At 59.1% G+C, this 57,671-nt stretch carries 49 protein-coding genes, 7 pseudogenes and 1 other annotated feature (1 of these 57 only partly in view); of the genes and pseudogenes, 30 read left to right on the top strand and 26 right to left on the bottom strand.

Annotation, left to right across the window (positions count from 1 at the left end; genetic code table 11):
- Positions 1–347 precede the first annotated feature (347 nt).
- The 3 genes from IVB23_RS14395 (at position 348) to IVB23_RS14385 (ending at position 1,585) form a co-directional block, all read left to right on the top strand.
- Positions 348–629 carry a DUF2285 domain-containing protein gene (locus IVB23_RS14395; protein ID WP_247803969.1) on the top strand — a complete coding sequence of 94 codons (282 nt, stop codon included), beginning with the start codon at positions 348–350 and terminating at the stop codon, positions 627–629.
- Positions 630–732: 103 nt separating this feature from the next.
- Positions 733–993, top strand: coding sequence for a DUF6499 domain-containing protein (locus IVB23_RS14390; RefSeq protein WP_346659144.1), 261 nt, complete (start codon positions 733–735; stop codon positions 991–993).
- A gap of 46 nt (positions 994–1,039) precedes the next feature.
- A complete protein-coding gene (locus tag IVB23_RS14385) occupies positions 1,040–1,585 on the top strand; it encodes a DUF2285 domain-containing protein (RefSeq protein ID WP_346659143.1) in 546 nt (181 codons plus the stop codon).
- A gap of 228 nt (positions 1,586–1,813) precedes the next feature.
- Here IVB23_RS14385 and IVB23_RS14380 read toward each other — a convergent pair whose 3' ends face one another.
- From IVB23_RS14380 to IVB23_RS14370, 3 genes and pseudogenes are all read right to left on the bottom strand, one after another.
- Entirely contained in the window at positions 1,814–2,722 is a 909-nt protein-coding gene (locus IVB23_RS14380; RefSeq protein WP_247803967.1) for a LysR family transcriptional regulator, read from the bottom strand.
- 349 nt (positions 2,723–3,071) lie between these two features.
- Positions 3,072–3,944, bottom strand: coding sequence for an isocitrate lyase/phosphoenolpyruvate mutase family protein (locus tag IVB23_RS14375; protein ID WP_247803966.1), 873 nt, complete (start codon positions 3,942–3,944; stop codon positions 3,072–3,074).
- An 11-nt stretch (positions 3,945–3,955) separates the two neighbouring features.
- Positions 3,956–5,156, bottom strand: a pseudogene (locus tag IVB23_RS14370) (pyridoxal phosphate-dependent aminotransferase).
- A 407-nt stretch (positions 5,157–5,563) separates the two neighbouring features.
- Between IVB23_RS14370 and IVB23_RS14365 the strand changes: the two are divergent.
- From IVB23_RS14365 to IVB23_RS14325, 9 genes and pseudogenes are all read left to right on the top strand, one after another.
- Positions 5,564–7,144: an ABC transporter substrate-binding protein gene (locus IVB23_RS14365; protein WP_247803965.1), complete on the top strand. Its 1,581-nt coding sequence runs from the start codon at positions 5,564–5,566 to the stop codon at positions 7,142–7,144.
- A gap of 76 nt (positions 7,145–7,220) precedes the next feature.
- Complete coding sequence (locus tag IVB23_RS14360) at positions 7,221–7,718, top strand: hypothetical protein (RefSeq protein WP_247803964.1); 498 nt, start codon at positions 7,221–7,223, stop codon at positions 7,716–7,718.
- Between the two features lie 23 nt (positions 7,719–7,741).
- Complete coding sequence (locus IVB23_RS14355) at positions 7,742–8,728, top strand: ABC transporter ATP-binding protein (RefSeq protein ID WP_247803963.1); 987 nt, start codon at positions 7,742–7,744, stop codon at positions 8,726–8,728.
- On the top strand, positions 8,725–9,723 hold the full coding sequence (locus tag IVB23_RS14350) for an oligopeptide/dipeptide ABC transporter ATP-binding protein (protein WP_247803962.1): 999 nt from the start codon (positions 8,725–8,727) through the stop codon (positions 9,721–9,723). Before IVB23_RS14355 ends, IVB23_RS14350 begins: the two co-directional genes overlap by 4 nt.
- Positions 9,723–10,655, top strand: a complete 933-nt coding sequence (locus IVB23_RS14345) for an ABC transporter permease (RefSeq protein WP_247803961.1) — start codon at positions 9,723–9,725, stop codon at positions 10,653–10,655. Before IVB23_RS14350 ends, IVB23_RS14345 begins: the two co-directional genes overlap by 1 nt.
- Positions 10,656–10,697: 42 nt before the next feature.
- A complete protein-coding gene (locus IVB23_RS14340) occupies positions 10,698–11,534 on the top strand; it encodes an ABC transporter permease (protein WP_247804867.1) in 837 nt (278 codons plus the stop codon).
- Between the two features lie 1,089 nt (positions 11,535–12,623).
- A pseudogene (locus tag IVB23_RS14335) lies at positions 12,624–12,923 on the top strand (porin); the annotation flags it as partial.
- A gap of 581 nt (positions 12,924–13,504) precedes the next feature.
- Positions 13,505–14,736 (top strand): IS3 family transposase gene (locus tag IVB23_RS14330; protein WP_247800019.1). Its coding sequence is split into 2 segments (ribosomal slippage): positions 13,505–13,796 and positions 13,796–14,736, totalling 1,233 coding nucleotides; the frame shifts between segments, so codons are not numbered across the junction.
- Positions 13,789–13,905: a sequence feature (AL1L pseudoknot), on the top strand. Its footprint overlaps the gene before it by 117 nt.
- Positions 14,737–14,829: 93 nt before the next feature.
- Positions 14,830–15,198: a hypothetical protein gene (locus IVB23_RS14325; protein ID WP_247803960.1), complete on the top strand. Its 369-nt coding sequence runs from the start codon at positions 14,830–14,832 to the stop codon at positions 15,196–15,198.
- On the opposite strand, the gene IVB23_RS14320 is transcribed toward IVB23_RS14325, so the two are convergent.
- From IVB23_RS14320 to IVB23_RS14310, 3 genes are all read right to left on the bottom strand, one after another.
- A complete protein-coding gene (locus IVB23_RS14320; protein WP_247803959.1) occupies positions 15,182–16,705 on the bottom strand; it encodes an IS66 family transposase in 1,524 nt (507 codons plus the stop codon). The genes IVB23_RS14325 and IVB23_RS14320 overlap by 17 nt on opposite strands.
- 89 nt (positions 16,706–16,794) lie before the next feature.
- Positions 16,795–17,151 carry an IS66 family insertion sequence element accessory protein TnpB gene (gene tnpB / locus IVB23_RS14315; protein ID WP_247803958.1) on the bottom strand — a complete coding sequence of 119 codons (357 nt, stop codon included), beginning with the start codon at positions 17,149–17,151 and terminating at the stop codon, positions 16,795–16,797.
- The gene (locus IVB23_RS14310; RefSeq protein ID WP_247803957.1) at positions 17,148–17,585 is read right to left on the bottom strand and encodes a transposase; all 438 of its coding nucleotides are present in this window, start codon (positions 17,583–17,585) and stop codon (positions 17,148–17,150) included. Before IVB23_RS14310 ends, tnpB (IVB23_RS14315) begins: the two co-directional genes overlap by 4 nt.
- A gap of 1,031 nt (positions 17,586–18,616) precedes the next feature.
- Here IVB23_RS14310 and IVB23_RS14305 point away from each other — a divergent pair.
- The gene (locus IVB23_RS14305; protein WP_247804865.1) at positions 18,617–19,360 is read left to right on the top strand and encodes a LuxR family transcriptional regulator; all 744 of its coding nucleotides are present in this window, start codon (positions 18,617–18,619) and stop codon (positions 19,358–19,360) included.
- A gap of 862 nt (positions 19,361–20,222) precedes the next feature.
- A complete protein-coding gene (locus IVB23_RS14300; RefSeq protein WP_247803956.1) occupies positions 20,223–20,375 on the top strand; it encodes a hypothetical protein in 153 nt (50 codons plus the stop codon).
- 72 nt (positions 20,376–20,447) lie between these two features.
- On the opposite strand, the pseudogene IVB23_RS14295 reads toward IVB23_RS14300, so the two are convergent.
- The 6 genes and pseudogenes from IVB23_RS14295 to IVB23_RS14270 form a co-directional block, all read right to left on the bottom strand.
- A pseudogene (locus IVB23_RS14295) lies at positions 20,448–21,160 on the bottom strand (IS5 family transposase).
- Between the two features lie 113 nt (positions 21,161–21,273).
- Positions 21,274–22,491: an MFS transporter gene (locus IVB23_RS14290; protein WP_247803955.1), complete on the bottom strand. Its 1,218-nt coding sequence runs from the start codon at positions 22,489–22,491 to the stop codon at positions 21,274–21,276.
- Positions 22,492–23,347: 856 nt separating this feature from the next.
- Positions 23,348–24,067 (bottom strand): annotated as a pseudogene (locus IVB23_RS14285) (outer membrane beta-barrel protein).
- A 572-nt stretch (positions 24,068–24,639) separates the two neighbouring features.
- On the bottom strand, positions 24,640–25,248 hold the full coding sequence (locus tag IVB23_RS14280) for an NAD(P)-binding domain-containing protein (protein WP_247803954.1): 609 nt from the start codon (positions 25,246–25,248) through the stop codon (positions 24,640–24,642).
- A gap of 167 nt (positions 25,249–25,415) precedes the next feature.
- On the bottom strand, positions 25,416–26,099 hold the full coding sequence (locus IVB23_RS14275) for an HAD hydrolase-like protein (protein ID WP_247803953.1): 684 nt from the start codon (positions 26,097–26,099) through the stop codon (positions 25,416–25,418).
- Between the two features lie 158 nt (positions 26,100–26,257).
- On the bottom strand, positions 26,258–26,722 hold the full coding sequence (locus tag IVB23_RS14270; protein WP_247803952.1) for a hypothetical protein: 465 nt from the start codon (positions 26,720–26,722) through the stop codon (positions 26,258–26,260).
- A gap of 1,579 nt (positions 26,723–28,301) precedes the next feature.
- Between IVB23_RS14270 and IVB23_RS14265 the strand changes: the two genes are divergently transcribed.
- Positions 28,302–29,114 (top strand): arylamine N-acetyltransferase, encoded by an 813-nt coding sequence (locus IVB23_RS14265; RefSeq protein WP_247803951.1) that lies wholly within the window; start codon positions 28,302–28,304, stop codon positions 29,112–29,114.
- Positions 29,115–29,210: 96 nt separating this feature from the next.
- Here IVB23_RS14265 and IVB23_RS14260 read toward each other — a convergent pair whose 3' ends face one another.
- A complete protein-coding gene (locus tag IVB23_RS14260) occupies positions 29,211–29,657 on the bottom strand; it encodes a hypothetical protein (RefSeq protein ID WP_247803950.1) in 447 nt (148 codons plus the stop codon).
- 546 nt (positions 29,658–30,203) lie between these two features.
- Here IVB23_RS14260 and IVB23_RS14255 point away from each other — a divergent pair.
- From IVB23_RS14255 to IVB23_RS14240, 4 genes are all read left to right on the top strand, one after another.
- Positions 30,204–30,488 carry a DUF4172 domain-containing protein gene (locus tag IVB23_RS14255; RefSeq protein WP_346659142.1) on the top strand — a complete coding sequence of 95 codons (285 nt, stop codon included), beginning with the start codon at positions 30,204–30,206 and terminating at the stop codon, positions 30,486–30,488.
- 519 nt (positions 30,489–31,007) lie between these two features.
- Positions 31,008–31,361 carry an IS66 family insertion sequence element accessory protein TnpB gene (tnpB, locus tag IVB23_RS14250; protein ID WP_247342129.1) on the top strand — a complete coding sequence of 118 codons (354 nt, stop codon included), beginning with the start codon at positions 31,008–31,010 and terminating at the stop codon, positions 31,359–31,361.
- Positions 31,362–31,412: 51 nt separating this feature from the next.
- Complete coding sequence (locus IVB23_RS14245; protein WP_247803949.1) at positions 31,413–32,978, top strand: IS66 family transposase; 1,566 nt, start codon at positions 31,413–31,415, stop codon at positions 32,976–32,978.
- Entirely contained in the window at positions 32,975–33,577 is a 603-nt protein-coding gene (locus IVB23_RS14240) for a plasmid pRiA4b ORF-3 family protein (RefSeq protein ID WP_247803948.1), read from the top strand. Before IVB23_RS14245 ends, IVB23_RS14240 begins: the two co-directional genes overlap by 4 nt.
- Before the next feature lie 104 nt (positions 33,578–33,681).
- Here the strand turns inward: IVB23_RS14240 and IVB23_RS14235 are convergent.
- The 4 genes and pseudogenes from IVB23_RS14235 to IVB23_RS14220 all read right to left on the bottom strand — a co-directional run.
- Positions 33,682–33,999: pseudogene (locus tag IVB23_RS14235) on the bottom strand (HipA N-terminal domain-containing protein); the annotation flags it as partial.
- On the bottom strand, positions 33,999–34,124 hold the full coding sequence (locus IVB23_RS39450; protein WP_346659141.1) for a hypothetical protein: 126 nt from the start codon (positions 34,122–34,124) through the stop codon (positions 33,999–34,001). The gene IVB23_RS39450 and the pseudogene IVB23_RS14235, both read right to left, overlap by 1 nt.
- Before the next feature lie 277 nt (positions 34,125–34,401).
- Complete coding sequence (locus IVB23_RS14225; RefSeq protein ID WP_247330481.1) at positions 34,402–34,635, bottom strand: hypothetical protein; 234 nt, start codon at positions 34,633–34,635, stop codon at positions 34,402–34,404.
- A gap of 7 nt (positions 34,636–34,642) precedes the next feature.
- A complete protein-coding gene (locus IVB23_RS14220; RefSeq protein ID WP_057853677.1) occupies positions 34,643–34,975 on the bottom strand; it encodes a hypothetical protein in 333 nt (110 codons plus the stop codon).
- Positions 34,976–35,310: 335 nt separating this feature from the next.
- Between IVB23_RS14220 and IVB23_RS14215 the strand changes: the two genes are divergently transcribed.
- Both IVB23_RS14215 and IVB23_RS14210 read left to right on the top strand, forming a co-directional pair.
- Entirely contained in the window at positions 35,311–36,192 is an 882-nt protein-coding gene (locus IVB23_RS14215; protein ID WP_247803947.1) for a site-specific integrase, read from the top strand.
- A gap of 11 nt (positions 36,193–36,203) precedes the next feature.
- Positions 36,204–37,196 (top strand): annotated as a pseudogene (locus tag IVB23_RS14210) (IS91 family transposase); the annotation flags it as partial.
- A gap of 1,800 nt (positions 37,197–38,996) precedes the next feature.
- Here IVB23_RS14210 and IVB23_RS14205 read toward each other — a convergent pair.
- The 3 genes from IVB23_RS14205 to IVB23_RS14195 all read right to left on the bottom strand — a co-directional run bounded on the left by IVB23_RS14205 (position 38,997) and on the right by IVB23_RS14195 (position 42,345).
- Complete coding sequence (locus IVB23_RS14205) at positions 38,997–39,512, bottom strand: MarR family transcriptional regulator (protein WP_247320994.1); 516 nt, start codon at positions 39,510–39,512, stop codon at positions 38,997–38,999.
- A gap of 432 nt (positions 39,513–39,944) precedes the next feature.
- Positions 39,945–40,124, bottom strand: coding sequence for a hypothetical protein (locus IVB23_RS14200; protein ID WP_247320993.1), 180 nt, complete (start codon positions 40,122–40,124; stop codon positions 39,945–39,947).
- Positions 40,125–40,845: 721 nt separating this feature from the next.
- Positions 40,846–42,345, bottom strand: a complete 1,500-nt coding sequence (locus IVB23_RS14195) for a CoA-acylating methylmalonate-semialdehyde dehydrogenase (RefSeq protein ID WP_247800746.1) — start codon at positions 42,343–42,345, stop codon at positions 40,846–40,848.
- A gap of 106 nt (positions 42,346–42,451) precedes the next feature.
- Between IVB23_RS14195 and IVB23_RS14190 the strand changes: the two genes are divergently transcribed.
- Complete coding sequence (locus IVB23_RS14190) at positions 42,452–43,339, top strand: LysR family transcriptional regulator (protein ID WP_247800747.1); 888 nt, start codon at positions 42,452–42,454, stop codon at positions 43,337–43,339.
- On the opposite strand, the gene IVB23_RS14185 is transcribed toward IVB23_RS14190, so the two are convergent.
- Positions 43,305–44,252 (bottom strand): LysR family transcriptional regulator, encoded by a 948-nt coding sequence (locus IVB23_RS14185; RefSeq protein WP_247803946.1) that lies wholly within the window; start codon positions 44,250–44,252, stop codon positions 43,305–43,307. The two genes, IVB23_RS14190 and IVB23_RS14185, sit on opposite strands and share 35 nt — an antisense overlap.
- 114 nt (positions 44,253–44,366) lie before the next feature.
- On the opposite strand from IVB23_RS14185, the gene IVB23_RS14180 reads away from it, so the two are divergent.
- The 4 genes from IVB23_RS14180 to IVB23_RS14165 all read left to right on the top strand — a co-directional run bounded on the left by IVB23_RS14180 (position 44,367) and on the right by IVB23_RS14165 (position 49,346).
- Positions 44,367–45,356, top strand: coding sequence for a nitronate monooxygenase (locus IVB23_RS14180; protein WP_247320984.1), 990 nt, complete (start codon positions 44,367–44,369; stop codon positions 45,354–45,356).
- A gap of 103 nt (positions 45,357–45,459) precedes the next feature.
- Positions 45,460–46,815: an MFS transporter gene (locus IVB23_RS14175; RefSeq protein ID WP_247803945.1), complete on the top strand. Its 1,356-nt coding sequence runs from the start codon at positions 45,460–45,462 to the stop codon at positions 46,813–46,815.
- Between the two features lie 398 nt (positions 46,816–47,213).
- A complete protein-coding gene (locus IVB23_RS14170) occupies positions 47,214–48,380 on the top strand; it encodes a branched-chain amino acid ABC transporter substrate-binding protein (protein ID WP_247803944.1) in 1,167 nt (388 codons plus the stop codon).
- Between the two features lie 39 nt (positions 48,381–48,419).
- Complete coding sequence (locus IVB23_RS14165) at positions 48,420–49,346, top strand: branched-chain amino acid ABC transporter permease (RefSeq protein ID WP_247320978.1); 927 nt, start codon at positions 48,420–48,422, stop codon at positions 49,344–49,346.
- An 8-nt stretch (positions 49,347–49,354) separates the two neighbouring features.
- On the opposite strand, the gene IVB23_RS14160 is transcribed toward IVB23_RS14165, so the two are convergent.
- From IVB23_RS14160 to IVB23_RS14150, 3 genes are read right to left on the bottom strand one after another with little or no spacing between them, the layout of a single operon-like run.
- Positions 49,355–49,642, bottom strand: a complete 288-nt coding sequence (locus tag IVB23_RS14160) for a hypothetical protein (protein WP_247803943.1) — start codon at positions 49,640–49,642, stop codon at positions 49,355–49,357.
- Positions 49,642–50,157 (bottom strand): helicase-related protein, encoded by a 516-nt coding sequence (locus tag IVB23_RS14155; RefSeq protein WP_247803942.1) that lies wholly within the window; start codon positions 50,155–50,157, stop codon positions 49,642–49,644. The genes IVB23_RS14160 and IVB23_RS14155 overlap by 1 nt, the downstream gene beginning before the upstream one ends.
- 38 nt (positions 50,158–50,195) lie before the next feature.
- Positions 50,196–51,218: a DEAD/DEAH box helicase family protein gene (locus tag IVB23_RS14150; RefSeq protein WP_247320972.1), complete on the bottom strand. Its 1,023-nt coding sequence runs from the start codon at positions 51,216–51,218 to the stop codon at positions 50,196–50,198.
- Positions 51,219–51,663: 445 nt separating this feature from the next.
- Here IVB23_RS14150 and IVB23_RS14145 point away from each other — a divergent pair, with 445 nt between their 5' ends.
- Positions 51,664–52,269, top strand: a complete 606-nt coding sequence (locus IVB23_RS14145) for a hypothetical protein (RefSeq protein ID WP_247803941.1) — start codon at positions 51,664–51,666, stop codon at positions 52,267–52,269.
- Between the two features lie 577 nt (positions 52,270–52,846).
- Here IVB23_RS14145 and IVB23_RS14140 read toward each other — a convergent pair.
- Both IVB23_RS14140 and IVB23_RS14135 read right to left on the bottom strand, forming a co-directional pair.
- Positions 52,847–53,549: pseudogene (locus IVB23_RS14140) on the bottom strand (DUF6602 domain-containing protein); the annotation flags it as partial.
- Positions 53,546–53,719 carry a hypothetical protein gene (locus IVB23_RS14135; RefSeq protein WP_247320970.1) on the bottom strand — a complete coding sequence of 58 codons (174 nt, stop codon included), beginning with the start codon at positions 53,717–53,719 and terminating at the stop codon, positions 53,546–53,548. The pseudogene IVB23_RS14140 and the gene IVB23_RS14135, both read right to left, overlap by 4 nt.
- A gap of 481 nt (positions 53,720–54,200) precedes the next feature.
- Here IVB23_RS14135 and IVB23_RS14130 point away from each other — a divergent pair.
- From IVB23_RS14130 to IVB23_RS14120, 3 genes are all read left to right on the top strand, one after another.
- Positions 54,201–54,952 (top strand): IS5 family transposase gene (locus tag IVB23_RS14130; RefSeq protein WP_247800519.1). Its coding sequence is split into 2 segments (ribosomal slippage): positions 54,201–54,531 and positions 54,531–54,952, totalling 753 coding nucleotides; the frame shifts between segments, so codons are not numbered across the junction.
- A 151-nt stretch (positions 54,953–55,103) separates the two neighbouring features.
- The gene (locus IVB23_RS14125; protein ID WP_247803940.1) at positions 55,104–55,268 is read left to right on the top strand and encodes a hypothetical protein; all 165 of its coding nucleotides are present in this window, start codon (positions 55,104–55,106) and stop codon (positions 55,266–55,268) included.
- Positions 55,261–57,671, top strand: the 5' portion of a protein-coding gene (locus tag IVB23_RS14120; RefSeq protein WP_247803939.1) for an AAA family ATPase. Its footprint extends 73 nt past the window's final position; the window shows 2,411 of its 2,484 coding nt (coding positions 1–2,411); the start codon lies at positions 55,261–55,263; its stop codon lies beyond the right edge, outside the window. The genes IVB23_RS14125 and IVB23_RS14120 overlap by 8 nt, the downstream gene beginning before the upstream one ends.

Below are 57,671 nucleotides of genomic sequence, written 5' to 3'. Positions count from 1 at the left end.
AGCTAAATGAAAGAGCTGATACTGGAACCAGATGTCGCTATGTCGCGCCGAATGATCCAGTGCTGACGAGCAGTATCCGATCTTGGCCTGTTGATTCGGGCCGACGGTGTTGCACGCTGGACGGCAGTTCTGCTGATCGCGCTCTGCACTTAACGGACAGCGATCAAATGTATTCTGGCGGTGGTCGCGAACGAAATCGAAGGGAACGACGGCAATACCCGCTGCCAGCCAGTGATTTGGCAAGAATATTCCTGCAGAGCGCGACAATCGGTTCTCTACGAACAGGCTCTAAATACGGTTACCCTCGCTTAAATCGTTGCTTCTCAATCTGGTAGGACTTTCAGGCAGTGCCGCCCGCTCCCAAGATCGCAGATTTCGCGCCTAACGCGCCCCAGCTCACGCCGTATGACGAGCAACATGCCGTCACTTATATGCGTCTGCTGGATGCCGAGGCCGATAAGGCTGATTGGCGCGAAGTTGCGCGCGTTGTGCTTGGTATTGATCCCACCCTTGATCCGGATCGCGCCCGCCGTACTTTTGAAAGTCATCTGGCTCGCGCCAAATGGGCAGCGCGTCACGGCTTTCGGCATCTCCTGCAGCGCGGTTGGCCGAACGGCGAGGAAGAATGAGTTCGAAACGGACGTCACTTCTGCTGATGTCCGATCGCAAAATGTGATCGTCCCATCGCGTAAGTGCACTTAACAGCGAATATCTGCGTTTGCGCAACCATAAATGGTCACATTTGTCGGGCTGCAATTCCTTGCATGTGCGTTAAGAACATACGGGGAAAGTGGTACGATGCCAGGTGCTGACTGGAAATCAGAGGAAGCCTATCCTGACGCCAAGAAAGCAGAAGCTGCGGACATAGCCTGGGAATGGCTGCGCCGCAATTGCGAGTACCAAAGGGACTATATGGCCCTGGCCGCCAGCGAACGATCCAGCGCGACGACGGATCACTTCCGACAGCGATGGGGGCTGTCTTTTCGCAGCTGATCCGCAAAAGACGTTCGACCAACAAGCCATTTTCTGGGCGCCTGAAGTGCTGTCGACCGTGCTGCCCGTGCGCGCGGCTGTACGCTCAGCGGCGTCCAAACGGTATGACCTGGATTTCAGCAAGCTAGCGGGTAGCGAGCTTCGTTGCGCGCCGGATGGTTGGCATGCCGTCGTGGCGCTTGGAGGAGCGAAGCATCGCCTTTGGCTAGCAGAACTGCCACCGGTGGGCTCATCGGTTGCTGTCGACCTGCCGCTCGATCGCAATTTCGAAGTTCGTGTGCGGGCAGCTCAACGACTTTGGCTGGCGCTCGAACGGCGGCCCATCGGACCACCCCCTCTGAGGCTGCCAATCTTGACCCGTCGTCGGCTTATCCTCGCCTTGCGTGCAGTCGATGGGTCCTTGGAAGGAAACAGCTATCGCGAAATCGCGCAAGGCCTATTCGGCAAGCATCGTATTCCCGATCGCGGCTGGAAAACAGACCATCTCCGCAGCCGGACCATTCGCCTGGTCCGGGCGGGGCTGCGTCTCATGCGAGGCGGCTATCGCGCCTTGCTCCGTCGCAACCGCAAAGACAGGGGCAAGGGGTCCTGAGCTTTTGGTTGATGGTGCGGCCCTGATATCTCACAAGACGATTGTAGTCGGCCGGTTTGAAGGCGGAAAGGGTTCTGGCGGAGCGCGGTTAGCGTTTTGGACTGCGGGTTGGCCGCGGTACTCGCCTAAAAATGAGCCTCGCCGTCGATCGGGAACGGTCTGCACGTGCAAATGGATGCTAGCATTATTCAAAGCATCGATCGAACTTCTGCTAACACCGATACGCGGTTAGGCGGCTTCCGGAGTTGCGGCCTTTTTACAGAGCCGAGCGACCCATCGGCAAAAGGCACGAGCGATCTCGGGATTGTCACTTCGGTCCACCGCATAGGCCCGATACTGCATGCCGCTCGAAGTGCGCGATCCTGGTATCACATGGAGCGCCCCTGTCCGCACGAGATCGCTGACAATAATTTCAGGCGCCACCAGCAGGCATTTTCCGGTCATGACGGCCGGCAAAGCAAGGTAATTATGATCGTATCGCGCCCCCGACTTGATGTCCTTTGCAGAAAGGTTCATGGCCCTAAGCCATGTTGGCAGTATGTCGGGCCGCGATGTGATGTTCAGAATTGGCATTGAACGGACAGCTGAGAGCGTTTTTCCCATGACATGATTTGGCGAACCTACGCATACGAGCGTCTCATTGTAGATCGCCCAATCGTCGGCCGGTTCAGCGATACAAAGATCGCGAGTGAGCAAGATGTCGAAGTTGTCGGAGGATCTCGGCGGAGACAATGAACTGATCACGTCGACGACTACGCCGCCCATCTCGGCAGAGAACGCCTGGAGATTCGGAATCAGAAAGGAGTATGCGAAGGTGGAAAGAGACGTGTGGACCACGATTCGATTAGCGTCCGTTCGGCTCCTACGCCGCATCCTCTTCGCGGTGAAACATACTGTGTCAAGCGGTTCGGCAACGGCGTTCGCGAAGAGCCTTCCGAATTCTGTCAATTCGCTCCGCCGGCCTCGCCCTTGCACAAGATCCGTGCCAAAGTAGTCTTGTAACACAGCCAAATAACGGCTGACCGAGCTCTGGGTCGTTCCCAATGTGCTCGCCGCACGCGTCACGCTTCCCTCACGCGCAATGGTCACAAACACCCGGATAGCATTGAGGGGCACTTCATCGTGTTCGGCTGCCATTTTCTGCTCCGGTAGCTCCTGGAATGTCCGCTGATTGTTACGGCGGGCCGTTGCCAGTAATAAATGCTCCATCACATTATTCGATGTGTATATCCGGATTGCAGCTTATAAACGATACCTCGCGCACAAAATCCGCCTTCTCGGTACCAATTGCGATTGCTGTCGACGGCTTTTTAAGAGGTGGATCTCCAGGTGCCGGCAAGGGGGCCGATCGCGGATGTCGCAGTCGACATCGCGACCGTCTAGATGACAGGCGCGCTAGCTCTCAACAGCGTCAGGATTGCGCCCGAGGAGAGCGCGGTGCTGAGTGCCGTCTCAAAATCTCGACTGTAGATATCAATGCCCGCGTTCAGCGAAGCAAGCGAGCTTCAGCCGCCTTAACCTCGTACATATTCTGGATCCTGAAGATCTCATCCACCGGCAGAATATCCTTGTAGACGTTCTGGACGCCGCCGTCGGCGATGATCCGGCGGAAGGCCTCCTGCATGACGGTCGCAGCAGCACGGATGCCGTAATTGCCATAGATCATCATGCAAATATTGCCCAACGTTTTGACCCGCTTGGCGTCGAGGTCAGGGTAGGCGTTTGGTAGGATCACCAGCGGCGCCGATCCGGTCCAGGCGCGCGAAAAGCTTTCGATTTCGGAAGGATTCGCCCTTTTCGAATGGATCAGGATTATGTCCGCGCCAGCCTCTATATAAGCGTGCGCCCGATGCAGGGCCTCCGCTTCGCCGAGGCTGGCAATCAAGGCTTCGGTGCGGGCGATGACGAGGAAATCCGGGTCCGATCTGGCCGTGATGGCGGCCTCGATCTTCCCCGGGAACTCTTCAACGCGCAATAGGTGCTGACGGCCGTCGGCAACAAGGCTCGTTAGTTTTGGAAAAGTCTTGTCCTCGATCACAACGGCGCTGGCGCCGGCCCGCTCATATTCCGTGACAGCGTGAATGACGTTAATGGCATTGCCATAGCCCGTATCAATGTCCGCGACGATCGGCAGCCTCGTGCGTCCGGCGATCGCCCGCAGCATGTCGAGATGCTGTGTCATTGAGATCAGGCTCATGTCCGGCAGCCCATAAAGCGCAGACAGCTCAAAGCCGGACGCCCACAGTCCGTCAAATCCGGCTTCTTCCGCGAGAATCGCCGAAAATGGGCTGTGGGCGGCCATGATGTGGACCAGGCCAGCCTCGGCCATGCGGGCGCGCAGGCTTTTGGCAGGGGACATCAGAAGATCTTTCAGGACAGGGTCGCGCAGGCGGCGATGATTCGGTCGCAGGCGCGGTTGAGGTCCTCGAGCGAGGAAGCATAGGAAATCCGGATATAGGGCGAGGCCATGAAGCCGCTGCCGGGCACGACAGCCACGGCGAAAGCGTCGAGCAAATACATCGCAAAGTCACTGTCTGTTTCGATCAGCTTGGCGTCCGGCGTGCGCTTGCCGATAACCCCCTTGCAAGAGGGGAAAACATAAAAAGGCACCGTCCGGCACGTGGCAAGCAAGCCCCTTGGCCTGGTTCAGCTTGGCGACGACAAGGTCGCGGCGCTCCAAAAACGCGCGCACGAACTCTTTGATATGGTCCCGCCTCCCTGACAGCGCCTCGAGCGCGGCATGTTGAGAAATCGAGCTGGTGTGCGAAGAGGTCTGGCCCTGGATGAGGTTCATGGCCTTGATTAGCGCCAGAGGTCCGGCACCATACCCGACGCGCCAACCGGTCATCGCGTCAGCTTTGGACACGCCGTTGACTGTTAAGGTTCGCTCGTAGAGATCCGGCGCGACTGCGGCCATTGTTGCGAAGTCGGCGTGATAGGTGAGCTTTTCATAGATGTCGTCGGATAGCACATGCACATGGGCATGCTCGCGCAACACCGCAACGAGCGCGAGCAAATCACCTCGGCTGTAGACTGCGCCGGTCGGATTGCATGGCGAATTCAACATCAACCATTTGGTGCGCGGCGTGATCGCCTTCTCCAGCGCCTGGGGGCGGAGCTTAAAGCCATCGAGTTCGCTGCAGGCGACGAGCACCGGCTTGCCGCCGGCCAGCGCCACCATGTCGGGATAGGAGACCCAGCATGGCGTTGGGATCACAACCTCGTCGCCCAGATCGAGGCTGGCAAATAGTGCGTTGAACACGACCTGCTTGGCGCCGCAGCCCACCGTGATCTGGTCAATACCGTAATCGAGGCCATGATCGCGACGGAGGCTCTCGCCGATCGCTGCCCGCAGTGGCTTGATTCCGGCGACCGCCGTGTATCTCGTCTTCCCGTCGCGGATGGCTCGGATGCCAGCTTCACAGATAGCGGACGGCGTGCCGAAATCCGGCTCACCTTGGCTGAGCGTAATCACATCGGCGCCCTGATCGCGCAGCTCGGCGGCGCGAGCCGTCATGACCTTGGTTTGAGAGGGACGGACGAGCTTGAGCCGTTCTGAAACGAGAGACAAGTCACAATATCCTACGAGTTCGAATGAGCGGTTTCATGGGGATCTATCCGAACGCGAACGACCAAACTAACCGGGTGATCGCGGCTTTGGATAAAATCATCGAGGTTTACGATAACTGTATCGCTTCTTCGTGCGGCTCTGTTGGGGGGGCGCAGTGCGTTGCATCTCAGCTCTCCTCTTCATCAGCCTGCGCTAGGCGTGCCAACCATCGCATCTTCGCAAGCTTGCATCGACTTATTCGATGAATGTCATCCTGCCGTAGCAGTTCAGGTTTTTAAGGTCGCACGCAATCGCGAATATGCCTGATGACACAAGCGCCCAATTTCGGTGGTCCGCCAATGTCAGTGCCGATCTAAGAATTCGCGGGCGTGGCATTCGTATGAATGGAAGTGGAATCGGAGGCGGTGATGACCCATATCGATCTGACGCGACGGCAAGCCATCGCAGGCGCCGTTGCCGCAAGCATGTTGGCCAGCACAGGCGCCGGTGCTGCGGAGGGTGAGCCTAAGACATTGACGCGTCGCCGCCTCAAGGTCGGCATGTCCGGATTTCCGCGATCCTTCGACCCGGTCATCGCGACCGATACTGCCATTCGCCGGATCATGCCGCAGCTTTTCGATACGCTGATCACCTTCGACCATGCCCATGATATGCCGCTACGGCCCGGCTTGGCCGAGCGTTGGGAGCGGATCAATGCGCAGTCACTGCGGCTGTTCTTGCGCAAGGGAGTGGCTTTCCATGACGGAACGCCTTTGACGGCCGAAGATGTCGCCTTTAGTCTTGGTCCTGACCACCTGCTGGGACCTGGACGCAGCGGAATGTCCGAGGCGCTTCAGTCGCTTGATCGGCTCGAGAAGGTCGAAATCGTCGATCCTTACACCGTCATTGTGCATGCCAAGGGCGGCGACGCGCTCCTCGAGCAGCGCCTAGCTGCTTGGGGATCGGAGATCGTCAGTCAGCGCGCCTTCGTGGCGGCGGGCTCGTGGGAGCGCTGGACCACAGCCCCTGTTGGAAGCGGTCCTTACAAGCTCGTCGACCACAAGCTCGATATTCGCGTCTCGCTGGCTGCCCACGATTCGTATTGGGGCGGTCGGCCGCCGTTCGATGGCATCGAATACCGCATCATTCCCGAGCTTTCCGCGCGCGTGAACGGCCTACTCGCCAGCGAGCTCGACATCGCCACTGACATTCCGCCGGACCAGTTCGCGAGCATCCAGAAGCGTGCTGATCTCGAGGTCGTGGGTGGTGCCGTGCAGAATATCCGCTCGCTCGTCTTCGATCAGACCGATGCCATCTTGAAGGATGCGCGTGTTCGCCGCGCCATGAGCCTTGCGCTCGATCGTAAGCTGATCGTGCAGAGCTTGTGGGAGGACCGGCTCCCGATTCCGAACGGCTACCAGCTGCCGAGCTACCGCGAAGGCTACATCCACGAATTTCCCTCGCTTGCCTATGATCCCGGCAAAGCCAAGGAGCTGCTGGCCGAAGCGGGCTACAGGGGAGAGCAGATCACCTATCGTCTGCTCAACAATTACTACCCCAATCAGGTCTCTGGTGCGCAGACCATGATCGAGATGTGGCGTGCGGTCGGGCTGAACGTCAAGATCCAGATGATGGAAAACTTCGCGCAAATTCAGCGCCAGCCGGTGCGTGCCATCTTTGATACGTCGAATACGGCGCTCTTTTTGGATCATCTCGGCCATCCCTGGCGTGAATTCGGTCCGAGCGGCACCCTGCCAAAGTCAATCGGAGTCTGGAGGAACGAGGAATATTTCTCGCTCGGCGCCAAGCTCCAGGACATCGTCCAGGCTGAACAGCGCCGGCCGATCATCCGTCGCATGCTCGAGATCATCAACGAGATCGATCCGCCTTGCGTGATTCTGCACGTCTCGGGCCAGTTCTATGGGAAGCGCCGCGATGTGCCATGGCTGCCAGGGCTGACGCTCGACCTCAATTTCGGCCCGTTCAACAGAGCTCTGATCCGGACCTGATCGCGATGAAGACACCTTGAATCGACCATTGTCCGACAGCAATCCGCCCTTGGAGCTAGCCCTCGGGCAGAGTGTCTTGGCGATGACCTGGTTTGACGACATTCTTGCCGTTGGCGATCATGCGATCCTGTTCAAGGTCTCGCAGCCGATTCGAGGGGACAGCCGCGTTGCCTGGGAGGCGCGGACGCTGCGCCGCATTCATCAAAGCGTGGCTCAGAACTGCGCCGACGATCTGACAGCGCGCCGGCAAGTAGCGGAGCGCCTTGAGATCGGATGCGAGCTCAAGGCTGCTGCAAGTGTCCAGCCCATGTTCGAAAGCTGCGCGAACATCGGCCATTCCGAGGCGCATGGTACGATCTCATTTTGGGAGCATTCGTGCTCTTTTGCCGGCGTTGTTGATACCAGCAATTCCAGGCGCGCGCGCACACCTGTCGCACAATTGCGCTGGCTAAGCACGCTTGCCGCCGATCGCCGAAGGTCGGCGGAGTTGCCACTCGAGGATGCCGCTGTAGCATCGTTGCTCTCCTGCCGTGGCAAGGGCTTCGTTCAAACCGAGCTGATGCGGCCCCTGTGATGCGGGAAGGGCAGGGACCTCGCATGGAGGCGCTTCTTCAGATCGCAGGTTTGCGTGTCGCGTTCGACGGTGTGCCGACGCTGCGCGGAATCGATCTCACACTCAGGCGTGGCGAGTCGCTGGGCATGGTCGGCGAAAGCGGTTGCGGCAAATCCGTGACATGGCTTGCTGCGCTCGGACTGTTGACGCGGCGCGCTAACATAACGGGCAGCGTATGCTTGGCCGGAGAGGAGCTGCTCCATGCGCCAGCCTCTCGTCTCGACAAGGTGCGCGGCGGGCAGATCGCCATGATCTTCCAGGACCCGGCGAGTGCGCTTAATCCTGTGCACACGGTGGGCAATCAGATCATCGAGGCCTTGCGGCTTCATCGCGGCATGGATCACCGCACGGCCCTTGCCGAAGCGCGACGTCTGCTCGACCAGGTCGGTATCCCCGATGCCGCGCGCCGGCTGGGTGCCTATGCGCACCAATTATCCGGCGGCCAGAACCAGCGCGTTGTGATCGCCATGGCGCTTGCAGGACAACCCGACATCTTGGTCGCTGATGAACCTACCACCGCCTTGGATGTCACTATTCAAGCGCAGATCCTTGAGCTTCTGCGGCAGATCCAAGGCGAGACAGGCATGGCGCTGGTCCTGATCTCGCATGATCTCGGCATCGTCAGCGAGATCTGTGAACGCGTCATGGTCCTCTACGGGGGGCACATCGTCGAAGAATTGCCCGCTGACCGTCTCCTTGACCATCCTGCTCATCCATATACGAGAGGTCTTCTTGCGGCTCTTCCAAGTCTGGATGCGCCGCGGCAACGCCTCTTCGCCATTCCGGGGGTCGTGCCAAATGCAGCCGAGTTTCCGCCAGGCTGTCCTTTCGCTCCTCGTTGCGATCGGCGGATCGGACGCTGCAGTGAATGGGCGATTGAGCTCACCTCGCTGGATGGCGACATCAGACACAGGGCTGCCTGCTTGCATGTCACGAGCGAGGTGCCCACGGGCGAGGTCGTGGCTGCATGACGACCACTGCTCCGCCGATCCTCCAAGCCGATGGGCTTGTCCGTCGATATCGCTTGCCAAAGGGCCTGTTCCAGCGTCCAGCGATGGTCCACGCGGTCAATGGGCTCTCGCTGCAGCTGGCTCTGGGCGAAACGCTCGGACTGGTTGGCGAATCCGGCTGTGGTAAGTCCACGACGGGCCGGCTCCTGATTGGCCTGGACCGACCAGATGCCGGCTCGGTGACCTTCGGCGGAGAAGCTTTGCCTGCTATCGGCGATATTCGATGGCGCCGGCTCAGGATGCGAATCCAAATGGTATTTCAGGATCCGCTAGGTGCGCTCGATCCCCGCCTGACGATCGGCGCGCAAATAGCCGAGCCGCTCGAAATTCATCGGCTTGGCAGCAAGTCGGAACAAGAGGGGCGGGTCACTACGCTTCTTGCCGATGTGGGGCTCAGGACCGATCACCTCAGGCGCTTTCCGCACGAGCTTTCAGGCGGCCAGCGCCAGCGTGCTGTCCTGGCCCGAGCGCTTGCGACCGATCCAGATCTCCTTGTCTGCGACGAGCCAGTATCGGCGCTCGACGTCTCGATCCAGGCGCAAGTGATCAATCTTCTGCAGGATTTGCAGGCGCGGCGGCGCATGGCGATGATCTTCATCAGCCATGATTTGCGAGTAGTCCGGCTGATCAGCGATCGGATTGCTGTGATGTATCTCGGCGCGATCGTCGAGGAAGGCGCCTCTGAGGCGGTTCTTCTGGATCCTTTGCATCCTTACTCGCGGGCGCTCGTTTCCGCGGTGCCCAGGCCGGGAAGACATCGTTCTCGCACGATCCTGCAAGGAGATCCGCCCGATCCGGCTGCGCGACCGGGCGGCTGCGCATTCCATCCTCGCTGTCCGGTAGCGCTTCCACTTTGCGCGTGGTTCGCCCCTGAGCTCAGATCCGCTCCCGACGGGCGCCGCGTCGCCTGCCATCTGATCGGCGATCATGGTGCCGAACTCGACAAGGAGGCATGATGGCTCGCTTCGTAGTGGTCCGCTTGGCGCGCGCGTTGCTGACCATCGGAGTTGTGGTCACATTCGCATTCGTGGTGCTGCGCGCCGCTGGCGATCCCGCCCGTGCGTTATTGTCGCCGGAAACCCCGGCGGAAGCGGTCGAGGCCTTCCGAAAAGCCTGGGGGCTCGATGCGCCACTCTGGATGCAATACCTCAGATACCTCTTCGCGGTCGTTCATGGAGATCTCGGCCAATCGATGCGTGACGGGCGTTCCGCGATCACCGTCGTCGCCGAGCGCATTCCTGTCACGCTGATGCTGACCGCGCCGGCACTCATCCTCAATCTGTTGATCGGCATTCCGGCCGGCATCTACGCGGCCCTCAAACGAGATAGCATCGCGGATCGATTGGTGATGATGGTAGCGGTCGTGGGCTTCACCGTCCCATCTTTCGTGCTTGGCCTCGTGCTCGTACTGGCGTTCGCAGTCGAGCTCCCCTGGTTCCCCTCGGGCGGCGCCGGCACTTGGCAACATTTGGTGCTGCCTGTCGTCACCCTCGGTCTGGGCGGCGCAGCCGTTTTGGCCCGCTTCAGCCGCAGCGCCATGCTCGAGGTGCTTGGACAGCCCTACATCCGTGCCGCCAGCGCCAAGGGTGTGCCTTGGCCCCGCGTCGTGACCGGCCACGCTCTGCCCAACGCCGCGATAGCGGTGCTGACCATCGTCGGCTTCATGGTTGGCAATCTCATCGCGGGAACGGTGCTCGTCGAAAGCGTTTTTTCATGGCCAGGCATTGGCAGTCTGCTGGTCGTCTCGGTTGCGAGCCGTGATTTGGCTGTCGTCCAGTGCATCCTGCTCATTGTGGCCGCCGCCATGATTACCACCAATGTCACCATCGATCTGCTCTATGGCGTGCTCGATCCACGTATGCGCGAGTTGCGCTCTGGGAGGCAATAATTGTCGAGCATTTCCGCAGACCGAGTTCTGCCGACTTCGAGGATGCGCAGTCTGTGGTGGTGGCGTGACCGCGGGGTCGCAATTGCGGTTGCCTGGCTGGCCCTCATGCTTCTTGTGGCAATCTTCGCTGATCGCCTCACCCCTTATGACTATGCAGCCCTCGACCTTCATCATCGCCTTGCTGCACCTCTTGGCCTCGGCGGAACCATCGCGCATCCCTTTGGTTCAGACGAACTCGGCCGGGACGTCCTGGCGCGCCTGGTCATATCCATCCGCATCAGCCTACTTATTGCCTTCGGAGCGACGTTGCTCGGCGCCGTCCTTGGCATCACGCTTGGCGTTTTGGCCGCTCACTTCCGCGGCTGGGTAGAGCAGGTCATCCTCGGTTGCGTGGATTTCCAGGCAAGCATGCCGTTTCTCGTTTTGGCGCTCGCGGTGCTTGCTTTCTTCGGCAACTCTCTGCTCCTCTTCGTGGGGCTCATTGGTCTGCACGGATGGGAACGCTACGCGCGTGTCACCCGCGCGCTTGCCATGAGTTCCAACGAGCAAGCCTATGTGATCGCCGTACGCCAACTTGGCGCAGGGCCATGGCGCCTCTACCTGCGCCACATCATGCCGAACATCGCCTCCACCGTGATCGTCACCATGACGCTCGCGTTTCCGGACGTCATCTTGCTCGAGAGCGGCCTTAGCTTTCTTGGACTTGGAGTGCAGCCTCCGCTTACGTCGCTTGGCAACATGGTCGGCTACGGTCGTGACTATCTGACCCGTGCTCCCTGGATCCTTGTGCTCCCTTCGCTGGTCATCTCACTCACCACTTTGTCGATTTCGCTCGTTGGCGATTGGCTACGCGATCGGATCGATAAGACATTATCATGAGCCCTGCCGGCAAGGCCAAGCTGTGTGCCGGGCTTCGCGAGCGTGGCGATATCACCAATCGGCTGCATGAGCTAATCATGCGGTGACGTACACGCGCACCATCATCTTGGGCGTGAAGGCGATACTTCAGAGCAGGCCCATAATCTTCTGTCTTGCTGCATGCGGCCTTGATGATGAGCTCGGGATAAATGTCGGCAGCTGACGACGGCGCTGCGCGCGAGCATCACCTTTGGATTCTTGATCTTATCTGCGGCTGGCGGGACAATGGCAGAGGTCTCTCTGATCGGAAAACGAGAGAGGATACGGATCGCGCTGTTCGCGGGATCGGGAAGTCGACCTAACCCGGGAGACCAGGCTTGTGGCGCGACATACGATCGGTGCGGGTGGGCGTGAATTGTATCGAGTCTCGCGCGTGCAGTTTGCACTGAGTCTAGGCCATCTTAAGTCCTGGCTACTCAATGACCAAAGGGTCGCGTTTGGCGATCTGATCGAGCACTGCCTGTCTCAAGCTCATACAGGCCGGAAGTCGGCTGGCAGAAAGATCCGAGGTTCACTTTCGGCCTGTTTTTGGCGGGCCGATTCCCGGTGACCGCCACCTGCGACGCTCACTATGCCTCACCTGATCGGCAATAGACTCGACTTCAAGGCCGTTCCTTTGGCATTTAGCGCGACCGGTAATAGTAAAGCTCGTGCGGACCCCATAGTACTCACAATAAGTATCGGCCAACGCAGCCTTAGCTCTGACCAAGCCATCTGGGTGCTGCAGACGCGCTAAGCCGACAGAGGCGGCTGAGATTTTAGCTGCACATCCAGTGTGCCCACATTCTATCCGCTGAGGTGCTGCTATCACGAACACGCAACAGGAGGAGCCAGAAAGCTCCGTCAAGCTCTCAATGGAATTTGTTGGGTCACTCTGGGCGTCGACCCGCGATCGATATCGCGCCTGTTTTTCAAGCCGATCGCGTTTTCTTGGCACTCCATCATCAAATCAGAACGTCTCATCGCACGAGTAGATGTCTGTCACCGAATGTTTGCGTCCCAACGATACAGCCTCGCCCGCACAAGTTCTGACCAGAGGAGGATAGGGCAATGACATTCTCAAATTTGAGATCTCCACATCGAACGATCAAACGGCTTGTAGTGACAACAGTGGTAAGCTTATACGCGTTGGAAGCTGCACAAGCAGCTGATCTTCCCGTCAAGTCCAAAGCGATCGAGTACGTGAAGGTTTGCGCGCTGTATGGCGCCGGCTTCTACTACATTCCCGGCACGGACACGTGCATCAAGCTCGGTGGTTACTTGCGTGCTGACTTGGTGTTGAACAGCAACAGCGACTTTGATCCAGCAGCTAATAGTGTGGCGGGAGCTCGAAACCGCCTGAGCAATTGGGAACGGACCAGGGGGCGTGCTGGAACCGAACTCAGGACGTAATTGGAGCGGCAATCCACCAGGTCTATCGCCCGAGTGGGGATCGCCCGATCGCTGTCCTCTCTCCGGGGGAAAGGCCGAGATCAGGAACCTCAAGGCTCAAATTGAGGGCATCGAGGTGGTTCAGCTCATTCCTGTCACTGCGTGCTGGAGCATGGCCCGGCACCGCCCATTCTCTCGAGGCTCAGTCTCGATGAAGATCAGTGTTCGAGACATTCGCGATCTCCTTGTCGAAGCTGGCCGCAAGCAGCCCGGCATCGCGCTTGTTTGAAATCCATCGCTCGGCCATGGAGGAAATGAATGATTCTGTAGCACTACACATCCGCCGCAGGTCTCCATGGAATCGTGGTCAGCCGCTCGCTATGGAGGTCACACTATCGCTTTCTCAACGATACATCGGAGTTTCTGCACGGCTGGAAGATCGTCCTCGACGCAATCGACCGCCGTGGCGACCAGATCAGAGATATCTCATCGCTTGCCTGGGAGACGGTCTGAACCGCCCCGGGTTTGCCGGAGGCTCCAACTCCTGAGAGGATGGAGCCATGACGAGCAAGACAACGAACAAGTTTTCACCCGAGGTCCGGACCCGAGCGGTTCGGATGGTTCTGGATCACGCCGGCGAGCACCCGTCGCGCTGGGCGGCAGTGACGTCAATCGCGGCCAAGATCGGCTGCACGCCGCAGACGCTGCATGACTGGGTCAAGAAGGCCGAGGTCGATAGCGGGCAGCGGACCGGCGTTCCGACCGATACGGCCGAGAAGCTGAAGGCGCTCGAACGGGAGAACCGCGAGCTTCGGCAGGCCAACGAGATCCTGCGCAAGGCAAGCGCCTATTTTGCGATGGCGGAGCTCGACCGCCGGTCCAAGCCATGATCGCCTTCATTGACGATCATCGTGGGGCGCATGGGGTCGAGCCGATCTGCAAGGTGTTGCCGATTGCCCCCTCGACCTACCACGCCCATGTCGCGAAGCGGCGCGATCCGGCCACGCGGTCGGCGCGCGCCAGGCTGGACGCCGCGCTGAAGATCGAGGTTCGGCGCGTCTTCGATCAAAACTTCTCCGTCTACGGCGTGCGCAAGGTCTGGCGGCAGCTCAAGCGCGAAGGCTTCGATGTTGCCCGTTGCACGGTGTCGCGACTGATGCGGGACATGGGTTTGCAAGGGGTCATCCGCGGCAAATCCGTCAAGACCACGATCAGCGACAAGGCCGCGCCATGCCCGATGGATCACGTCAATCGCCAGTTCAAGGCACCAAGGCCGAACGTCCTCTGGCTCTCCGACTTCACCTATGTCGCGACCTGGACCGGCTTCGTCTACGTCGCCTTTGTGATCGACGCCTATGCCCGCAGGATCGTGGGCTGGCGGGCCTCCCGCACGGCGCACGCAGGCTTCGTGCTCGATGCGCTGGAGCAGGCCCTGCACGATCGCCGACCGGTCCATCGCGGCGGGCTCGTGCATCATAGCGATAGGGGCAGCCAATACGTCTCTATCAAATACACCGAACGCCTGGCTGAAGCTGGCGTCGAGCCTTCTGTCGGCAGCGTCGGAGATTCCTATGACAACGCTCTCGCCGAAACCATCAACGGTCTCTACAAGGCCGAGGTGATCCATCGGCGCGGACCATGGCGCAGCTTCGAGGCCGTCGAGTTCGCGACGCTGGAATGGGTGGACTGGTTCAACAACCGGCGGCTCCTGGAGCCCATCGGCAACATCCCGCCGGCCGAAGCCGAGCAACGCTACTACGCCATGCTGGAACAACCGGCCATGGCGGCATAACTTAAACCAAATGGCCTCCGGCAAACCCGGGGCGGTTCACTTCGAGACAGATTGGAAGCTCGATCGCATAGTTTTTCTGCAATCAATGAATACTTGAAGGACGAATTCTCTCTGATCGTTATGATCGCATTTGATGAGATGTGTACTTGCCGCGCCTATGCTGCGGATAGAGAGTTCTATGCCGGACTTGGCAGCAGCTTCCTTCATTGCCTGAGAGAGGTGGTTGCCGACGAGGCAGTTCACTCGATGAACGCTGTTAATGTTCTCCGTGCCCGTTACTGCGAGCGCATTCCCGAAATCGGCGAGATTCTCGACAGCCTAATCCGCAGCGTGGATGATCCGGACTATGCCGGCACCTTCGTACTGGATTACTTCGGCGGGAATTACACGAAGCAGATGTTTGTCAACTGCCGCGCCGCTGTCCTGAGAAACGTAAGCGCTGTTCTTAGGCCACGGCTTTGAGTTCTTGCGTTCTGTAAGCCCACGGCAGCAGCTGATCGATATCGCGGTTGGGGTGACTATCGACGATACGTGTCAGAACGTCGGTCAGATACGCGAGCGGGTCGATGTCGTTCAACTTGCAGGTCTCGATCAGGGACGCGACGGTGGCCCAATGCTCGGCGCCTCCGTCGGAACCCGCGAACAACGCGTTCTTCCGGTTGAGTGCGATCGGGCGGATGGAGCGCTCGACGGTATTGTTATCGAGCTCGATGCGACCGTCGTCGATGAAGCGCGTCAGGCCCTCCCAGCGCGACAGGGCGTAGCGGATGGCCATGGCGAGCTTGCTCTTCTGGCTGATCAGACCGAGTTTTGCGCGCAACCACGGTTCGAGCGCATCGATCAGGGGACGGCTTTTTAGGGAGCGAACTGTTCGGCGCTCCTCGGGACTTCGACCGCGGACGTCTTTCTCGACGGCGTAGAGCCCGGCAATACGTTCGAGCGCTTCGCTGGCGATCGGTGCCGGACCGGATACGGCAAGCTCATAGAAGCCACGCCGAACATGCGACCAGCAGAATGCAAGGCGGACATCGCCGCGATCGGCCAGCTTGCGGTAGCCGGCATAACCATCGACCTGCAGAATGCCCTTGAAGCCCTCCAGATGGGTAATTGGCCGTTCAGATTTGCGATCGGGTGCGTAGACATAGACGACGCCAGGTGGGTCACAGCCGCCCCATGGCCGGTCGTCAGCGGCATAGGCCCAGAGCTGTCCGGTCTTGGTGCAGCCACGGCCGGGATCCAGCACGGGCGCGGTCGTCTCGTCCGCAAACAGACGGGGTAGCTGCTTCAGCTTCACCAGCAGCCGCTCCTGCAGCGGGCGCAGGTGCCAGGCGGCGTGGCCAACCCAGTCCGCCAGCGTTGATCGGTCCAACTCGATGCCTTGCCGGGCGTAGATCTGCGCCTGGCGATACAGCGGCAGATGATCGGCATATTTCGACACCAGGACCTGGGCGATGGTGGCTTCCGTCGGCATGCCGCCTTCGATCAGTCGCGCCGGCGCGAGGGCCTGCACGACACCATCTTCGCAACGCCGGCAGGCGTATTTCGGGCGGCGGGTGACGAGCACCCGGAACTGCGCCGGCACGATGTCCAGCCGCTCGCTCTTATCCTCCCCGATCCGGTGCAACTCGCCCTGGCAGCAGGGACAAGCCTTGTCGTCGATGTCGACGACGAACTCGATCCGCGGCAGATGCGCCGGCAACGAGCCGCGGTTGGTGCGTCGCTTCTCGGCCCGTGCAGCTCTTGAGGCCGGAGCCGACTGATCTGCTGTCGCGGCATCGCTCGCCGCCGTTTGCTCGACATCTTCGAGGCCAAGCAACATTTGATCTTCGGGCAACGTCTCGGCTCGGCGGCCAAAACGATGCCGCTGCAATTCCTTGATGATCTGGCGCAGTCGCTCGTTCTGTATTCGCTCGGCGAGCAGCATCGCTTTCAGCGTCTCAAGATCGTCGGGCAATGCGTCGCTTGGCATGATCGAATCAGATCATATTCGGCGGCATTTTGCGACGGCCGCGATGCGGCTAATTCACTTCGCCGCGGAGATAAATGATCAGCCGTCAATCAACCTGGTTGCATCGGTGTCACTATTTCCTGCGCCTCGTGGACGCGCCGCCAGTCCAGCCCTTCCAGCAGTGCAGACAACTGCGCGGCCGATAATTTCATCACGCCGTTCTCAATCTTCGGCCACCGGAAGATGCCGTCCTCCAGCCGCTTGGCGAACAGACAAAGACCGGTGCCATCCCAGAACACTAGCTTAATCCGGTCGGCGCGCTTCGCCCTGAACACGTAGACCGCTCCAGAGAACGGATCCGCAGCCATCGTCTCGCGCACCAGTACCGCCAGTCCCTCGGCGCCTTTGCGGAAGTCGACAGGTTTGGTCGCCACCATCACGCGAACCGCGCCGGTCGGACCGATCACGTGCCATCTTTCAATGCTCGCAGCACCGCTGTCACGGTCTGTAGGTCCGCACCGCGACCAACCCGAACCGTCACGCCGTCGATCTCGACCTCGATCATTCCCGCACCGGGCTCAACCTGGCGCCGCGGCATTTTGCGTTGACGACGGACGGACGGACAAGTCGGTGCCACGTCCGGGACCGCCGGAACGAACTGCAACTCTTCAGCATGCGAAAGCGCAGTCTGGGACGCCTGCAATTCCCGCCGCCAGCCAAATAGTTGTTGCGGCGAAAGTCCGTGCCGTCGGGCTACGGCAGAGACAGACTCGCCGCTCGCTACGATCTCCGCGACGATCCGTGCCTTGTCCTCGTCGCTCCACGTTCGCCGGCGACCGGCACCGGTGAACACCTCAAGCCGATGAACCGGCTTAGTGATAGCATTATCCACTGTGTCCATTCTAAGCCTAACGGTTATCAGAACCATCAGACTCGCAGATCAGGACATCATCAGGAAGGTGACCTCGGAACACCGCTTACTGAGAAACGTCGCTAAGCCGCTAACAGCCGCAGTGACGGATTGAAGCGTCGGCGCGCAAGTGGACAGACGAGCGTCTGCGCCTCATCTCCTGTCGGTGCCTCAGATTGCATGTGTTGGTCGGTCAGAGCGGATTCGGCTCACAGAGGAGTCAGATAGCCTGCATGCGCTGTCCTTGAATTTTTCCGCTTGTTTTCAGGTTCTTGGCAAGCGACACGCAATAATGAGCGATTCAGCGGTGCGTTGCACAAGGGGGCACCGATCACACGTCAAGAGAAAAAGCCAATCAGGCAATCATCACGAACAATTAAGCCAAATGGCGCTGTCGGCTTTCCTCCTGATGTCGCGAATTCTTCAACGCACGCGCCCGAGGCATCTATCCCAATTCTCTCAAGTCATTGTCGTTGAACCCGATTTTTTGGAGCGGTGCAACTGGTACGACACTTGCTGTTCTTATCCCCAGGTTCTCTCCCTTCCGGAGATGCGTATGCAAAGTGCCCTCTGCACCAAGCAGAATTTCCGACTGCCGGCATATCGGGGTATCCCCCCGACGAACATCGTCATGCACCACGAGGGCCGGTCGCGCTCAACCCTTAACAATTGTTCGCGTCGGAGGCGTCCGACTAGGGCACCCAGACGCCGCGCATTGTTCATGCAAGGAGCCAAACTTGCGCGACGAGCCTGTTGGGCTGCTCATCGACCGGGCTCTCGTCGGCGCCGGCGCGGTGAAGATCAATTGCGGCCTGACGATGCAGATCCGTAGATCGTGCACGACCGTGGCCCACTTCTTTTCATGCTCGCCGGCAAGCCGAACATCTGCGGTGACACCGGGGTCGTTGAGCTCGGGATCATGGAGCGGCTCGGCGACGGATTGGAACTTGCCTCCGCTTAAAACAAGCTCAATCGAGCGGCGCAATACCGACCTTTTGGGTCAGCCCGCTAAGGCGCCCAAAATGGATCTTTTCAGCTTCACCGAATGCGCGACGCGAACGCAATCCCTCCGATCGCTTTTCGAGCTTCTTGTGAGCTGTGCCAGCGACGAAGGCTTCAGCGAAGTCTCTTACGGAGCGCTCAATTTCGCGGAGCCACTTCGCCTACCGGAGTATCCGCCGCCCGCCGTGGCCGTTAAGTGGCCGCCCGAATGGTGTGAACGATATTTTAAGCGAATGTACCACAAAATCGATCCGGTGGTCCGGCGGACACCGACGCTTTCGCGGCCGTTTCTGTGGGATCAACTCGACGAGCAATATCAACTACAGCCCGACGAAAGGCGCGTACTTGATGAGGCCAGAGAGGCCGGTCTCAAGCACGGCATGAGTGTACCATTGTTTGGGCCATTGGGTCGATTATCGGTCGTGTCGTTTGCATCTCGGTTCGACGATGCCGATCCTCAACATTCCAAAGGCCATCTCAACGCACTAGCCTGGCACTTTCACACCGCTTGTGTGGAAATCACACGCCCGGCGGAAGATAACTGCAATATGAGAGTTGCGCTATCACAGCGGGAACTAGATTGTTTACGGTGGGTGGCAGAGGGCAAATCGTCATGGGAAATCGGGAGGATATTACAAATCAGCGAGAATACGGTGAACTTTCATCTTAAGAACGCGATGCGAAAGCTGGGCGCGACCAGCCGGATCCAAGCCGTCATTGTGGCGATCCGCCTCAATCTTATTTTTGATGTCCATGCTGCGTGAGCATCTTGATGGACGATGATTGTATCGAAGCCAGTTTGCGTCTGGAAACTGCTGTGAAGACAAAAATCGATCCTATGGGCAATCGTTCGCCAAGGCATTGAGCAAGCTCGACCTGACATCTGACGAAGCCACTTGCTCCTAGCGCGCAGGTTGTATATGGCAACTAGTGCTTAGTTCCGGGCATTCTTTGGAGCGTTAAGTTAGAATCGGTCTGGCTAGGGAATCCAGCATTTGCAGGTGTTCGTAGGACGTGAGGTTTTCAGTCGCCGATCGTAGCTGTAGGCGCCAATGAAGATCGGTAGTTTGATTCGAGCTGATCGGTTTGCTTCAGTTTTTTGTCGTGAGTTTAAAACTGCTACTGGTTCGAATATATGCTATCTTATCAGGTATGAATGGATCAAAAGACCAGCTTCTAAACCCGGTCGACAAGCTCCTTCTGGAGGGGGGCTGGTGGATTCGACGTGGCTGATGCGCCACGGCTACTCTGCCCAGCTTCAAAGTTCTTAAGTAAAATCAGGCTGGCACGAACAGCCCAAGCGTAGTGTCTTCCGGCGGCCGCGCGGCGCCCTAAGCTGGCAACAGGTATCCCTCCAGACAATCGTCCACTATTCGCCGCCTGTCATGGTGGGCGGACGGCGTTCGAACTGCAAGGCTATGCGCACACCTTCCGCAATCGACGACGCGCATGCATCTCTATGGTCCAAAAGCGCGCCGCAATGGGTTAAAAAGCCGCCGCTGTCCCTCGACTATGCATGCCTGTACGTTTCCTAAAGGGCCATCTCGACGCCCGAACGGATCATGAGCAGTATTGCGGTCGAAATGAATGCGACGATCAAGACAAAACGACTCGGATGTGAATCTAATGCTGGCCATGAGCCAATCACCGATCAAACAGACCGAGTTCTTGTTTCTGCAAGGCAATCTGGAAGGCTATCAGAGCGACAGCGATCCGAATCCGCGTAGGTTGGATGATCTCGAGGGCAATCCAGGTGCTCAATCGCCGGGCCGCCTCTAGTTTCCTCAAATGTATGATTGCTGTCGACCGCGACGCTCTGACTCAGGAAGACTGGCTAGGGTCTGTTTGGATTCATCTTGAGTTTGTCACGGCGGCGGTCAGATTGATCATTGCTTCGAAGCTCAAATCGGTTTTGTCGGCGCGCATGGCGATCCGCTTGAATTCCTTGAGCTTGCAGAAGAAATTTTCGATCAGATGCCGCCATTTGTACATTTCCTTGTCGATGGCGAGAGGCTTGGCGCGACGTGGGTGCTGGGAAATGACCACCTTGGCGCCGCGCTTGTCGAGGTCGGCGATGATGGCATTGCTGTCGAACGCCTTGTCTGCGATCAGCGCATCGAAGGCCAGCCCTTCGATAAGCGGCGAGACGCCGACCGTGTCGAAGCGCTGGCCGGGCAGCAGCACGAAACGCACGAGATTACCGAGCGCGTCGGTAAGTGCCAGGATTTTGGTGGTCATACCGCCTTTCGAGCGGCCGATGGCTTGGTTTTGCGTCCCCCTTTTGCGCCCTGTCCGTGGCGGTGGACTTTGACGATGGTGGCATCGACCATGACGTATTCCATGTCCGGCTCGTCCGAGACCGCATCGAACAGACGCTTCCAGACACCTGCCTTCGCCCAGTCGCGGAAACGCGTGTATACGGTTATCCAGTTGCCGAAGGCGCGCGGCAGATCGCGCCATGGGCTGCCTGTCCGGGCGATCCACAAGACTGCTTCGACAAATAGCCGGTTGTTCTTGCCGCTCCGGCCGGGATCAGCCGGCTTGCCAAGACAATGTGGTTCCATCTTCGCCCATTGGGCGTCAGTCAAAACGAATCGGTTCATCCCAAGCTTGAATCACAGCCAAGCCCAAATGAGAATCCTGAATCCAAACAGGCCCTAGTGCGTGAGTCCGATCATCAGTCTCTCGCCACGCGCTGCGGTGTCAGATTGGCGGCGCGGATGAATGCCGCAGCGAGCAAGGCTGAGAGAGCATAGCCGAGACCTGGCAATATCAGCGTGACCCTGTAGCCAAATCTCGCCGCGATAAATCCGCTCGCCGCGAAGCCTATCAATGCGAACGCCGACATCACCGAAGTCAGGAACGTGACATCTGTCCCCGCCTTGCCTGGCCGGGCGAGCGCGAGAAACCAGCTTGTGAATGTAACATGCTGGACTGCGAGGGCCGCGAACACGATCCCAACGCTCGCGACGGCGCTCACGCGAACGCCGACATAGCGATCGATAATCGCAAGCGCTCCAAAACCGATGGCCAGGACTGCACAGCCCCAGATCACGCCCCGGTTCGGCGCCATTCGGGTCAGGATCGCGCTGGTCACTGGCGCGATGATCGTATACGTCACGACGTTCGAGAGCGCTCCGATCCATCCGATATCTGCCGCGGCAAAGCCGAGATCGACGAGCCGCAACTGCACCATTGCGAACGCCAGCGCGATCCCGATAACGCCGGGCGCTATCAATGCGGCCGTTGTCCACATGCCGTTGTTGAGAAGGATCGGGAAGATAGACAGGCGCTGCGGTGAGCGCCATCGGTTCATGCAATGGAGCGGTTCAGGAATCGCGAACACCCATCCAGCGAAAACGGCTAGCAGCAGCGCTAAGCCCAGCAAAGCCGGACGCCAACCGGCAATCTCGATCAGCTGGAGGCAGACCGCGCCACCGATCACGTGGCCGACGACCCGTCCCCAGCCCAGCAGCGCAGCGCCGAGCGGACGCTCGCCGGAACCGAGGGCTTCCGCTATGTAGCCCAATGTTGCGATCCGCTGTGTGGCGGCGACGGTCGCAAGGGCGAGAGAAACAAGAAAAACCGGCACGAAATCGGTCTTTGGGTTCAAAAATGCCATCACTGCCAGCGCAGTGGTAATGGCGATTTGGGTCAACAGGATCCATGACCGCCTCAGCCCGAGACGATTGAGGCTCCATCGATCCACGACGGGGGCCCAAAGAAAGTTAACGGTGAAGGCAAAGAAGACCGTGCCATACAAGCCGACCAGTTCCAGGCTGGCGCCGTTGCCCCGAAGGATCACCGGATTGGCCGAATAGATCAACGCGATCGCCAGATACTGCTGACTGGCCAACGCAACCATCCCGATATGTGGCATGTAACGACTTGCCATCAAGCCTCTTCCTTTTAAAGAGCCGTTTCGCATGTGCTTCGAGAGCACGGTTTGGACAAGCAGTGGATCGTTCCAGCGCAGCAGCGCCTCAAACCGGACTATGATCCGAGCGTTGGCTGTACGGGGTGAGAGATCCGGGTGGCAGTTGCTACTTCGAATCAGTTCGCACACTGCGCCTGATCTTCATCTTGTCGAGCAAACCGACCTGCCAGAAACCGGGGGCGACGTCGCTATACATCGGCGAAGGATTATTGAAGGACGACCGGTCGTAACCGTCGCCGGCCTGCGCGCCAACTTATCCTCTGACCAGCTCCACAGAACGGGCGTCAGCTTTATTGCTGGGCCAAGGCCTGCCGAATTGACCTCGCAGCTAGCGATGGGCGCAATCATCGCGGCTCCTGAAGAAACGAACTCCAGATCACATCAAACACTCCATTGCGCTCATCCGGCTTTTAGCTAAGCGCCGTGAAGCCGGCATCGGTGACGGCGATACGAGATGAAGCAATCAGCGTGCCGTTTGAAAACCGAAGGTTCTCTAGTCCCCTCATGTTGCGCGGGCGCGTCAGATTGGAAACATCGATGTCTCGAACCCCACAATCGCGTCGTTAGTCTTGACGGTACACACCACGCGCATTTCAGAGGCGGAAGGCTGGGATCTGGCGCGTGCACCCAGTGTGCCGCTGCCGACGAGGCGCATATCGCCGGCTCCAGTGCAGAAGATCATGTCCCTTGCGTAACTTGGAAAGGCGGCGCTTCCGCAAAAGCGGCCATCAGCGCTGCGCGGAAGAGCACTCCGAAAAAAAGCCCCGACCGAAGGTTCGGGGCTGCTCGATCCGCCGCAAACGTGTTGAGATCGCTATTTTCTAACCACAGGAAACAGCTTGTAGCTAAGCCGAAGGGTTACCATATCGACATCCTGGTGAATGCGATCCGACCCGGCAGCGGGGAAGGTCACGTTGCTCTCCGGCATGAACAGCTGATCATACTCAACGCCAACTGACCAGCTGGGGGCGAAGTTAACTTCCAGGCCAGCGCCTACGGCGCGCCCCAACGGACATTATCGCTTTTAGCAAGCTCCGCCCCAGTGATCGTCGAGTTGATCTGGTCTGTGTTGCTGGTCACCACAGCACCGCCCTTGGCCTAAAGCAGCACGGTTTTGAAAGCGTAGCCGATCTGGCCGGTGAGCAAGCCGAACGCATCCGTCTTGGTTCGATTGATGTTCGACGGGAAAGCGGTGCTGATAGGAGCCGCTGAAGTCTGCCCAGTCGCCCTGGCCTTCAACGCCGTAGACCACATTGAACATCTGTCAGCGATAGCCAATCTGGCCACCGATAGTGCCGGCGGTCGTACCATGCCAGCCTTCGGGAGTAACGCCTGCGAAATCCCAGCAGTTATGGCTCGAGCCCCAGCCGCCGTTAATGCCGATATAGTAACCGGTCCAGTCACAGAGCGCGGGAGCGACCGACCGCTGCGGCGCGTTGGATTGGACAGGCTGTGGAGCGAGATCCGCGCCAAATGCGGGGACCGCCGCGTTGATTGCGACGATGCTTGCAGTCAGAAGCAGCAAATTCTTCATTGGAGTGTTATTCCTCACTTGAACCGGCTCTGCGCGTCTTGGCAACATCATCGTGAATTGCTGCAACTTCAGCACAACATTCCTCAGGAAGAAATCGCTCTAATCTCACGTTGCGTTAGGTACTGGAGCTAGAAATCCCGCCATTTCCAGAATGTTAGCGTTGATGCGCGTATTGCTCTTTCACCATCCGTATGTGGCTGTTGCGCCAAATCGCGGTCTCCTCTCTCGCGATCGCCTGGTATTCTTCGAAGAGCTTGGAAAGCGGGAACGACGGCCGAGCCTGCGTGCTCAAAACAGCAGCCCGGGCTCGAGCATCGCTTTGAAGTCCGCTAGCACAAAAGCATCTAGCCGATGCTTTGGCCATCCGTGTGAAGGCGACGCTGGAGAACAGGAAGACATGGACCGTAGAGGTTTGTTTTGGGTGCGTCGCTGCTAATTCTGCCGTGAGTCGTCATCCCTTGAGGAAAGCGCAAGATGAGGCAAGGTCAATTCACCTTTGCCTTCGGCGAGACAGGTTTGGAACGTTTGCGCGGCGGCAGTCAGAACTGGCACCTTCAACGCGGTTTCGTTCGCTAATCGCACGCCGCAGTCAATATCCTTTTTGGCGTTTCTGATCGATATTGCCAAAGCATCCGGCTTTTCGTCCAACAAAAGGCTGCAAAGTTTTGGAATATCCCGCTGTTGGTCGCGCCGCGACTGACCAAGGAGCGTAAGGTTGCAAGGTCGACGTCAATGGCATCGGCAAGCTGGCAAGCTTCGGCTACCACCGCCGCCATGCCCATCGTCATGCTATTATAGACAAGTTTGAGCTTATGGCCCTGTCCAATATCACCCACATGGACGATGTTCTCGCAAAATGCGGTAAGTACACGAGCCGCCATAGGAAACGTGTTCTGATCCGATCCAACGATGGCGTTGAGACGCCCTTGCTCTGCTTGTTCAGGGCTTCGTGTTACGGGGGCATCTATGAAGTGCAATGCATGCTTTTTGGCCTGTTCGGCTAGAGTGAGGGTTGAAGCAGGATAGGACGTGGTGCAGTCAAGTATCAAACTGTGTCGGGGCAAATGTGCAAATAGCCCATGTCGCCCAAGGCAGACTTCCTCGACCTCGCAACTTGAGGGCAGGGATAAAACGACGGCACTTACATGCCGGGCCAATTCAGAGTGCTCATGAGCACCCATGCCAGTCAAGCGTTCCGCGCCAACACGGGTTCTTTGACTTTGATATGCAGTTCAGTGCCATGACGCAAAAGACTGATTTCTATGCCTGTTCCCCATGCGCCCTGCGCCGATTAGGCCGATTCGTTGTCCGACTTTCCCGGGCGGAGTTTCAGTCATGCTCTGCGTCGCTATGAGTTCTGAAAAAGGCCACGCTCCTGCAGAATCGGCAGCAGCTTATGATGGTCCTCGATGAGATAATCCGGCTGCGCCGCTCGCAGACGCGTCTCGGAAACAAATCCGCCCGTAATGGCTACGCTGATCAAGCCAAGTTCGCGTGCAATATCCGTTTCGACCGGCATGTCCCCGACGATGAAAGTTGAGCTGGGGTCCAGATTGTATGCTCGCATATACAGACGAAGCCGCTCTCCTTTGCTTATGCCTTTATATTGAGTAGCGCGGCTTTCAAACGCCAGAACCTCCGCGACACAATCTTCGATTCCATGTCTTCGCAATTGGGTAATAAGGGGGGCGACTATATGGTTACTGACAATAATGCTGGAAACGTCTTGTTGAAGTGCCGTTTCCAAAATGCAACGCGCGCCTTCGCGCAGATCGGCTTTGCTCGCCAGCGGTTCGTAGGTGTCGTGAAAAATAGCGTTGTCATGGCTATCCACCGTTTCGATTTCACTCTCCGACATTCCTAGATTGCGGAAAAAAACCGAAAGTGGAACATCGAAATGATCCCGAAAAGTGTGCATGTCGATGGCAGCCCGGCCTAAGCGGCCCAAAATGGTGTTCGTCGTTTGTAGCAAGGCGTCGGCGTCGTCGAGGAGAGTGCCGTTCCAGTCGAATACAAGAGCAGGTTTCATCATGGCCTCATGCTGCAGACGTTTTCGTTGAGGTGAGATCGGCGATCAATCTATTCAAATTCTCGTCTGCGCGTTTTTGCCCGCCAGGGGTCGGCATCTCGAACGTAAACGCAGAAAAATCGATTCCCTCATGTCCCCGCGGCAGCAAGGAAAGCAGATCTTCAAAGGGCAAATACGTGATGGTAGCAGCGTTGATCGATAGAGCAATTTTGCGTTCGATCACCCGGAGCGTTTGCGGCGCGATCCTGCAGTTCTTTCCTATGTTCATCAGCGTCGACCAGAGCCCCGTTCAAACAAACCGTCAAACGACGGCAGGAGGTTTTATGATTGTCAAAGGGCTGGAAGTCGGCGTCACTCTTCTCTCTGTGAGAGGGAGCGCGAACGTGTGCTATAGCTCCATGCGGTCTGAAATGCGCGTCCTGCTCAGTGAAATCAACACCTGCTAGTTTGCCTGCTGGCCGGCATGACTTTGTATGTTGAAACCGTTCTTCATGCATAAACGCGGCAACGCCGAACCCCTCCTGTCCACGGTTTTCAAGCTTCGGCACCATGTGCTTGAGCTGATCGTAAACCGTCCTTTGTGAGCGGCTTGAAGGCAACAGAAATGCGCCTGCAACACCGGACATACTATGTCTCCTTGACCGACGATTATGGATGTCGCCCGTTGCGTGTTGTTGTTTTCCACCCTGTCCGGTTGCAGACATCCAATGTCTGGAACCGACACCGAGCGGAGGTAATCCGTCGACTCGCGCGAAGCACATGGTTTTGCGCCTCAGCAAGCAAGGCTCGTACCAAGTCCTCTTTCTCGCGCGTGAGGCTTCGCCGAGATTGGCAAACGAAGAGTGTGATTCGAAAAGGCCGCCCTGATCCGGCTTCCGGACTTCCGAGAACGCGGCCGCCAAAAGTCAGCTTTGGCGGGCACGGTGCCTGATGGGGGCTATCCCGCGGTGCTCCGCCTAGAAGCCGCAGCAAAGAGCGTTACGCGACTGTTGCCGCGGCGGGAATGTCTCTGTCCAATCCTCAAGCGGCCATTCCCAACCGTACGCTGAAGGACGAAGACGTTCAGTGAACCGGACGCCCCACCGAGGGACCATCGGGCCTGTTTGCTGATTGAATTCGTGCGCGCGCCGATCTCCTTGATGTCACGGAGCGAACAGCGCTGTCCGCCGTTGTTGCGGCTTTGAAGGGGTAGACGCTTCGTGACGGCATCGATGCGCAAAGTGAGGGCTATTGAAGCGTCACATAAATGAGGAGGCGTTTGCGAACGAAGCTCGCACGATTGGGCTAGACTTCACAGAATGTAGTTTCAGGCACATGGCGCAGACGCGAGCGAGGTCGGCAAGGGGACCGTATCATGTTTTGACGCCCCTATGTTTGTTTTCAGCCGTGTCGTCTTGAAGACGTTCATGTCCGGCCCCTGACATCAGGGCGTAAAATGTTTCCACGCGCGCCCGCAAAGCACATGGTGTTGTTGTCTTGCAGCAAGACTAGCATAGCGGTTTTCGGCATGTTGATTGCAGCGACGGTGAAGGACGCATTTCAAGAACAGCGGTCTCTCGCCGTCACCACTCAAGAGTTCAGATGAAAGCTATCTATTCTATCAAGCAACTCCGTCATTCTTCGAACGTTGGCGGCGCTACGCAGCACAATGGATGGCATCGGGCGACCGGCCATATTGCCGACACGGTGGAAATCTCGAAATCATCCAGAATCTCAAGGCCAGCGCGGCAGGTAATCGCAGATCAGGTGGCGACAAGCGGCCGTTCCGACGGCCAGGGGGCATCATGTGGACTACCGAAATGCAGAAGCGCCCGCAGATCAACTTGTTCGCGCAAGAGCGAGGCAAAGTGCCCGGCTAGGATATTTGATGAGCTCAACGCAAGCAATTCGTAAACGCCACGCCTGTATCGGGCAACCAGGCGCCCTGTGGATCTGGAAACGCGGAGCGTTCGCGGCGAGGCGAGACGACATGATTCGCAAGGCTGGAAGATCGTCGTTGCAAACCGCCGCGGATCGGAAGTCCTACGGGCTGTTCCGGTCGTGCACAAATGGCCCGTTGGCTCGATACCGGCACTGAGGCTGTCGCCGGAGTGCTCGGGCTGTTTCATTTCTATAGGAGAGATGGTCACCTTCTACACGTTGCCCTGCGAAGTCATCGCGCGTCCGGCCACTTAATCAAACGAATCCAGATATCAAGGACGTGCCATGGCATTTAAAATTGCGACCTATCTCGATCGGATCGGCCTTGCTCAAGTCCCGACAACGCTTGATGGCCTTCTTGCGCTCCAGCAGGCTCAAATGCGTGCGATCCCCTATGAGAACATTGATGTTCTGCTGGGCGATATCCCCGATCTGGCTGAAAATTCGATCTGGGCCAAACTGATCGATGCCCGGCGAGGCGGCTATTGCTTCGAATTGAACAAGTTGTTTGGCTTGGCGCTCGAAGCACTCGAGTTCACGGTCCGGCCCATTCTTTGCAGGGTGCGCATGGGGGCTCCGGAAGGTGGCCCACGCACACATCAGGCATTGATCGTGACCATAGAGGGCTGCGACTGGCTTGCCGATGCCGGCTTTCCCGGTCCGGCACCGATTGCACCGCTACGAATCGATACGAAGGAGCAGCAAATAGTTGGCCATGACGTGTTTCGTCTGCGGGCCGACCCGGCCAGTGGAGAGCTCGTGGTTGAACGCAAGAACCAAGATGAATGGTTCGCTCTTTTCGGTATCGACCGAGCCGTCGCCCTGCCACCAGATTGCGAGGGCGCCAACTTCATCTGCGCACGCTGGGACCGTATGCCCTTTCCATCCGTCCTCATGATGAGTGTGCTGACATCCGAGGGGCGTGCAACCTTGCTTAACAAGAAGCTCAAATTGACTCGCAGCCAATTTAAGGAAAGACAAACACTCGAAACGAAGATCGAACTGCAGCAGGTCTTGGCCAATGTCTTCGGGCTCCGACTGCCTCAGTACACCGTTGATTCCTTATGGGAAAAGCTTGGGTCGCGCGGAGTTGTATAGGAAAGAAAGTGATCAAGCATTGCCAGCGTGACGATGGCCTGTGCGACCACGCGTTCGTCAAACGCCTGCACCCGCGAAACTTGCGCAGACGCATCGCTAATCGGCTGTGTAGCGGTCGTGCCCTACCAGTTCTTTGCCGAGGTCGGCAAATAGTTCGTCGAAGCCATCTATCTTCAACAGACGGAAATTTGTGCCGAGCCTCCGTGCGAACGACTCGGCACAAGGACGCAGCGTTTCGCCATCACGATGCACCCTTATATGTATGCCGTGAGGAAAATCGAGCCACCCTTCCTTGTTCTGTGCAAAGATGCCTTCCATGATCGATGGCTCGGCTCCGCGATAGCCGATGAGAATAATCGGCGCGCCGTCGAGCACTGGCCTGAGCAGTGATACGAGGTTGGTATCGGGAACGCCGACTTCGCCGGCGGCGTTCTTGTCCGGAATATTGCTCAGCGCGTCCGTGCAACCAGACGAGCTGACATTTATTGAAGACGTTGAACTGGTCGTAATTACCGGGGGGCGGTTGACTTCGTGAACCATCACGGATGTGAGGCTGCCGTGCCTTCAGAGCGTCAGACGGAGACGAATCGAAATTCGTTGTTAGGATAGTGCCGACCAATCCCCGCATCACAAAAACTGAAAGGACCTGGTAGCCGCTGCTGATGTCGTTGTGCGGCCTTATCAGGTGCCTGGAGCAGGGGCGCAACGGATCGAGACTGCTTGCCCGGTTGGTACGAATCTCCTTGTGACCAGCGCGCACCGTTTGTTCCGAAGAACCTATGATCGGGGTTGCGGCTGCCCACACTTTCCATTTTCACGGGCCGCTTGCCGCGATTTAAGGGTTTAATCTCCGCATGGATGCGGCGATTATCCTCCCATTTGCGGCGAATAGGGCCCCATCACCGCATGAGGTGCGGCGATTAGGACCTACATCCATGAACCGGGAGGGGTGGCCGGAGTTCCGCTGGGACCACAAGGTCCTGGACTGTTGGCGGACGTGCGGCACAGGCAGGGGTGGCTCTTCGGGTGCATGCAGAGGCTTGGCTTGGGGCTGCGCAGCGAGGCCATGGTCCAGAGCTGACTGAGGACGTGCTGAAGTCCAGCGAGATCGAAGGTGAAATCCTTGGTTGCGATCAGGTGCGTTCGTCGATCGCCCGGCGGCTCGGCATGGATATCTGCGGGCTGGTTCCGGCGGATCGCGACGTCGAGGGCGTCGTCGAGATGATGCTCGACGCGACGCAGAAGTATGCCGACGGTCCTACCGACGAGCGGCTGTTTGGTTGGCATGCGGCGCTCTTCCCGAGAGGGCGCAGCGGTATGCACAAGATCACGGTCGGCGCATGCACGACGACAAGGCGGGACCGATGCAGGTGATCTCAAGCCCAGTCAGGCGTAAGCGTAGCGCCGCGGCCGTTCAGATTGTTTGTGCGCGGTCTTGGGAGCACCGTTAGAAGAGCCATCTTCTGCAAGGGTGCTCACAATGGACGACCATTCGGACGACATAAGACGACCGTCGCCGCGTATCGAAGTGTATACTGGTGCAGGTCGAAAGCCCTGGCCGGACGATTTGAAGGCACAGATTGCCGCGGAAAGCTTCGAGGCGGGCGCGATTGTCACAGATGTCGCTCGCCGCCATGGCTGCCGGCCCCAGCAGGTGCATGACTGGCGGCGTCGAGCGCGTTTGGGCCAGTTGGTGCTGCCGGCTTCGGCGGATACCTTATCGTTTGTGCCTTTGGTGTCGGAATCGTCGCTACCCGCGGCTGCGGAGCCCTCCGTATCGGCGGAAGCAGCTGTTGTTACGGTCGAGTTCCAGGGTGCACGGGTAGAGGTACGCGGGACGCCTGGCCTTGCGGTGCTAAGTGAGGTGTTCATGGCTCTGCGACGGACACGTTCATGCTGACGCCACCCGCGGGCCTCACGATTTACGTTGCGACCCAACCTGTGGACTTCAGAAAGGGTGCGGATGGCTTGGCGCTCTTGGCGAAGGAGACGCTGGGCCAAGACCCGATGAAGGGTGTGGCGGTGGTCTTCCGTGCGAAGCGCGCCGATCGAGTGAAGATTGTCGTCTGGGATGGCACCGGCCTGGTGATGTACTGGAAGCGGCTCGATAGCAGCGGCTTCAAATGGCCTCCCATCGTGGCCGGCATGATGCGCATGAATGCCGCGCAGCTGTCCGCGCTTCTGGCCGGCATGGATTGGACACGCATGCACGCACCTCGAATCCCGCAACCGAAAGCACTTGCGTAGGGAATAAGATCTTCGCTGCATCGAGGCGCGAAGCATGGCAGACTCGGGCCAATGAGTGATTTGCCTGATGAGCTGCCGAGCGATCCAGCCGAGTTGCGTGTCTTTGCCGCCGCTCTGCTGGATCGCTGCGCCAGGCTCGAGCGGTTGCTCAAGCTTGCGAAAGATGCGCAGTTCGGTCGATCGTCGGAAAAGCTGGACGCTGATCAACTTCAGCTTGTTCTAGAAGACATCGAAGAGGCCGTCGCGGCTCTCGAAGCAGCCGAAGATCGCGCCAATCCCAGAACCTGCGAGAAGAGAACTGCCAAGCACAGGGCCAATCGTGGCAAGCTGCCGGAGCATTTGCCCCGCATCATCGAAACCCTGATGCCGGCTGAAACCTGCTGCCCCTCCTGCAAAGGCGATCTCGTTGAGATTGGTCGCGATGAGAGTCAGAGGCTCGACGTCGTTCCGGTGCAATACCGGGTGATTGTGACCCGCCGGCCCAAACTGGCCTGCCGCGCCTGTCACGGTGTCGTCCTCCAGCACGCCGCTCCCGAGCGACTGATCAGGGGTGGATTGCCCACCGAGCGGCTCGTCGCGCAAGTGATCGACGCCAAGTATCATTGGCATTTGCCGCTCTATCGCCAGGCGCAGATGCTGGCGACGCACGGTATCGCCATCGACCGTTCCACGCTCGCCTTCTGGGTCGGCTATGCCGCCCAGGAATTGAAGCCCTTGTGGCATCGTCTGCGAGAGCTTCTGCTCGCCACCTCGAAGCTCTGTGTCGATGAGACCCCGGTGCCGGTGTTGGATCCGGGGCGCGGCAGAACCAAAACCGGCTACTTCTGGGCGCTCTCGCGTGATGACAGGCCTTGGGCCGGACCTGACCCACCTGGCGTGGTTTACGCCTATGCACCGGGCCGTGGGGCGGTTCATGGCTTGCGGCTGCTTGAGGGCTATCGCGGCATCATCCATTGCGATGGCTATGAGGTTTACAAGACCATGACCCGAGAGACGCGTTCGGACGCACTGTCCGGGACGCTTGCCTTCTGCTGGTCGCATCTGCGACGCCAGTTTGTGAAGATCGAGCGCGAGGCTGCTCCGGCACCGGCTCCGGTTGCCCGCGGGGCCCTCGAGCGCATCGCCCAACTCTACGCGGTCGAGAAAGTACTACGTGGCCGATCTGATGCTGAGCGCCGCGCAGGCCGACAAGCGCATGCCCGGCCTTTAGCCGCAGCCTTGAAGCAGTGGTTTGAGGCAAAGCTTGATCACCTTGCGCAGAAGAGCGACACGACGAAGGCTTTGCGTTATGCGCTGCGTCATTGGGACGGCCTGACGCTCTACCTTGATGACGGGCGCATCGAGATGGACACGAATGCGGTCGAGCGTGCGATGCGGCCGATCAAGCTCAATGCCAAGAACTCCCTTTTTGCCGGTTGCGACGAGGGCGCCGAGAGTTGGGCAGTACTAGCTTCGTTAATCGAGACCTGTAAGCTCAATAGCGTCAGTGCCGAGCACTGGTTCGCCGACGTCCTTGGGAAGCTCGTCAATGGTTGGCCTGCGTCACGATTGGATGAGCTGCTCCCCTGGGCATCGACTTACATAATGCATGCTCACGATCCAAAGCTGGCGGCATGAGCCTCAACACAACCGCTGTCCGGATCAAGGTGACCCTCAAGGACGTGAAACCGGAGGTGATACGTCGCCTTGTCGTACCCATCACCCTGCGTCTTGATCGGCTGCATCTGACGCTTCAGGCGGCGTTTGGCTGGACAAACAGCCACCTCTTCGAGTTCCACGCTGGCGAAGAACGTTGGGGCATCCCTGATCCCGACGGTGATTTTGGCCCCCAGCCTATCGATGCCCGCAAGACGCGGCTCTCCAATATCGTTCAAGAGACCGGCGCCAAGACGATCCATTATCTCTATGACTTCGGCGACAGCTGGGATCATGTGATCAAGCTCGAAAAATGGTTCGACAACACGACGACACAGGGACTTCCCCTCCTGCTCGAGGCCGCCGGTCGTTGTCCTCCGGAGGACGTCGGCGGTGCGCCCAGCTATGCCGAATACCTCGATGCCATCGGCGACCCTACCCATCCAGAACATGAAAATATGCGCCTCTGGGGTCCGCAGCGGTTCGATCCCAACGTCGTCGATCGAGCCGCGCTTGAGACCGCCGTCAACGCATTGTCGGAAACATGGAAGCCGCGCCGGCGCACCACGCGATCAAAATAGGCGTCAAGCGCCAATCGAAAGGGCCGCAGCGCTACGCTTACAGTCAGGCGCGAGCGTGTGCATTACGAAGCGCCGAAGGCTGGCCGCGTGCCGCAGGACATGAAAGCGCCGACGCAGTCCCTGCCGATGGCCGCGAGCAGGCTATAGGCGTCGGTCCCGGCAGCGCCAACCGTTTGCGCCACTCGGCGGCGTAGCGCGTCGGAATCGGGGAGGAGGTTGTCGAAGACAGCCGTGACGGTTTCGCCGCGGAAGGGATCCTCGCGCAACGGCAGCGAAAGCGAGACGGGAAGGGCATGCTCCCACCCGAGCCAATCAGCCTCGTACCGGAATTCAATAGCGCCGGTTGCCGCTTTGGTGAGGCGGCCGACAAGGCGGTTGTTGAGGAGCACACGCAGCGGCACATGGCGAGGGCGGCGGGCCATCAGAAGATATCCTCGATGTCCGCCGCACTGGCCTTGCCACGGGCCACAATCCGGAATTCAAGGTCGAGGGCGGCCAGCACGGCGAGGATGGTCTCCAGCCTTGCCGCCGGGTTGCCGGTCTCCATCAGGGAAATGGTCTCCTGCCGCACCCCGCCTGATCGGCGAGCTGCGTCTGGCTGAGGTCGCGCTTTTTGCGGGCACGGCGTACCAGATTGCCTATCTGTTGCGGTGTCCTTGCGAGGTCGGTCATAGCTCACCCTTCGGCCCCATTATGAGCTAACTCCGATAAAATCGCAATATCGGTTTTGGCGCATAAAACAATATTGGACTAAACCGCTCCGCGGTAGGCAGCGATGGCGGCGGCCTGAAGAAGGAAGCGGCACAGAGTGCGCGGCAGCGGCATTAACGATCCTTCGCTGTGCGTCGCGCCGTCCGACCCGTCGCCTCGCTGAACAGGTGGCGGGGGATGTTGATTATCGCAAAACGTCGCCGGTCTTCCGGGTGCGTTTCAAAATCTGCCTCCACAAAAATCTCGACGGTCTCCTCACTGGCATGAACTTCGACGCGTACCGGCGCGTCTTCAAACTCTACTTCATATCGGCGACCATTCTTTCCTCGGATAATCGCGTGCGCCATTTTTATGCTACCTCCGGCCCTGCTTCTTGAGCTTTTTCACTCGGTGCTTCTGATAATCCAGAACGGCCGCTGCAAGTGGCATCGAGCGCGGCACGCGCACATGTGTGAGGGAGACGACAAGCGCTCTGCCTGTTTCTTCCGAGCGAGACAAATGGCAGATGATGCCGCCCTCGTCACCGGCGTATGACAAATCCCAGACGACGTGGTGCATCCGATCAGCATCGGCAACATTCTCGGCTTGCAGATATTCGATCAACGATGGTGCCAGTTCAACGTCGAATGGCGCGGCTGCCTTGAGTGCGGCGAGCAGCCGGGTGGTCTTCTCCGGATTGTCGAGCATAGGTCGTCCATCTTTAACGGGCGAATCAGAGAGCTGACGATCAGCGATGATAGGGAATATGGCTCAACAGAGCCATATTCGCTATCCGTCGCACAACTCGCCTTCCTCCCATTGCTGGTTGACCCGATCCAATGGCGATGACCTCACGGGCATTACACCGCTTCCTCGCTAATACAACGCAGTCCGCCCCTCTCCGGCGCATCACCGCTTCGCGGTAGGCGACTCGTGGCAAGCTTTGGTGCCACCATCTGATCTTCCTTCATTCCCGACGAAGTTCGATTGCGAGACGCTGGAGGCGCTGCTTGCAGCGCTTTCATATCGCAAAGGAGCTTCCCATGACGGTTCTTCGACAACGGATGACTGAGGACATGCAGGTCCGGAATCTGTCGCCGCATACACAGGCATCGTATCTCCAACAGGTATCGCTGTTTGCACGTTACTTCCGTATGTCGCCGGATGCGCTGACCCCCGAGCACATCCGGACTTATCAAATCTACCTCACGAACGAGAAGAGGCTGGCCCCCAATTCAATCCATACGGCTGTCGCGGCGCTTCGGTTCCTTTACAGGATTACGCTCAAGAAGGACTGGACCTTTGGAGAAGACATCCCGCTTCCAAAAAAGCCGCAGAAGCTACCCGTCGTCCTGAGCCCTGAAGAAGTTGTGCATTTCCTCAGCTGCGTGGATTGCAACAAAGATCGGGTGATCCTGACCACCTGCTACGCGGCAGGCTTGCGCATTTCGGAGGCCGGCCGGCTGAAGGCCGCCGCCATCGATAGCGCCCGTATGGTTGTTCGCGTCGAGCAGGGTAAAGGTCGCAAAGATCGGTACGTGATGCTGTCGCCCATGCTGCTGGAGATCCTGCGCAGCTACTGGATCGCCGTTCGCCCGAAGGAGTGGCTGTTCCCTGGCATTCACGATGATCGGCCAATCACGAAGGACGCCGTAGAAGCAGCCTGCCAAAAGGCGCATCGGTTGTCCGGTCTCTCTAAACCCGTCACCCCACATTCGCTTCGGCACGCATTCGCTGTACATCTCCTCGAATCAGGTACCGACTTGCGGACCATTCAGCTCCTCCTCGGTCATCGCAGCCTCGCCACCACGGCCAAGTACTTGCGCATCGCGACCAACAAGGTCTGCGCGACGTCCAGCCCTCTGGACCTCTTGCCGCATCCAGTTCCAGCCGAACCACAGCCGGCGCCGCCAAAACACTTCTGAGTTTCAGACCGATGGCCCGCTCGGGGCCGGAAGTGGCGGACATATTCCGCCGCTACGGTGCAGCCTATCGTGAGAGCCATGGCGCCTCGCTATGCATTGCGCAGCGTCGCGTCATGAGCGCGATCGAATTGTGTCGAACTGCGGCACTTGGTGGTCATGTCGAGCGCTGCGATCACTGTGACCACCAGCGCATCTGCTACAATAGTTGTCGTGATCGCCACTGCCCAAAATGCCAATCACTGGCTCGTGCCCAGTGGTTGGACAACCGTCGATCAGAACTTCTCGACACCCGGTATTTTCATGTGGTCTTCACCATACCGCAGTCCATTGCAGCTATTGCCCTTCAAAACAAGGAGATCGTCTACGGCATTCTGTTCCGGGCCGCCAGCGAGACGTTGCGCACCATCGCAGCTGACCCCAAGCATTTGGGCGCACAAATCGGATTCTTCGCGGTGCTTCATACTTGGGGTCAGGCTCTTTTTCACCATCCGCATCTGCATTGCGTGGTTCCGGGTGGGGGCATTTCTCCGGATGGCACACGATGGATTTCCTGCCGGCGCAAGTTCTTTTTGCCCCTTCTCGTGTTGGCGCGTCTGTTTCGTCGACTGTTTCTCGATTATCTCCGGAAGGCCTTCGACGCCGGAGACTTGCAGTTCTTTTCCTCGCTGGAAACCCTTCGGACGCGCGACGCCTTCTTGCGTCACATCGCGCCTATCCAGAAGAAGGATTGGGTGGTTTACGCGAAGCGCCCCTTCGCCGGACCTGAACAAGTCCTCAAGTACGTCGCACGATACACGCACCGCATCGCCATCTCCAACAATCGCCTCCTCGATATCGACGACGGCAAGGTTCAGTTTCGCTGGAAAGATTATCGCAATGGCCACCGTCAAAAGACGATGACGCTTGGCGCTGACGAATTCATCCGTCGGTTCCTGCTTCACGTACTTCCCGACGGGTTTCAACGTATTCGGTATTTCGGCTTCCTGGCCAATCGCTACCGCGCAGAAGACCTCAACGCTACGTTCCAGCGAATTTCTGGCTCCCTGGACCCCAACCATTCTGGTGTACCGGACATGGCGAATTCCGCTGGGGCCAAATCCTCTGTGGCGTGGAGGAGGACAAGACAACGCGAAAGTCGAAGGGACTAGATCAAGGGATTTCCGATCCCAAGATCACGCGCGAATGGATACAGCAAGTGGTTGAACAGTCGGGTTCACCCATGCATTGACGGCGTCAGTATCACACAGATTGTCCTTCCTTCACGGGCCTATGTCTTTGTAATTGAAGCGCCAGCAACTCAGGCCGGACCACACCAGGCCCGACGATAAAATACTATAAGCGCTTTGACGATTTCTGCACGCCAATGAAGGACTATGAGATCAAGGACGTATAATGCGCCCGTGGTGAGCAGCCGGCCTTAACCGTGCATTTGCATCGAAGGATTTATTTGGAGGCGATAGCCTCGTATTCCGATCAAAGCCGTTCTTTTGAACAGGAGCTCTACTCCTGCAATTTACAGGTCGCGCCGCATCTTTTTTGATCGTCGTTTAGGGTAGTTGATGGAGGACCATTTCAACCGAGCGGAGAGATTTCGCTTGGGCAAGAAGATGTGGTCGCCGCTCCCCCGAACGATTTTCCAATCTTTCGCGAAACGCCCCGAACCCCATTGAAATCAAAATCGCTACGTCTTTGCAGAGGAACACCGACTTATTTCAGTGCAGCCCACGTGGTCGCTTGTATAGGAGCTCAACTTCAGTGGTGAGGGACACTGCCAGCGTCAATTGGCCGGACTAATTGGCTTCGATCACACTCGCGAAAGTTTTTCAGAATTTTCTCGGAGGTATAACCTTCAGCCCGACAAATTCTTCTGGCGCTGAAGGTGTAGTGAGCGCGACTTCCTTCCCCGCCGTAAAAATGAAGAGGATGCTTCGCTAGCCGGCCAAGGCGGACGCCGGCTGAGTGGCGTTGAATGGCGCGATGCCTGGGGCGCGGCCTCAATCGTGATCGCGCGCCCAAAGCATCGCGCGTTCGCGTATCCGCAAGAACAGTTGAGTTCGGTCGAAGACACGATTCGTGTTAGGCGCGTGTTCAATGGCGGCCGGCACCGGGCCTGGACTTCTCGATCCCCATGTGGGCCTATAACCGCCGTCCCACGCCGGGTGGACGTCGAGAGAAATTTTCGACCATCCCGCCGAAACCTACGGGATGTAGGCGTTAAGCAACCGGATGAGACGTGGGGCTGGGCTTCGTCCGCCTTGAGACCTGAGCCGTGGTAAGGCGGCATCAGCATGAGAAGGCTTGCGCCTCGTTCGGCCGCATAGCGTGCGCGCTCCACCGCGATACGAGTGCTGAAATGGCTGCATGTCACCATGACCGGTTTGCGGCCCGCCACATATGATAGGCAGAGCTGCAACTAGCAATCTGCGTTCCTCATCAATAGGAAGGAACTGCTCGGAATAGTTAGCCAGGATGCAAATTCCGTCGACCTTCTGATCGATCATGCAATCCAAAACGCGCCGCTGCCCCTCAAGGTCGAGATCTCCAGAGACGGTGAATGGCGTTGGCGCAACCGCCCCTTTAAAGCTCAAGCAGAGATCACACAGCGTGCTTTTGGCCTCTCTGTGATCCGAGATCGTACTCAGGAGGCCGGCCAAGCGCCCTACGAAACCTCAGATGGTGAGTGGTCATTTGTCGCGCGCCTTCAATCGGCAAGAAGGACGATAGGCATTTTTGTCCTCGCCGACTTAGAAAGCTCAAACAAGGAAGGATGACTGCGCTCCCTTCAAGGATTGTCTCAGTTCATTTCAGGATCTTAGTGCGGCATGCAGGCGAGCTTTTTCCAGCCGTTGCCTGACTCCGTTTAGGCAGCTAGCCAATCTGGCGAACTCTTGAATACCGAGATCTCCGACAACAAACTGATCAAGTTCTTGCTGCTGGGCCGCGATGCTCGCAAGACGCTTGCGAGCGTGATCTGTTAACGATAGGTGTACGAAACGGGCATCCTTAGTGCAAGGCTTGCGCCGCACCAACCGTTTTTCTTCGAGCTGCTTCGAATGCATCGTGATGAAAGATGAACCAACCTCCATCAATTTTGCAACCATGTTGACCGGAACACCGTCTCCCCGTTCCAAGTCGGTGAGCGCCATTAAGATCATCATTTGCGGTCCGGTAATGTCGAGCGCATTCGCCTGGTACTGACGAAGGTCGTCCAGACACACATTGAGAGATCTGATCTCCCACATAAATCGCCTGAGTACATCCTGATTTTCGGCAGAGCTTTTTCCGAGCCGTGTTGTTGGCCTAGGCAATTTCGGTGCCATCGGATTTCAGGAGCTCCTTCCTTGAACTGTTCGCGCTAGCAGAGTTTTAACAGAGAGGAATAATGTTTGGCTGACCGAATCGACCCGGCAAGTGCGGGATGTTAGATCGACAAGTTGCATCCCGCGAGCTCGCTCCCGGTGCAAATCTGCAGAAGATCCGCCGCTGTGCCTCGCAACTTCACACAACCATTGTGCTGAAATCCGTCAAAAATTTCTCCTTGAACGCACAATTTGAGCGTGACGCCCAGTTCTCAGGCACATTAAATCGCCTCGTCGCGCTGGCTCAAGTCTCAACGCACCAAGAGCTCACTAGCACAGGACGAGCGAAGGGGTCGCGCCGTACTCAATGTTTGATCGAGGCGCGCCCGAACCCCGCGAAATTGCAGCTTGAGAGCGAGGCCGCCGCTCCAGAGCCACCGAAGTCTATGCTGACTACTGGCGATGCGCTCGACCCGCGAGACGATCTCCGGCCATCGGCGCGAAGTAACTCTGCAGCTTGGCTGCGATGTCAGCCTTCGAAGCGGGCGCAAGATCAGAGGTCTCGACAGCCTTGGCGAAGTCGTTCGCGCTCTCTTGGAAGGCCTCGATGTAGCTCTGGTCTCGACGGAGCATGAAATTCTTCTCGTGACGGCGCATCATGAGCATTCCGCTCGCGAGCATGGGATTTTGGAACTCCTTCAGTCGAGCTTCTATGGCGTGGACGGATGCGCGAAGCGGACCGCTGAGTCCGAGTTTCTCGTTCAGCCCCAGCTTGATTTCGGCTTGCTGATGTCGGCAAATTCTTCCGGTAGACGCCTGGTAACCAGATCACCGTTCCGGACTTTGCGGGCAATTCCTTTTTCAACACGCTCGGCAATTTTGTGTCCAATCCCAGGGCGGGACTGCTTTTTGTCGACTTTGTCATCGGCGATGTCCTAGTGCTGCAGGGGACGATCGAGTTGCTCTGGAATGATCCATCGATTCAGGGCTTCAAGGGTGCCGAGCGCGCCTGGCAGCTTCATGTCACAGCTGCCCGGAGAGTGCGGGCTGCGGCGATCCCTCTCATCGGAGAGGTGGTCGAATATTCTCCGAGGGCGCTCACCACGGGAGCTTGGCCGAGAGGTGAGCGTTCCCAGTGACCCAATGGAGCTGAGGAGAGCGAGCATGACAACCGCCGATGGATATCGACAGGGCAAATCTGAGTCCGGTCCGACGATTCTAGGGCGATATTCACGGATTGATCGGCCGAATTCACCTCTCTGGCGGCGATTGCCAGAGTTCACCATTTGAGGGCCACGCCAACTGGCGAGTTGAGAAGGCCGTGGAGCTGCCACGGCCTTCCATTTGGAGAAGATCAGGACATCGTCGGCATCACGAACTCGGCGCCTGCCCGGATGCCGGTCGGCCAACGGGTCGTGATCGTTTTCAGCTTGGTATAGAAGCGAACGCCCTCGGGGCCATGCATGTGATGGTCGCCGAACAGAGAGGCTTTCCATCCACCGAACGAATGGAATGCCATCGGCACCGGGATCGGTACGTTGATGCCCACCATGCCGACCTGGATCTGATGCGCGAACTCACGCGCCGCGTCGCCGTCCCTAGTGAAGATTGCAGTGCCGTTGCCGAACTCGTGCTGGTTGATCATGTCGGCCGCATCGTCATAGGACTTGGCCCGAGCTACCACGAGCACCGGTCCGAAGATCTCTTCGCGATAGATCTTCATGTCCGTGGTCACGCCATCAAACAGGCTGCCGCCGATGAAGTAGCCCTTCTCGTAGCCCTGGCGATGGAAATCGCGCCCGTCCACAATCAGCTTCGCGCCTTCGTCAACGCCGGCGTCAATATAGCCTCGGACCTTGTCGAGGTGCTGCTTCGTCACCAGCGGGCCCATCTCGGCATCGGGGTCGGTGCCGGGACCAATGTTAAGCGCGCGGACCTTGGGCGCCAGCTTTTCGATCAGACGGTCGGCGGTCGTGTCTCCGATCGGAACGGCTACCGAGATTGCCATGCAGCGCTCGCCGGCGGAGCCATAAGCCGCGCCCATGAGAGCGTCGACCGCCTGGTCCATGTCGGCGTCAGGCATCACGATCATGTGGTTCTTGGCGCCGCCCAGCGCCTGGCAGCGCTTGCCGTGGCTGGTCGCCGTCTCATAGATGTATCGCGCAATCGGCGTCGAGCCGACGAAGCTGACCGCGACGATATCCGGATCGGTTAGAATGGCGTCCACCGCCTCCTTGTCGCCATGCACGACGTTGAACACGCCGTCGGGCAGCCCGGCCTCCTTCAGCCACTGCGCAAGCACAAGCGAGGCCGAGGGATCGCGCTCTGACGGCTTGAGGATAAACGTATTGCCGCAGGCCAGCGCAACCGGGAACATCCACATCGGGACCATCGCCGGGAAATTGAATGGCGTGATGCCAGCGACGACCCCGAGCGGTTGACGCAGCGAATGGCTGTCGACACGGGTACCGACATTCTCGCTGATCTCTCCCTTGAGCAGTTGCGGCGCGCCGGTCGCGAACTCCACCACCTCCATGCCGCGTTGGATCTCGCCCTTCGCGTCCGAGAGCACCTTGCCGTGTTCGGCGGTGATCACTTGGGCAAGTTCATCGATACGATCCTCCATGATCCGCAGGAAACGATTGAGAATACGCGCACGCCGCAGTGGCGGTGTGTTCGCCCAGGCCGGAAAGGCCTTGCGGGCCGCTGCGGCGGCCGACCGCACGTCTTGCGTCGTGGCAAGTCCGAGCGTTGCCGATTGCTCGCCGGTCGCGGGATTGTAAACCGGCGCGGTGCGAGGGCCCCGGCTCGGCACTAACTCGCCATTGATGAAGTTCAGAATAGTCACGGGCATTGGCTGCTCTCCCTAACTTGATGCTTGATCGAGCCAGATATGCAGCGCATAAAAATGCGGCATCAACGGCCGAATTCGCGGCTCCGTTGTGCAGAAAGTGTAGTCAATGGATTGGGAGCGCGTTCGGATATTCCTGGAGGTGGCGCGTGCCGGCCAGATTCTGAAGGCCTCGAAAAGCCTACGGCTGAACCATGCAACGGTCGCCCGGCAACTGACGGCGCTTGAGAGTGGCTTGAATGCCAAACTGCTCGAACGACACACTTCAGGCTGCACGCTGACGGCGGCGGGCGAGGCCCTTGTCGCGGCTGCCGAACGCGCAGAGAGCGAATTCCTCAAAGTGGGATCGAGCATTGGAGGCGCCGCCGAGGCCCTCACCGGAACGGTGCGCGTAGGGGCGCCGGACGGGCTTGGCAACTACTTCCTGGCCGATCGGCTGGGCGCGCTGGCCGCGAAGCACCCGGGCCTTGTCATTCAGCTCGTGCCACTTCCGCGCACGTTCTCATTGTCAAGGCGCGAGGCTGACGTTGCGATCACGCTGGACCGGCCCAAGCAGGGCAAGCTGATCCTGTCCAAGCTCACCGACTATACGCTCAGTGTCTATGCTGCTGATGCTTATCTGGCGCGCGCGGGTCCCATCAAGACGCAGGCCGATCTTGCCGGCCGCCTGTTCGTCACCCAGGTCGAGGATTTCGTCTACAGCAGGGCATTGGACTATGCATCGGTGCTCGGCCGGCTCATGTCGCGACGCTATGAATGCGGCAGCGTCGTTGCGCAGATGGAGGCTGTTCGCGGTGGACACGGCGTCGGAATCCTTCATGATTACGTGGCCCAGCGCTATCCCGAATTGCGGCGTCTGCTTCCCGACATCCGCTTCGTGCGGAATTACTGGCTGACGTCACATCCCGATACGCACGAAACGCGGCGCGTTGCGGAAGTGCATCGCTTCATCGTGGCCTCAGTCAAGGCGGCGAGGTCGTCTTTCGAGGCTGCTTGAGCGCCACTGCCGGTTTCTCAGGCGGGGCTGTTTGGATTGTTCCCGATCCGGCGCATTCCATGAACGCCCGCAGCGCGGAGGACACGAATGCGTCCTTGCGATGAACGAAAACCGTGGTGGCCCTGCCGGTCCCGTTCGGCAAAGAATGCAGGTGGATCAAGCCCTGTCGTTCGGCAGAATCAGCGACGACGCGCGGCACCAACGACAGCCCGACCGAAGCCGCCACACAACCGATGATTCCGTCGAGCGTTCCCATTTCCATCCAGCGCAGGTCGACGAAACCACGATGCGCAAGATACTCCGACAGACGCTGTCGATAGGAGCAACCGGCGCGAAACACGATCACCTTCCGGCCGCTTCCCGAAGCCAGGAATTTGCTGAGGTGTTGGGGGGACGTCACCATCGGCGGCGTGATCAGCACCAGCTCCTCCTCCACGATCGGTGTGCAGGTCAGTTCACCGTGCGTGACCGGTGCAGAGACAAAAGCTCCATCAAGCTTCCGAGACAATACGCAGTCGACCAGCGCTGCGGTCGGGCCCGTCTCGATTTGGACGTCAACATCGGGATAAGCGATGCCGTAATGGGTGAGCAACGGTGGCAGGCGTAACGCCGCCGTCGTCTCCATCGATCCAATGCGCAGCTCGCCGCCCGGCCACGCCTCGTCCTTCACTGCGCAATGCGCCTCGGCCAACAGATCGCTGATGCGCTTGGCGTAAGGAAGCAGCCTGTTGCCCATGGAGGTGAGCGTGACACCTTTCTTGGATCGGTCAAAAAGTCGGACGCCGAGCTGGTTCTCCAGCGCTCTAACTCGCTGGGTCACGTTCGATTGGACGGTGTGGAGATCGTGGGCGGCGCGGCCGATTCCGCCGGCCATGGCGACTGCGGAAAAGAAATTCAGATCCGTGCTGTCCATATGGTCATCTCCCGGAATGATGACCCTGATCAATAATAATCACTTTTATGTTGTCAATAGCTATTCTAGCTTCCCAGCATCCAAGACGGGAATGAGCCTAGGAGAGGAAGAGACATGGCTATCAAGACGAGATTGACCGAATTTTTTGGGCTCGAGCACCCGATTGTGCTGGCGCCGATGGATCCGGCCTCCGGCGGCGAGCTGGCCTCCGCGGTTTCCGCGGCAGGTGCTCTGGGCCTTCTTGGCGGCGGTTATGCCAACCGCGCCTGGTTCGAAGAACAGTCCGCAAAGGTGAGCCGCCCGGACGTCGGCTGTGGATTCATCACCTGGGCGCTGGCGAATGATCCGGGTCTGCTCGATCTCGCTCTGGAGCGGCACAAGAAAGCGATCATGCTGTCGTTTTCGGATCCTGCGCCATATGCCCCGAAAGTGAAGCAGGCCGGCATCCCGCTGATCTGTCAGGTGCATACGCTCGAGCATGCCCAGCGGGCGATCGACGTCGGCGCGGACGTTATCATCGCACAGGGTACGGAGGCCGGCGGCCACGGACTCACGGCGCGCTCGACGATGCCGTTCGTTCCTGCAGTCGCCGATATGATCGCGCAACGAGCGCCGCGCGTTCTCCTTCTTGCCGCCGGAGGCATTGCTGACGGGCGCGGTCTCGCCGCCGCGCTAATGCTAGGTGCCGACGGTGCTTTGATCGGATCGCGGTTTTGGGCCACACAAGAATCAGTCATTCATCGCAACGCCAAGGAAAAGGTGCTGGCAGCCACCGGCGATGAAACGATCCGGACGCGTGTCTACGACGTTGTCCGCAAGAAGGCTTGGCCCTCGGAGTACACTGGGCGCCTGATGAAGAACGGCTTCATCGAAAGGTGGCATGGCCGGGAAGACGAGCTGCGCACACTGCAAGAAGCCGAGCTGCAGCGCGTCGAGAAGGCGTGGGCCTCCGGCGACTACGATACCGCCAATGTCACGGTCGGAGAAGCAATCGGCCTCATCAACGACATTCCAACCGCCGGTGAGCTGGTGAAGCGCATTTCAGCAGAAGCAAGCGCATGTCTTGCGCGCTACGCGCCGACGCGAAATTCTATCGCGGCCTAACGGGTCCGCAACTTTCTACCTAGTGCCGGGTGGAAACGGCGCGTGCGCTGCGGCGCACGCGCCCGCGAAAACACGTGCCCAACAAGGCCGAAGGAGAGATATGATGAGCGAACCTAAAGCGGACGCCCCGAACCTGGGAATCTGGACGGTGGTGCTTGCCTCAAGTGCGGGCACGATTATCGAGTGGTATGACTTCTATCTCTATGGAAGCCTTGCCGTGTTCTTTTCGACCCTTTTTTATCCCGCCAACGATCCCACCGCCGCCGTCCTGATCAGCGTTGCAACCTTTGCTACCGGATTTGTCATCCGGCCATTCGGTGCCATCCTGTTCGGAAGTCTTGGCGACCGATTGGGACGCAAGCACACCTTTCTGCTGACTCTTATCTTAATGGGAATTGCGACCACCGCGGTCGGTCTTTTGCCGACATATGCAAGTATCGGCTTTGCCGCACCTGTCGCGCTGGTCGTGCTCCGACTGGTACAGGGCTTGGCCATCGGCGGCGAGTACGGTGGCGCTGCCATCTATGTGGCTGAGCATGCACCGGCAAACCGTCGTGGCTTCTTCACTAGCTTCATCCAGACCACCGCCACCTTGGGCTTCTTTGTTGCAATTCTGGTCGTGCTGGCGTGTCGGCTATCGCTCGGGGAGGAAGCATTCCGTGCTTGGGGATGGCGTATCCCGTTCTTGCTGTCTGCACTTCTCGTCGTGATTTCGATCTATCTTCGCCTCAAGCTCAGCGAGTCGCCTGTTTTCGAGCAGATGCGCCAGGCCGGCACGGTCTCGCGCGCGCCGGTTCGCGAAAGTTTCGGCACGAGACAAGGATTGGGTTATGCGCTCTATGCTCTCTTCGGCGCGACGGCGGGTCTGGGATGCGTGTGGTACACCGGGCAATTCTACGCGCTGTATTTCCTGCAGAGCGTTCTCAAGGTGGACTTCCTGACGGCGAATGTCTGCGTCGCCGTTGCTCTAGCCATCGGCACGCCGCTGATCGTCGTGAGCGGGGCCTTGTCAGACCGTATCGGACGCCGTCCGCTGATCGTCACCGGACTGCTGCTCGCCGCCGCGCTCTACGTTCCCATCTACATGGGGATTGCGAGCGCCACGGCTGCGCACAATTACGTGGTCGTCACGGCGCTTATCCTGGCGCAACTCATCTTCGTAGCGCTGGTCTATGGACCGAATGCCGCGTTTCTCGTCGAGCTCTTTCCGGCGCGGCTGCGATATACCTCGCTGTCGCTTCCCTATCACATCGGCACTGGGATATTCGGCGGCTTCGTTCCGCTGATCAGCCTCTCGCTCGTCAGCTACACTGGCAACATCTACGCCGGCCTGATCTATCCGATCGCGATCGCACTCATGACGGCGGCGGTCAATATCCTTTGCCTGCCCAAGGCTGTCGCAGTCGACCTTTCAAGTGAATTCGGCACGACACCGGCAGCCGGCCGCCAGACCGCATGAGCCGGGAAGCCGCCAACTGCCATCGAGGTGTTCGTGCAAGACCCTTTGCACGAACACCCGGCGGGAATTTGCCGCGAAGATGGTATGAGGGATTCGTTCGACGTCTGCGATGAGCCCCTGGCTGTCGTGACTGCGAACAATTCCTCCCTCGACTTGTCGCAGATGTCCTGCGACGCAGTCACCCCGTTGCTGATTGCAACGGGGTGTTTTTTTGAGACCCGCATCTGCTTCGTCGAAGGCAGCCCGATGCTCAAAGCAGCAGCAATCTGTTTCGATTGTAGGCGACCAACGCCGGTGCACCTGCTCGTGCTCTGTTGCGCACGCCCGTTTGCGAAGATTCGCACTGCCTCGCCTGCCCGGGATGGATACAGTTTTGTGAGCGAGGGAGGGCATTTCCAATGAAGCTGATAACTAAATTGTTGCTGCTGACATGCGGCGCGCTGGTCGCAGGAGCGACCGGAACAGTTCCGGTCTTGGCCAAGGAGACCGTAAAGCTTGCGTTTATTGGACCATTGTCGGGTGGGAATTCAGCTCCCGGCATCGGGGGCCGCAACTCCACGCAATTGGCCGTGCAATTGCGAAACGCCGACCCCGCGGCAAAGTATACTTACGAGCTCGTCACCTTCGATGACGAATGCAAGCCGAATATCGGCATCCAGGTCGCAACCAAGGCTGCATCGGATCGTAGCATCATCGCCGGTGTGACCCACTATTGCTCGGCCGTAGGCATCGCGACGGTTGATACCTATGCCCGGTTCGGATTGCCGGTCGTGGTGTGGGGCGCCATCCTGCCCGAGATCACCTATGGCAACGACTACCACGAAATTCATCGCGTCAACGGGACGATGATCAATGAAGGCAAGCTCGCAGCGGAGTTCCTCACCAAGCAGGGGTTCCTGAAATACGTTGTCGTTCACGACACCACCGACTACGGCAAGGGACAGAACAAATATTTCAGCGAATATCTCAAGTTGGCCGGCGGCGAGATCGTCGCGACTTTTCCGGTCAGCCCGGATCAGCAGGACTTCACGGCTGAGCTCACCAAGATCAAGGAGCTCAAGCCGGACCTGATCATGGTGGGCGGCCTGACGCCGCTCGGCGTCCGATTGCGGGCTCAAATGGATCGGGTCGGTGTCACCGCCCAGCTTGCGGGCGTCTCCGGCATAATGAACGCGGGCTTCCTGGAAGGCGCAGGTGCCGCGGCGGAAGGAACGATTTCCTTCCACAACGGCGCTCCCATCAGCAAATATGAGCAGGGCCAAGCGTTTCTCGACGCATACGCCAAGGCGGGCTTTCGCGAGGACCCGGACGCCTATGGCCCCTTCGCCTACTCCGCCGCCAATCTGATCATGGATGCGATCGAGAAGGTTGGCCCCGACCGGGCCAAGGTCAAGGACCTGCTCAATACGACCAAGGCATACAAGTCGCTGGTCGGCGAGATCAATTTCGACGACCACAGGCAGAACATTCTGAGGGCCAACGTCTATGTCGCCCAGGATGGTAAATGGGTCTACTGGCCGGATAGCGAATATTCCGCCGGCAAACGAAAACTCCGCCTTAACTGACCAAGACGTCATGCGTCGCCCTAGCGCGCGGAGACATTGATGGACCTCGGAATCGTAGCGCAGCAGGTATTCAACGGCCTCATGCTGGGCGTGATCTACTCAATGATCGCCGTTGGATTTTCGCTGTTCTTTGGGGTGCTCAACGTCATCAAGTTCTCGCACGGTGACGTCGTGACGCTGGGAAGTTTCTCAGCCTTGGGAGCCGCCGGCCTTTCGGGAGCTCTCTTTGCGCTGCCTCCTGCGCTGGCCTTGCTCGCCGGTTTGTCGGCTGCAGTCGGCGCCGGGGCGCTCGCGGGCATCGTGATCGGGAGGGTTCTTGTGATCCCCTTGCGCGGCGCCCCCAGCATCAATGTGCTGCTCGCGACCCTGATGGCCGGCACCGTGCTGCGCGAGGCCATCCGGCTTGGCGTGCCCAACGGCGGCAACCCGAAGCCGTTTCCGGCTTTGTTGCCGAGCGGCATGATCAAGGCCGGCTCCTTCAGTGTGGGTATCGACAGTGTGATCATCGTGTGCGCCGGACTGCTGCTGGTGGTGGGAACGCATCTGTTGGTGACCCGCACCCGGTTCGGGCTCTCGATCCGCGCCGTGGCCCAGGATGACGAGGTTGCACGCCTTGCAGGCATCGACCAGCAGCGCGTGGTGCTGGGGACCTTCACATTGGGATCGGGGATCGCCGCTTTTGCCGGCTGCATGCTCGGGCTGTATTACCGCGAGATCAGCTTCAACATTGGCGTTCTGCTCGGCATCATCGGATTCGCCTCGGCCGTGGTGGGCGGTCTTGGAAGCCTGATGGGGGCCGATTATCGGGGGATTTCTATTCGCCGGCGTGCAGACGCTGGTCGTGGTGGCGATGCCGATCTCGAGCGCTTATCGCGATGTCGCGGCCTTTGCCGTCATCATCATCCTGATTGCGTTGTTCCCGACAGGAATGATTGCAGAACAGCGCAGCGACCGGGTGTGACATGAGCAGCCTTTCAAGCCCGGCTCCCTCGCTCTCCGTTCCGCGGATTCGTCGTCATCCGCGCGCCCTCGTCGCAGCCGTGGTGGCGCTTCTGTTTTCCGGCGGCGGCCTGATGATGCACGCCGAATCCCAGCCCGTAGTTCTCGCCTTGCTCGCGGCCTTCATTCTGGCGTTTGGAGTGGCGGATCGAACGCAGATCGGCCGGGAGATCGCCGCCACCTGCGGTGACTATCGAGGCGTTGCCAATGGCATGGCATTGCTGTGTGCGTTGATCCTGATCGGCCTGTTTCACGCCGATCACTACGCGCTTCTGATGCTAGCAACCGTCGCAATCTTCTCGACTGCCTGCATCGCGCTCAACTTGCAGCTCGCATTCGCCGGCATCGCCAACTTCGCAGGCGCGGCCTTCTTCGTCATAGGATCATATACGGCCGCCGTAGTGAGTGCATACACCACCGTTCCGCGCGCATTTGCGCCGTTGATCGGCGTGACAACGGTGGCCTCACCGATCGTCTTGTCGTCGCCTTTGCGGGTGATGCGGCCAATGAACTGCAGCGTGACGGCCAAGGACTTGTGCGTATCGTGCAAGGCCGCAATCTTCAGGTTTGGAAGGTCAACGCCTTCGCCCAGCATGTCGACGCAGACGACGATCCTGGTCCCGTTTACGCCCCGGTCGTAGAGCTGCGCCATCGACTTTGCGTTCCCCGTCTTGCGGCCAGGGCCCGAATAGACCAGCACGGGCTTCATTTCCGGTGCGAGCTTGCGGTAATGCTTCCACACCTCCTCAGCGCGTTCCTTGGTCCGGGTCCGCGCCATCAGCAGGTGGTCCAGGCCCAGCTCGTTCCGGTCGCGTCTCAGGACGGCGACGGCTTCAGCGACGATCTCTGATCGCGAGTCGACTGGTCGCCATACTCTTCGACGCTCCTGAGGTTGATGGGCCGGTAGTAGCCTGTCTCCTGCGCATCGCCGAGCTTGAAATTGAAAATGATCTTGCCGTCGACCTTCCTTTCATCGCGACGGAATGGTGTTGCGGTGAACTGGATGATCTTTTTCGCTGTGAAGCGCTCCCGCACCTCGCTCCAGGTCGCCGCGGTGATGTGATGGGCTTCATCGACGACCAGGATCGAACAGCCTTCCAGCAGCCGGCGCAGCGCGTCGGGGGCCGATGCCTTCAGGATGTCGGGAGTGGCGATGATGACGTTTGATGCATTCACGATGGCCTCGGCGTGGCCCACCGTGCTGATGCCCTTCGTAATCTTAGCCACGAACGGCCGAGCGAGTTCAACGGGTATGGCGCCAGCGGCCGGCAACACGCCCAGGGTCGAGAACTTGGCGCCGATCTGGTTTCGCAGGATCGAACTTGGCACCAGGACGAGCATTTTGCGCTCGCGTCGGTACACGAGGTCGGCAAGCATGGTCTCGGTTTTCCCCGTACCGGTGGGGAGGACAATGGTCGCAGGCTCAAACTCCTTGCCCACTGAGAAGTGCGCCGCAATGGCGTGCAGGGCGCCGATCTGCGGCAGACGCAAACCGGGATGGCCGTGGTCGAGATCCTCGACGGCGAAAATGAAGCGGTTTCGCCAGGACTCCAGCACCTTTTCAGGGCTATCGGCCCAGGTCTCCAGGGCGCCAAGCCGGTCCCAAGTCAGTTCAAAGGGGGACGTCGATTCCTTGTAATCGTCGGGATCGACGCAGGTCAGGACGGGCAAGGGGCTCTCGACGCGGTGGACCTTCGGAAAGCGGATCAGAAATGCGTCGAGCGGAGGCGCCAGGCGGGTCGTGATTTGGTCGTGTCCGGGATGCTGGGATGGGAAAAACTGGGCCTGCACCACCTCGCCAGGGAAGGCCTTCTGGCTGACCGTGTTCTTTCCGAACACGAGCCGGGCTCAGGGAACGCCGGCAGCCGGACCGGTCGTGTCCATTTGCTAAACAAGCTCACGGTTAGTAATGCCAGTCAGACGACTGCCCCCTCAGCTGGTTCCCGATTCCCCGGGGGAAGCCTACACAAAGACGCGAAGTTTGGGAACTGCGCCGCGTAGCTGTGGACATATAATCCTTGAGGTCGCTGGAGGTTTCACGGAAGATCAAAGGGTTAGAATGAAAAGAGGCCCGGGAGCTGTGCTCGACCAGGCCTCGAAAGGCTTGCCCCGAAGGTAATGCAAGTCCACGGACCAAGCGGGGCGTACCACCCGGGCGTACCAATCCTGGTGACCGACGCCAACGGACAAACCAGAGTGTCGCCTGGCGTCATTCAGTTTCTGCCCCCGCCTAATCGAATCAGCGGGACTTCTGTATCTTCCACGCCGGTGGAGGATACCAACCATGCAGCGGATTACCCGCGCTGCCTTCGTTGTGGCGCTCAAGGAGGGGGTCTCCGGCAGCTTCCCGTTCCAAGCCGACGAGACGTTCGAGGACTGGGTCGCGCGAGCCCGGGAGATTCCGAATCCATCTCGGCGCGCCATGCTGGCGGCAAGGATGAGTGTCTTGAAGCAGAGGTTGATTGCACAATACTCCGCACGGAAGAGCGCCTGGATCGCTTCCGCGCGATTGACGTTTCAGCCAGGGCCTCGCAAGGCCTGCTATGTCTGCGGTGGTTTTGGACCAATCACGCAGGCACACCACGTCATACCTCTGAACGAGCAATTTGACCTTGGTTTCGTTGCGCCCGATCATGAGCACGAATGGCTCTGCCCGAACCACCACGTCATCCTGCATCTCTCGATCGATCGCAGCAGCTCGCATCAGAAATTGGGGCGCCGAGCAGCCCCGAGCCTAGCCCACACGCCTTTGGAGCACTTCGACAGACTGATCGAGCTGGTTGGTCGCGCGGGACGAACGACGCAGCGGCCTGACAGTCGCAGCAGCTTGCCGCTAGCTGGTCGGGGACTCTTCCGAGATCCCGGCTCTAGTATGACTTCGCAGGGGTGATATGCCGTCCAAAACCTCTGACATGCTTGCAGTCAGTCGAACGGCTGGCCAGCTGGCTCTAGGATACTACGCATTCCTCGTCGCTCAGTATGTCGCCGCAAACCCGCAGTCGATAAACTCGCTCCCGCCGGCGGAGGAATTTGGACGGGACCCCGTCGGGGAGATAAAGCGTAAGGATGGCACATCTCACACTTTGGATTTACGCTTCTATCTTGATCTCTTCCGCGAAGATCACGGCATACAAAGCGAGATATTGAGGTCGTGGGCCATGGGCGCGCTGCTCACCCTGGGCGACGAGTTGTCGGCGCACAAGTATTTCGACCGAGCACCGATTTTGGAACTGGTGTACCACCTCCGCAACGGTGTTGCTCACGGTAACCGCTTTAACATTACGAGAGATGGTCAGCATCGTTTGGTGCAGTATCCGGCGCACAATCGCGATGCGACAGCGAACAGCCCTGCTGGCGTCACCTACGAAATCACGCCCGGCCTTGGCGGGGCTGTCCTCTTCGATTTTATGGGACCCGCCGACGTCATCGACCTGCTCCAGTCGGTTGAACTCTATCTGTCCAAGGCCGCCGGAGGCCCGCACATCGATCATCGGCACTGTCGCGATGGTCTGCAACATCGCGATCAGCTCCAACAAGAACGCCGTTGCCGCGCGTTTGTCAGCTTCGATCATGTGGCCGCGATTTGGCTTCATAAAGATCCCGTGCGCGGCCACGCATCCCAAATCCAGGGACGCGAGCGCATCAGCTGCCGTCAGCGCCTTTAGCAGCGGATCGCCCAGTGGGGGATTCCACTCGCTGTCGAGTGTGAGCAGGCCGCCAAGAATGACTCCGGGTGTCTTGGCCGGTTGCAAGCCGCTGGCCGAGGGTATCGGCAGGCTCGTCCGGTGTAGGGCCCGGACGCTCGCGATTTTGTGCGCGGCGTATTCGACCTGAGGCGCATCGATTGACTGCTTGGCTTCGAAGACGGCGTAGACGCTTTCGGCCGGGATCACCAGCGTGCCGTCTTGCTTGAAAATGAGCGGGGTATACTAGTGATCGTATATGACGATATCGATTTGCTGGCTTGCAGTATCGGTGCTGTCGATGACGAAAGCCCTGTCGACGCGATAGCGTTCCGGCAGATAGTTTTTCAGCAACTCAATCCAGATACCCTCGGTGGCATCGCCCTTAGCGACCGGGATGGCCAAGCGCGGAACGGCTGCGCTCAAGCCGCAGCGAAATCTCCCCGTGAAGGCCGGCCAGGAGCTTTTCGAGCGACCAGACGCTCATACGACGATATCCCGCCAATAGGGCGCCGCGAGCACCGGCGTGGCCGCCTTCTTGATCGCCTGCTTCTCGGCAACGGTGAGATCGTCCGAAATTATGTTGTTGGTGTTGGAGGGGTCGACAAACTTCGCCGAGGAGATGTTGTCGCGCAGATAGGCGAACACCGTTCGCATGTTGTCGGCAAGCGGCGACAGCCAGGCGGTCTCAAGCGCCTTGATGACCGCGAGCTCACCCGACGCATGATTTCGACCCGCACACCCGCTGTGGCGCAGTTATCGTGCATCATTACGCGAGTGCGCGACGTGCACCGAATCAGCACACGGCCTATTCTCCGACAAAGTCGCTGATTCTCTCTTCATCGGCCAATGTCGGGCAGCCGGGAGCTACGTCATGAAGATTCTGCGATCGATCGCACGGGTTGCAGACTCATCGCTCCCCTGCTTGCGATGGTCGCCATAGTCTGGATTGGGGTGACCATTGGTCGGTCTTCCGAGAAAGACGAATCAGCCGAATCGCGCAGCGCAGCAGCGGAAGCGTGTCGCGGTTTTGGGCTCCTGGTACAGGATAGTCTCCGCCCGCAAAAGAATTCCCTAAGCTAAGGGCCTGTTTGGATTCAGGATTCTCATTTGGGCTTGGCTGTGATTCAAGCTTGGGATGAACCGATTCGTTTTGACTGACGCCCAATGGGCGAAGATGGAACCACATTGTCTTGGCAAGCCGGCTGATCCCGGCCGGAGCGGCAAGAACAACCGGCTATTTGTCGAAGCAGTCTTGTGGATCGCCCGGACAGGCAGCCCATGGCGCGATCTGCCGCGCGCCTTCGGCAACTGGATAACCGTATACACGCGTTTCCGCGACTGGGCGAAGGCAGGTGTCTGGAAGCGTCTGTTCGATGCGGTCTCGGACGAGCCGGACATGGAATACGTCATGGTCGATGCCACCATCGTCAAAGTCCACCGCCACGGACAGGGCGCAAAAGGGGGACGCAAAACCAAGCCATCGGCCGCTCGAAAGGCGGTATGACCACCAAAATCCTGGCACTTACCGACGCGCTCGGTAATCTCGTGCGTTTCGTGCTGCTGCCCGGCCAGCGCTTCGACACGGTCGGCGTCTCGCCGCTTATCGAAGGGCTGGCCTTCGATGCGCTGATCGCAGACAAGGCGTTCGACAGCAATGCCATCATCGCCGACCTCGACAAGCGCGGCGCCAAGGTGGTCATTTCCCAGCACCCACGTCGCGCCAAGCCTCTCGCCATCGACAAGGAAATGTACAAATGGCGGCATCTGATCGAAAATTTCTTCTGCAAGCTCAAGGAATTCAAGCGGATCGCCATGCGCGCCGACAAAACCGATTTGAGCTTCGAAGCAATGATCAATCTGACCGCCGCCGTGACAAACTCAAGATGAATCCAAACAGACCCTAGTAGATTTAAAGGAAGTGCCATTTTTCTGCGGCAGTCTCGTGCCTCAGGAGCAGACAATAGGGGATAAGCGCGTGGAAAGTGAAGTAGAGCCTATAGAGTCGCCCGAGGCATTTCTTGCGACATTGGGAGAAGGCTTGACGCAGAGGGAGGGTGTCGATGCCGGCTTGGCGGATATCCTGAAGACGCACATCCTGAAAGCGGTGCCCGCGCAGAACGCCGTCGCTCAGGCCAAGGACGCCGTCCTGAAACTCGCAGGCGAACGTGCCAATCCTGCGAAGCCGGAGGTGGCCAATGGCTGACTCTTACTTCCTTCAGTCCTTGGAGCTTTCCGGGTTCCGCGCGTATCTCCAACCGAAGACATTCGATTTCAGCAAGAAGCGCTGTCTGGCGATCTTCGCGCCGAACGGAAGCGGCAAGTCCAGTGTTATCGATGCGCTGGAATTCATGTTCTCCAAGGATGGCACACTCGAAAGGCTCGGGCTGCGCACTATCAACAACCAGGCCGGGCCGGTCGCACTGGCGCACAATCTGGCGGAGGAGGCGAAGATCGCTCCGGCGGTCACGATTGGCGTCGTTTCGGGCAGGGATGCCACCAACGGCAGCCGATCGGCGATAGGGGCGAAGCGGCCGATGCCGGCAGTGGCCACGACTGTGAACGCCTGCCTCGCGGTGCCACCAATCATCCGCGGGCACACGCTGCGCACCTTCGTCGAAATTCATACGCCCGAACAGCGCTACACGGATGTCGCCAATTGGCTGCAGCTCGGCCCGCTGGTCGAGGTGCAGAAGAATATTCGCGCGCTGCGCACGCAGGTGAAGGCGGCCTCGGAGGACGGGACGGCATTGCAGCGTGTAGACACCCAGCTTGCTAGGGAGACGGCCCAGGTGGTGAAAGCCTGGGATTCGGCGGCGATACTTGCTTACGCCAACATGTCGGTCTTGGCTCCACTCGACGCGGCGCTGGTGCTGGCGGCGCTGACGGCTGGCGATCCGGCCTATCTCGAGCTGGAAGCGCGCGCTAAGGCCGAAGAGAACAAGATCGGGCTTGCAGGCCTGCGTCAGATCCGCAATGCGGCGGCCGCCGCGTGGACGGAAGTAACGGACGCGGAGAGCGGCGAGACCGTCGCCAGCGGCGCGATTCCGACCTTTGATGCGGCCGTGGGGGCGCTGTCGGCCGCGGTCACGGAGGAAGCGGAAGAGCGCGGCAAGGCGGCGAGCACCATGTTTCAGGCTTTGTGGAAAGCCGCAGAGCCGCTTTTCGCCGAAGGTGCACCAGCCCCTGCTGTATGCCCGGTCTGTGAAACGCCCGTAGCTGAGACGGCGGCGGGCAGCGCCGAGGCGATCCGGGGGCATATCGCCAAGCATCTGGAAGAGCTGGCCGATTATGCAGCCGCCAAGAAGGTGCTCGACGCGGCCAAGACTGCCGCGACCAAAGCTCATACCCAGTTGGTGGCGGCGTTGCCGGGGCTTATTGGCCTCGTCGGCGACGATGAATCGGAACTGAAAGCCGATCTCATCGCGTATCAAGCCGGCATAGCCGGCTGGCCTCAGGCTGGCGTGCCGGCCTCGGCCGATATCGTTGCATCGATCGCCAAGCTGCTCGCTGCGCTCGATCAGGCCATCGTCGACATCGAGTCGAAGCAAGGCGACCACACCTATATCAGGGCCAAGACGAAGATCGATCAGTTGCTGGAGCTACAGAGCGAGCGGGACCTCGCCCTGCGGACGCGAGCTCAGCTGGGGACACTCTCCGACGCCTTGACGGCGCAGGCGACGATAGTCTCGGCCGAGAACCGCAAGAAGGTGCAGGCCCTGCTCGACAAGCTTCAGACGCCGATGAACGACATCTACGAGCTGATCCAGGGCGCTGGCGCCGCGCCAATCCGGTTGGAGCTGCCGGCGGAACACGAGACGAACCAGCAGCGGCTCAACCTCCTGATCGATTTCGCCAAGAATCGCACTGGCGTGCAACCGGGCGGCTATTTGAGCGACTCACAGATCCATTCGGTGGCGCTGGCGTTGCGGATGGCGGCGATCCAGCAGTTTAACGTCGGCGCCCCCATCATCGCGCTGGATGACATCGTTACCTCCTACGATGCCGATCATCGGCGCACCATTGCAGGGCTCATCGCCACCATGTTCGGTGGCAGCCAAATCCTGATTGCCACCCACGACGAGCGGTTCTTCAACTATTTGAAGGACCAGCTCGAGGCAAAGGTGTGGCACTTCACCCGGATCATTGGCCTCGATCCGGCCTATGGGCCGCGTTTCGCCGACCACAAGGTCAGCGACGAGATGATCGAGGCGCGTTGGGCTGCGGGCCAGTCGGCGGCCAACGAGATGCGCCAAGCCGAGGAAGAATGGCTTCTCGGCGTCTGTCGGGATTTCGGGGTCAGTGTGCGGATCCGGCCGCTGGAGAGGGCCTATTCTTACGAACGGAGCGAGTTGGCCTCTGCGCTTGCCGGCCTGCTCAAGGATGCCAAGCTCGCGCCTGCGCTGGTGCCGGGGGTCAACAACCGCTTCCTCGACAGCTTGGTGAAGGGCGAGATCGAGAATTTTGGCAGTCACTTCCAGGACGGGCTTTATGGCGACGGCTCGATAGGCGACGAGAAGGCGCGCTGGGAGGAGTTCAAGGCTTTCCGCAGCCAGTTCGCCTGCAAGAAGTGCAGCCGGAGAAAGTTCCAGAGGCCTTTTACTCTCAA

Origin of the sequence: Bradyrhizobium sp. 191, from assembly GCF_023100985.1 — a bacterium.
GTDB lineage: Bacteria > Pseudomonadota > Alphaproteobacteria > Rhizobiales > Xanthobacteraceae > Bradyrhizobium > Bradyrhizobium diversitatis.
This window is presented reverse-complemented; position numbering and strand designations above follow the sequence as displayed.

What these genes read in the sequence shown, in the direction of transcription:
- IVB23_RS14390 (WP_346659144.1), top strand. Translation starts at nt 733, where the DNA reads ATGGTCACATTTGTCGGGCTGCAATTCCTTGCATGTGCGTTAAGAACA.
- IVB23_RS14380 (WP_247803967.1), bottom strand. Translation starts at nt 2,722, where the DNA reads ATGGCAGCCGAACACGATGAAGTGCCCCTCAATGCTATCCGGGTGTTT.
- IVB23_RS14375 (WP_247803966.1), bottom strand. Translation starts at nt 3,944, where the DNA reads ATGTCCCCTGCCAAAAGCCTGCGCGCCCGCATGGCCGAGGCTGGCCTG.
- IVB23_RS14365 (WP_247803965.1), top strand. Translation starts at nt 5,564, where the DNA reads ATGACCCATATCGATCTGACGCGACGGCAAGCCATCGCAGGCGCCGTT.
- IVB23_RS14355 (WP_247803963.1), top strand. Translation starts at nt 7,742, where the DNA reads ATGGAGGCGCTTCTTCAGATCGCAGGTTTGCGTGTCGCGTTCGACGGT.
- IVB23_RS14350 (WP_247803962.1), top strand. Translation starts at nt 8,725, where the DNA reads ATGACGACCACTGCTCCGCCGATCCTCCAAGCCGATGGGCTTGTCCGT.
- IVB23_RS14345 (WP_247803961.1), top strand. Translation starts at nt 9,723, where the DNA reads ATGGCTCGCTTCGTAGTGGTCCGCTTGGCGCGCGCGTTGCTGACCATC.
- IVB23_RS14340 (WP_247804867.1), top strand. Translation starts at nt 10,698, where the DNA reads ATGCGCAGTCTGTGGTGGTGGCGTGACCGCGGGGTCGCAATTGCGGTT.
- IVB23_RS14320 (WP_247803959.1), bottom strand. Translation starts at nt 16,705, where the DNA reads ATGCCAAGCGACGCATTGCCCGACGATCTTGAGACGCTGAAAGCGATG.
- IVB23_RS14310 (WP_247803957.1), bottom strand. Translation starts at nt 17,585, where the DNA reads ATGGACACAGTGGATAATGCTATCACTAAGCCGGTTCATCGGCTTGAG.
- IVB23_RS14305 (WP_247804865.1), top strand. Translation starts at nt 18,617, where the DNA reads ATGGATCTTTTCAGCTTCACCGAATGCGCGACGCGAACGCAATCCCTC.
- IVB23_RS14300 (WP_247803956.1), top strand. Translation starts at nt 20,223, where the DNA reads ATGCTGGCCATGAGCCAATCACCGATCAAACAGACCGAGTTCTTGTTT.
- IVB23_RS14290 (WP_247803955.1), bottom strand. Translation starts at nt 22,491, where the DNA reads ATGGCAAGTCGTTACATGCCACATATCGGGATGGTTGCGTTGGCCAGT.
- IVB23_RS14280 (WP_247803954.1), bottom strand. Translation starts at nt 25,248, where the DNA reads ATGGGTGCTCATGAGCACTCTGAATTGGCCCGGCATGTAAGTGCCGTC.
- IVB23_RS14275 (WP_247803953.1), bottom strand. Translation starts at nt 26,099, where the DNA reads ATGATGAAACCTGCTCTTGTATTCGACTGGAACGGCACTCTCCTCGAC.
- IVB23_RS14270 (WP_247803952.1), bottom strand. Translation starts at nt 26,722, where the DNA reads ATGTCCGGTGTTGCAGGCGCATTTCTGTTGCCTTCAAGCCGCTCACAA.
- IVB23_RS14265 (WP_247803951.1), top strand. Translation starts at nt 28,302, where the DNA reads ATGGCATTTAAAATTGCGACCTATCTCGATCGGATCGGCCTTGCTCAA.
- tnpB (WP_247342129.1), top strand. Translation starts at nt 31,008, where the DNA reads ATGCTGACGCCACCCGCGGGCCTCACGATTTACGTTGCGACCCAACCT.
- IVB23_RS14245 (WP_247803949.1), top strand. Translation starts at nt 31,413, where the DNA reads ATGAGTGATTTGCCTGATGAGCTGCCGAGCGATCCAGCCGAGTTGCGT.
- IVB23_RS14240 (WP_247803948.1), top strand. Translation starts at nt 32,975, where the DNA reads ATGAGCCTCAACACAACCGCTGTCCGGATCAAGGTGACCCTCAAGGAC.
- IVB23_RS39450 (WP_346659141.1), bottom strand. Translation starts at nt 34,124, where the DNA reads ATGGAGACCGGCAACCCGGCGGCAAGGCTGGAGACCATCCTCGCCGTG.
- IVB23_RS14225 (WP_247330481.1), bottom strand. Translation starts at nt 34,635, where the DNA reads ATGGCGCACGCGATTATCCGAGGAAAGAATGGTCGCCGATATGAAGTA.
- IVB23_RS14220 (WP_057853677.1), bottom strand. Translation starts at nt 34,975, where the DNA reads ATGCTCGACAATCCGGAGAAGACCACCCGGCTGCTCGCCGCACTCAAG.
- IVB23_RS14215 (WP_247803947.1), top strand. Translation starts at nt 35,311, where the DNA reads ATGACGGTTCTTCGACAACGGATGACTGAGGACATGCAGGTCCGGAAT.
- IVB23_RS14205 (WP_247320994.1), bottom strand. Translation starts at nt 39,512, where the DNA reads ATGGCACCGAAATTGCCTAGGCCAACAACACGGCTCGGAAAAAGCTCT.
- IVB23_RS14200 (WP_247320993.1), bottom strand. Translation starts at nt 40,124, where the DNA reads ATGCTCCGTCGAGACCAGAGCTACATCGAGGCCTTCCAAGAGAGCGCG.
- IVB23_RS14195 (WP_247800746.1), bottom strand. Translation starts at nt 42,345, where the DNA reads ATGCCCGTGACTATTCTGAACTTCATCAATGGCGAGTTAGTGCCGAGC.
- IVB23_RS14190 (WP_247800747.1), top strand. Translation starts at nt 42,452, where the DNA reads ATGGATTGGGAGCGCGTTCGGATATTCCTGGAGGTGGCGCGTGCCGGC.
- IVB23_RS14185 (WP_247803946.1), bottom strand. Translation starts at nt 44,252, where the DNA reads ATGGACAGCACGGATCTGAATTTCTTTTCCGCAGTCGCCATGGCCGGC.
- IVB23_RS14180 (WP_247320984.1), top strand. Translation starts at nt 44,367, where the DNA reads ATGGCTATCAAGACGAGATTGACCGAATTTTTTGGGCTCGAGCACCCG.
- IVB23_RS14175 (WP_247803945.1), top strand. Translation starts at nt 45,460, where the DNA reads ATGAGCGAACCTAAAGCGGACGCCCCGAACCTGGGAATCTGGACGGTG.
- IVB23_RS14170 (WP_247803944.1), top strand. Translation starts at nt 47,214, where the DNA reads ATGAAGCTGATAACTAAATTGTTGCTGCTGACATGCGGCGCGCTGGTC.
- IVB23_RS14165 (WP_247320978.1), top strand. Translation starts at nt 48,420, where the DNA reads ATGGACCTCGGAATCGTAGCGCAGCAGGTATTCAACGGCCTCATGCTG.
- IVB23_RS14155 (WP_247803942.1), bottom strand. Translation starts at nt 50,157, where the DNA reads ATGGCGCGGACCCGGACCAAGGAACGCGCTGAGGAGGTGTGGAAGCAT.
- IVB23_RS14145 (WP_247803941.1), top strand. Translation starts at nt 51,664, where the DNA reads ATGCAGCGGATTACCCGCGCTGCCTTCGTTGTGGCGCTCAAGGAGGGG.
- IVB23_RS14135 (WP_247320970.1), bottom strand. Translation starts at nt 53,719, where the DNA reads ATGCGAACGGTGTTCGCCTATCTGCGCGACAACATCTCCTCGGCGAAG.